The 56,085-nt window shown below is 68.3% G+C and carries 49 protein-coding genes (1 of these 49 only partly in view); 24 read left to right on the top strand and 25 right to left on the bottom strand.

All coding sequences use genetic code 11. The features are described 5' to 3' along the window. Positions 1 to 468 carry the 5' portion of a TetR family transcriptional regulator gene (locus tag DIE13_RS12540; protein ID WP_124827503.1) on the bottom strand. Its footprint begins 174 nt before the window's first position, so the window shows 468 of its 642 coding nt (coding positions 1-468); its start codon is at positions 466 to 468; the stop codon falls past the left edge of the window. 398 nt (positions 469 to 866) lie between these two features. Here DIE13_RS12540 and DIE13_RS12535 point away from each other — a divergent pair, with 398 nt between their 5' ends. From DIE13_RS12535 to DIE13_RS12525, 3 genes are read left to right on the top strand one after another with little or no spacing between them, the layout of a single operon-like run. Then, entirely contained in the window at positions 867 to 2,138 is a 1,272-nt protein-coding gene (locus DIE13_RS12535; protein WP_124827501.1) for an efflux RND transporter periplasmic adaptor subunit, read from the top strand. A gap of 15 nt (positions 2,139 to 2,153) precedes the next feature. Then, entirely contained in the window at positions 2,154 to 5,354 is a 3,201-nt protein-coding gene (bpeB, locus tag DIE13_RS12530) for an efflux RND transporter permease BpeB (RefSeq protein ID WP_124827499.1), read from the top strand. Then, complete coding sequence (locus tag DIE13_RS12525; RefSeq protein WP_124827497.1) at positions 5,354 to 6,877, top strand: efflux transporter outer membrane subunit; 1,524 nt, start codon at positions 5,354 to 5,356, stop codon at positions 6,875 to 6,877. The genes bpeB and DIE13_RS12525 overlap by 1 nt, the downstream gene beginning before the upstream one ends. 373 nt (positions 6,878 to 7,250) lie before the next feature. Here the strand turns inward: DIE13_RS12525 and DIE13_RS12520 are convergent, their stop codons facing one another. Further along, complete coding sequence (locus DIE13_RS12520) at positions 7,251 to 8,627, bottom strand: nucleobase:cation symporter-2 family protein (RefSeq protein ID WP_175751004.1); 1,377 nt, start codon at positions 8,625 to 8,627, stop codon at positions 7,251 to 7,253. A gap of 449 nt (positions 8,628 to 9,076) precedes the next feature. Between DIE13_RS12520 and DIE13_RS12515 the strand changes: the two genes are divergently transcribed. Both DIE13_RS12515 and fghA read left to right on the top strand, forming a co-directional pair. Then, positions 9,077 to 10,528, top strand: a complete 1,452-nt coding sequence (locus DIE13_RS12515; RefSeq protein WP_124827493.1) for a xylulokinase — start codon at positions 9,077 to 9,079, stop codon at positions 10,526 to 10,528. Positions 10,529 to 10,838: 310 nt separating this feature from the next. Beyond that, the gene (gene fghA / locus DIE13_RS12510; protein ID WP_124827491.1) at positions 10,839 to 11,687 is read left to right on the top strand and encodes an S-formylglutathione hydrolase; all 849 of its coding nucleotides are present in this window, start codon (positions 10,839 to 10,841) and stop codon (positions 11,685 to 11,687) included. An 87-nt stretch (positions 11,688 to 11,774) separates the two neighbouring features. Here the strand turns inward: fghA and DIE13_RS12505 are convergent, their stop codons facing one another. From DIE13_RS12505 to DIE13_RS12485, 5 genes are all read right to left on the bottom strand, one after another. Next, complete coding sequence (locus tag DIE13_RS12505) at positions 11,775 to 12,557, bottom strand: metal ABC transporter permease (protein ID WP_124827489.1); 783 nt, start codon at positions 12,555 to 12,557, stop codon at positions 11,775 to 11,777. Next, positions 12,550 to 13,440: an ABC transporter ATP-binding protein gene (locus tag DIE13_RS12500; protein ID WP_124827487.1), complete on the bottom strand. Its 891-nt coding sequence runs from the start codon at positions 13,438 to 13,440 to the stop codon at positions 12,550 to 12,552. Before DIE13_RS12500 ends, DIE13_RS12505 begins: the two co-directional genes overlap by 8 nt. 13 nt (positions 13,441 to 13,453) lie before the next feature. Further along, a complete protein-coding gene (locus DIE13_RS12495; RefSeq protein WP_124827485.1) occupies positions 13,454 to 14,368 on the bottom strand; it encodes a metal ABC transporter solute-binding protein, Zn/Mn family in 915 nt (304 codons plus the stop codon). A gap of 48 nt (positions 14,369 to 14,416) precedes the next feature. After that, positions 14,417 to 14,878 (bottom strand): Fur family transcriptional regulator, encoded by a 462-nt coding sequence (locus tag DIE13_RS12490; protein ID WP_124827483.1) that lies wholly within the window; start codon positions 14,876 to 14,878, stop codon positions 14,417 to 14,419. A gap of 109 nt (positions 14,879 to 14,987) precedes the next feature. Beyond that, on the bottom strand, positions 14,988 to 15,224 hold the full coding sequence (locus DIE13_RS12485; RefSeq protein ID WP_124827481.1) for a hypothetical protein: 237 nt from the start codon (positions 15,222 to 15,224) through the stop codon (positions 14,988 to 14,990). On the opposite strand from DIE13_RS12485, the gene DIE13_RS12480 reads away from it, so the two are divergent. The 8 genes from DIE13_RS12480 to DIE13_RS12445 all read left to right on the top strand — a co-directional run bounded on the left by DIE13_RS12480 (position 15,208) and on the right by DIE13_RS12445 (position 23,517). After that, on the top strand, positions 15,208 to 15,984 hold the full coding sequence (locus DIE13_RS12480) for an L-iditol 2-dehydrogenase (protein ID WP_124827479.1): 777 nt from the start codon (positions 15,208 to 15,210) through the stop codon (positions 15,982 to 15,984). The two genes, DIE13_RS12485 and DIE13_RS12480, sit on opposite strands and share 17 nt — an antisense overlap. A 50-nt stretch (positions 15,985 to 16,034) precedes the next feature. Beyond that, positions 16,035 to 16,991: a sugar kinase gene (locus DIE13_RS12475; protein WP_124827546.1), complete on the top strand. Its 957-nt coding sequence runs from the start codon at positions 16,035 to 16,037 to the stop codon at positions 16,989 to 16,991. After that, positions 16,979 to 18,337 carry a D-tagatose-bisphosphate aldolase, class II, non-catalytic subunit gene (locus DIE13_RS12470; RefSeq protein WP_124827477.1) on the top strand — a complete coding sequence of 453 codons (1,359 nt, stop codon included), beginning with the start codon at positions 16,979 to 16,981 and terminating at the stop codon, positions 18,335 to 18,337. The genes DIE13_RS12475 and DIE13_RS12470 overlap by 13 nt, the downstream gene beginning before the upstream one ends. A gap of 70 nt (positions 18,338 to 18,407) precedes the next feature. After that, complete coding sequence (locus DIE13_RS12465; protein WP_124827475.1) at positions 18,408 to 19,733, top strand: sugar ABC transporter substrate-binding protein; 1,326 nt, start codon at positions 18,408 to 18,410, stop codon at positions 19,731 to 19,733. Between the two features lie 102 nt (positions 19,734 to 19,835). After that, complete coding sequence (locus DIE13_RS12460; protein ID WP_124827473.1) at positions 19,836 to 20,783, top strand: carbohydrate ABC transporter permease; 948 nt, start codon at positions 19,836 to 19,838, stop codon at positions 20,781 to 20,783. Further along, positions 20,780 to 21,631 carry a carbohydrate ABC transporter permease gene (locus DIE13_RS12455; protein WP_124827471.1) on the top strand — a complete coding sequence of 284 codons (852 nt, stop codon included), beginning with the start codon at positions 20,780 to 20,782 and terminating at the stop codon, positions 21,629 to 21,631. Before DIE13_RS12460 ends, DIE13_RS12455 begins: the two co-directional genes overlap by 4 nt. Then, positions 21,628 to 22,341: an HAD family phosphatase gene (locus DIE13_RS12450; RefSeq protein WP_124827469.1), complete on the top strand. Its 714-nt coding sequence runs from the start codon at positions 21,628 to 21,630 to the stop codon at positions 22,339 to 22,341. The genes DIE13_RS12455 and DIE13_RS12450 overlap by 4 nt, the downstream gene beginning before the upstream one ends. A gap of 66 nt (positions 22,342 to 22,407) precedes the next feature. Continuing rightward, positions 22,408 to 23,517 (top strand): ABC transporter ATP-binding protein, encoded by a 1,110-nt coding sequence (locus DIE13_RS12445; RefSeq protein WP_124827467.1) that lies wholly within the window; start codon positions 22,408 to 22,410, stop codon positions 23,515 to 23,517. A 36-nt stretch (positions 23,518 to 23,553) separates the two neighbouring features. On the opposite strand, the gene DIE13_RS12440 is transcribed toward DIE13_RS12445, so the two are convergent. The 4 genes from DIE13_RS12440 to DIE13_RS12425 form a co-directional block, all read right to left on the bottom strand. After that, entirely contained in the window at positions 23,554 to 24,561 is a 1,008-nt protein-coding gene (locus DIE13_RS12440; protein ID WP_124827465.1) for a sugar-binding transcriptional regulator, read from the bottom strand. Positions 24,562 to 24,620: 59 nt separating this feature from the next. Beyond that, a complete protein-coding gene (gene xylB, locus DIE13_RS12435; protein WP_124827464.1) occupies positions 24,621 to 26,102 on the bottom strand; it encodes a xylulokinase in 1,482 nt (493 codons plus the stop codon). A 112-nt stretch (positions 26,103 to 26,214) separates the two neighbouring features. Next, positions 26,215 to 27,609 carry a D-arabinitol 4-dehydrogenase gene (gene dalD, locus DIE13_RS12430; protein ID WP_124827462.1) on the bottom strand — a complete coding sequence of 465 codons (1,395 nt, stop codon included), beginning with the start codon at positions 27,607 to 27,609 and terminating at the stop codon, positions 26,215 to 26,217. Between the two features lie 202 nt (positions 27,610 to 27,811). Continuing rightward, positions 27,812 to 28,726 carry a LysR family transcriptional regulator gene (locus DIE13_RS12425; protein WP_175751007.1) on the bottom strand — a complete coding sequence of 305 codons (915 nt, stop codon included), beginning with the start codon at positions 28,724 to 28,726 and terminating at the stop codon, positions 27,812 to 27,814. Positions 28,727 to 28,825: 99 nt separating this feature from the next. Here DIE13_RS12425 and mdlC point away from each other — a divergent pair, with 99 nt between their 5' ends. From mdlC to DIE13_RS12405, 4 genes are all read left to right on the top strand, one after another. Beyond that, positions 28,826 to 30,433 (top strand): benzoylformate decarboxylase, encoded by a 1,608-nt coding sequence (gene mdlC / locus DIE13_RS12420; RefSeq protein WP_124827458.1) that lies wholly within the window; start codon positions 28,826 to 28,828, stop codon positions 30,431 to 30,433. A 29-nt stretch (positions 30,434 to 30,462) separates the two neighbouring features. Beyond that, positions 30,463 to 31,914: an aldehyde dehydrogenase family protein gene (locus DIE13_RS12415; protein ID WP_124827456.1), complete on the top strand. Its 1,452-nt coding sequence runs from the start codon at positions 30,463 to 30,465 to the stop codon at positions 31,912 to 31,914. 13 nt (positions 31,915 to 31,927) lie between these two features. Beyond that, the gene (locus DIE13_RS12410) at positions 31,928 to 32,872 is read left to right on the top strand and encodes a ketopantoate reductase family protein (RefSeq protein ID WP_124827454.1); all 945 of its coding nucleotides are present in this window, start codon (positions 31,928 to 31,930) and stop codon (positions 32,870 to 32,872) included. A gap of 244 nt (positions 32,873 to 33,116) precedes the next feature. Next, positions 33,117 to 34,514, top strand: a complete 1,398-nt coding sequence (locus DIE13_RS12405) for an MFS transporter (protein ID WP_124827452.1) — start codon at positions 33,117 to 33,119, stop codon at positions 34,512 to 34,514. Between the two features lie 25 nt (positions 34,515 to 34,539). On the opposite strand, the gene kynA is transcribed toward DIE13_RS12405, so the two are convergent. From kynA to kynB, 3 genes are all read right to left on the bottom strand, one after another. After that, positions 34,540 to 35,481 (bottom strand): tryptophan 2,3-dioxygenase, encoded by a 942-nt coding sequence (gene kynA, locus DIE13_RS12400; RefSeq protein ID WP_124827545.1) that lies wholly within the window; start codon positions 35,479 to 35,481, stop codon positions 34,540 to 34,542. Positions 35,482 to 35,561: 80 nt separating this feature from the next. After that, complete coding sequence (kynU, locus tag DIE13_RS12395; RefSeq protein WP_409333472.1) at positions 35,562 to 36,815, bottom strand: kynureninase; 1,254 nt, start codon at positions 36,813 to 36,815, stop codon at positions 35,562 to 35,564. A 25-nt stretch (positions 36,816 to 36,840) separates the two neighbouring features. Further along, on the bottom strand, positions 36,841 to 37,482 hold the full coding sequence (gene kynB / locus DIE13_RS12390) for an arylformamidase (protein ID WP_124827450.1): 642 nt from the start codon (positions 37,480 to 37,482) through the stop codon (positions 36,841 to 36,843). Positions 37,483 to 37,612: 130 nt separating this feature from the next. Between kynB and DIE13_RS12385 the strand changes: the two genes are divergently transcribed. Beyond that, a complete protein-coding gene (locus DIE13_RS12385; protein WP_006477992.1) occupies positions 37,613 to 38,113 on the top strand; it encodes an Lrp/AsnC family transcriptional regulator in 501 nt (166 codons plus the stop codon). Here the strand turns inward: DIE13_RS12385 and DIE13_RS12380 are convergent. The 3 genes from DIE13_RS12380 to DIE13_RS12370 all read right to left on the bottom strand — a co-directional run bounded on the left by DIE13_RS12380 (position 38,100) and on the right by DIE13_RS12370 (position 40,971). Then, positions 38,100 to 38,609, bottom strand: coding sequence for a flavin reductase family protein (locus DIE13_RS12380; protein WP_124827448.1), 510 nt, complete (start codon positions 38,607 to 38,609; stop codon positions 38,100 to 38,102). The two genes, DIE13_RS12385 and DIE13_RS12380, sit on opposite strands and share 14 nt — an antisense overlap. A gap of 284 nt (positions 38,610 to 38,893) precedes the next feature. Beyond that, positions 38,894 to 39,568, bottom strand: coding sequence for a hypothetical protein (locus DIE13_RS12375; protein ID WP_124827446.1), 675 nt, complete (start codon positions 39,566 to 39,568; stop codon positions 38,894 to 38,896). Beyond that, positions 39,565 to 40,971, bottom strand: coding sequence for a selenium-binding protein SBP56-related protein (locus DIE13_RS12370; protein WP_124827444.1), 1,407 nt, complete (start codon positions 40,969 to 40,971; stop codon positions 39,565 to 39,567). The genes DIE13_RS12375 and DIE13_RS12370 overlap by 4 nt, the downstream gene beginning before the upstream one ends. A gap of 527 nt (positions 40,972 to 41,498) precedes the next feature. Here DIE13_RS12370 and msrA point away from each other — a divergent pair. Next, positions 41,499 to 42,062 (top strand): peptide-methionine (S)-S-oxide reductase MsrA, encoded by a 564-nt coding sequence (gene msrA / locus DIE13_RS12365; RefSeq protein WP_124827442.1) that lies wholly within the window; start codon positions 41,499 to 41,501, stop codon positions 42,060 to 42,062. A 52-nt stretch (positions 42,063 to 42,114) separates the two neighbouring features. On the opposite strand, the gene DIE13_RS12360 is transcribed toward msrA, so the two are convergent. The 3 genes from DIE13_RS12360 to pdxH all read right to left on the bottom strand — a co-directional run bounded on the left by DIE13_RS12360 (position 42,115) and on the right by pdxH (position 45,426). Next, entirely contained in the window at positions 42,115 to 43,410 is a 1,296-nt protein-coding gene (locus DIE13_RS12360; RefSeq protein ID WP_124827440.1) for a DUF72 domain-containing protein, read from the bottom strand. A gap of 23 nt (positions 43,411 to 43,433) precedes the next feature. Beyond that, positions 43,434 to 44,654, bottom strand: coding sequence for a cyclopropane-fatty-acyl-phospholipid synthase family protein (locus DIE13_RS12355; RefSeq protein ID WP_124827438.1), 1,221 nt, complete (start codon positions 44,652 to 44,654; stop codon positions 43,434 to 43,436). 127 nt (positions 44,655 to 44,781) lie between these two features. Continuing rightward, entirely contained in the window at positions 44,782 to 45,426 is a 645-nt protein-coding gene (pdxH, locus tag DIE13_RS12350) for a pyridoxamine 5'-phosphate oxidase (RefSeq protein WP_124827436.1), read from the bottom strand. Positions 45,427 to 45,554: 128 nt separating this feature from the next. Between pdxH and tcdA the strand changes: the two genes are divergently transcribed. Beyond that, positions 45,555 to 46,412, top strand: coding sequence for a tRNA cyclic N6-threonylcarbamoyladenosine(37) synthase TcdA (gene tcdA, locus DIE13_RS12345; protein WP_124827434.1), 858 nt, complete (start codon positions 45,555 to 45,557; stop codon positions 46,410 to 46,412). A gap of 100 nt (positions 46,413 to 46,512) precedes the next feature. On the opposite strand, the gene trxA is transcribed toward tcdA, so the two are convergent. Then, positions 46,513 to 47,361 (bottom strand): thioredoxin, encoded by an 849-nt coding sequence (trxA, locus tag DIE13_RS12340; protein WP_124827432.1) that lies wholly within the window; start codon positions 47,359 to 47,361, stop codon positions 46,513 to 46,515. 52 nt (positions 47,362 to 47,413) lie between these two features. Next, positions 47,414 to 48,295, bottom strand: coding sequence for a pirin family protein (locus DIE13_RS12335; RefSeq protein WP_124827430.1), 882 nt, complete (start codon positions 48,293 to 48,295; stop codon positions 47,414 to 47,416). A gap of 248 nt (positions 48,296 to 48,543) precedes the next feature. On the opposite strand from DIE13_RS12335, the gene DIE13_RS12330 reads away from it, so the two are divergent. Continuing rightward, the gene (locus DIE13_RS12330) at positions 48,544 to 49,422 is read left to right on the top strand and encodes an EamA family transporter (protein ID WP_175760884.1); all 879 of its coding nucleotides are present in this window, start codon (positions 48,544 to 48,546) and stop codon (positions 49,420 to 49,422) included. A gap of 45 nt (positions 49,423 to 49,467) precedes the next feature. Here the strand turns inward: DIE13_RS12330 and DIE13_RS12325 are convergent, their stop codons facing one another. Then, positions 49,468 to 51,003, bottom strand: coding sequence for an N-acetylmuramoyl-L-alanine amidase (locus DIE13_RS12325; protein WP_124827426.1), 1,536 nt, complete (start codon positions 51,001 to 51,003; stop codon positions 49,468 to 49,470). Next, the gene (gene tsaE / locus DIE13_RS12320; RefSeq protein WP_124827424.1) at positions 50,985 to 51,536 is read right to left on the bottom strand and encodes a tRNA (adenosine(37)-N6)-threonylcarbamoyltransferase complex ATPase subunit type 1 TsaE; all 552 of its coding nucleotides are present in this window, start codon (positions 51,534 to 51,536) and stop codon (positions 50,985 to 50,987) included. The genes DIE13_RS12325 and tsaE overlap by 19 nt, the downstream gene beginning before the upstream one ends. Positions 51,537 to 51,553: 17 nt before the next feature. On the opposite strand from tsaE, the gene queG reads away from it, so the two are divergent. The 3 genes from queG to xerD all read left to right on the top strand — a co-directional run bounded on the left by queG (position 51,554) and on the right by xerD (position 54,276). Beyond that, entirely contained in the window at positions 51,554 to 52,789 is a 1,236-nt protein-coding gene (queG, locus tag DIE13_RS12315; RefSeq protein WP_124827422.1) for a tRNA epoxyqueuosine(34) reductase QueG, read from the top strand. 63 nt (positions 52,790 to 52,852) lie between these two features. Next, entirely contained in the window at positions 52,853 to 53,323 is a 471-nt protein-coding gene (locus DIE13_RS12310; RefSeq protein WP_124827420.1) for a methylated-DNA--[protein]-cysteine S-methyltransferase, read from the top strand. After that, the gene (xerD, locus tag DIE13_RS12305; RefSeq protein WP_124827418.1) at positions 53,320 to 54,276 is read left to right on the top strand and encodes a site-specific tyrosine recombinase XerD; all 957 of its coding nucleotides are present in this window, start codon (positions 53,320 to 53,322) and stop codon (positions 54,274 to 54,276) included. The genes DIE13_RS12310 and xerD overlap by 4 nt, the downstream gene beginning before the upstream one ends. Positions 54,277 to 54,320: 44 nt before the next feature. Here the strand turns inward: xerD and DIE13_RS12300 are convergent, their stop codons facing one another. Further along, positions 54,321 to 55,883, bottom strand: a complete 1,563-nt coding sequence (locus DIE13_RS12300; protein ID WP_124827416.1) for a class I adenylate-forming enzyme family protein — start codon at positions 55,881 to 55,883, stop codon at positions 54,321 to 54,323. Between the last annotated feature and the right edge of the window lie 202 nt (positions 55,884 to 56,085).

Genomic DNA, 56,085 nt, shown 5'->3' with positions numbered 1-56,085 from the left:
CTCGGGCAGCAGCTTGAGTCGCACGGCGGCCGCGAGATCGGCGTCGATCGCGTGCAGCGCCTCGCTCATCCCCGCGCGGTTGCGCTGCAATAGTGGTTCCATATCGGCGACGTATTCGCACTTCATGAACAGGATGCTGAACACGCGCCGCAGTTGCGAGTCGCGCTGCACCCCGAGCAGGCACCAGATCAGGATCTTGCGGATCTTGTCGAGAGGATTGCCGCCCGGTGCGTCGAGCGGCATCGTCTTCAATTCGTCGATCGGCAGAAACACGCGGTCGAACATCGCGTCGAACAGTTCGCTCTTGTTCGCGAAATGCCAGTAGATCGCGCCGCGCGTCACGCCGGCGTGATGGGCGATGTCCGCGAGCGACGTGTGCGACACGCCTTTCTCGAAGAACACGTGTTCGGCGGCATCGAGAATGCGGTTGCGCGTCTCGAGTGCCTCCTCCTTGGTGCGTCTGACCATGTGCAGGCCTGAATGGGTCGATCGTAGATGAATATAGGGTCTGCAACCCTCGTCGCGATCGCGTGGAGTGGCTATGCTTGCGACTGGTAATAGTTCGTAAGACTGCGCGTTTGGCGACGGGCGAGCGGGCTTTTTACATACATTCGTGAATGTATATACAATACCACCCTACGATCGAATGACCCAAGTGGCAATCAGTTAATATCCCACTCTGCTGATTCCCGCCCAAGTAACAGTCCGCAGTGCGCGGCATCTCGTCGGCATGGAGGTTTCGTGCCGACGTGCTGTATCCAGCAGTCCAGTAATTCAGGTGTTCGATCTGCGCCGCGAGGCGCATCCGTGTGGTGTTCCGCTCGGGCACCGCACTTATTCCAATGGTTATACACAGAGGTCGCTCCATGCGCGTCGAACGGGTTCCATACCGCTTACTCACTGTCGCGACGGCTGCCGTTTTCCTGGCCGCGTGCGGGAAAAAAGAATCGGCACCGCCGCCGCAAACGCCGGAAGTCGGCGTCGTCACCGTCCAGCCGCAAAACGTACCGGTCTTCACCGAACTGCCGGGCCGCACCAGCGCATTCCTCGTCGCGCAGGTCCGCGCGCGGGTCGATGGCATCGTGCTGCGCCGTGAATTCACCGAAGGCAGCGACGTGAAGGCTGGCCAGCGCCTCTACAAGATCGATCCGGCCCCGTACATCGCCGCGCTGAACAGCGCGAAGGCGACGCTGGCGAAGGCGCAGGCGAACCTCGTCACGCAGAACGCGCTGGTCGCGCGCTACAAGGTGCTGGTTGCCGCGAACGCGGTCAGCAAGCAGGACTACGACAACGCGGTGGCCACGCAAGGGCAGGCCGCGGCGGACGTCGCGGCCGGCAAGGCCGCGGTCGACACCGCGCAGATCAACCTCGGCTATACGGATGTCGTGTCGCCGATCACCGGCCGCGTCGGCATTTCGCAGGTCACGCCGGGCGCTTACGTGCAGGCGAGTCAGGCGACGCTGATGTCGACGGTGCAGCAGCTCGACCCGGTGTACGTCGACCTGACGCAGTCGAGCCTCGACGGGCTGAAGCTGCGCCAGGACGTGCAGAGCGGCCGCCTGAAGACCACCGGCCCGGGCGCGGCGAAGGTGTCGCTGATCCTGGAAGACGGCAAGACCTATCCGGAAGCGGGCAAGCTGCAGTTCTCGGATGTGACGGTCGACCAGACGACGGGCTCGGTGACCATCCGCGCGGTGTTCCCGAACCCGGGCCGCGTGCTGCTGCCGGGGATGTTCGTGCGGGCACGGATCGAGGAAGGCGTGAACGAGAACGCGTTCCTGGTGCCGCAGATCGGCGTCACGCATGACCAGAAGGGCCAGGCGATCGCGATGGTCGTGAATGCGAGCAACAAGGTCGAGCCGCATCCGTTGAAGACGAGCGGTATGCAGGGTCAGAACTGGATCGTCGAAGGCGGTCTGGAGGCGGGCGACCGCGTGATCGTGCAGGGTATCGACAAGGTGCGTCCGGGTGCGACCGTGAAGGCCGTGCCGGCGCAGTTGTCGGCACCGGACGCAGCATCTGACGCTGCCGCATCCGCCGCGCCGGCAGCCGCCGGATCCGGCGCCGCAGCCGCTTCGGGTGCCGCCGCATCGGGTGCTGCTGCGGCAAGCGCCGCCGCTGCGTCGAGCGCGCAATAACAGGGAGCCTGTTTCATGGCAAAGTTTTTTATCGATCGCCCGATCTTCGCGTGGGTGATCGCCATCATCCTGATGCTGGCCGGGGTTGCGGCGATCTTCACGCTGCCGATCTCGCAGTATCCGACGATCGCGCCGCCATCGATCCAGATCACCGCGAACTACCCGGGCGCTTCCGCGAAGACGGTGGAAGACACGGTGACGCAGGTGATCGAGCAGCAGATGAGCGGTCTCGACAACTTCCTGTACATGTCGTCGACGAGTGACGACTCGGGCAACGCCACGATCACGCTGACGTTCGCACCGGGTACCAACGCCGACATCGCACAGGTTCAGGTCCAGAACAAGCTGTCGCTCGCGACGCCGATTCTGCCGCAGGTCGTGCAGCAGCTCGGCCTCAAGGTGACGAAGTCGAGCAGCAGCTTCCTGCTGGTGCTCGCCTTCAACTCCGAAGACGGCAGCATGAACAAGTACGACCTCGCGAACTTCGTGGCGTCGCACGTGCAGGATCCGATCAGCCGGTTGAACGGCGTCGGCACCGTCACGCTGTTCGGCTCGCAGTACGCGATGCGGATCTGGCTCGACCCGAACCGCCTGACGAACTACGGCCTCACGCCGGTCGACGTGACGACCGCGATCACCGCGCAGAACGTGCAGATCGCGGGCGGCCAGATCGGCGGCACGCCGGCCAAGCCGGGCACCGTGCTGCAGGCGACGATCACCGAATCGACGCTGCTGCAGACGCCCGAGCAGTTCGGCAACATCCTGCTGAAGGTCAACCAGGACGGCTCGCAAGTTCGCCTGAAGGACGTCGCGCAGATCGGCCTCGGCGGTGAAAACTACAACTTCGACACGAAGTACAACGGTCAGCCGACGGCCGGCCTCGGTATCCAGCTCGCGACCAACGCCAACGCGCTCGCGACCGCGAAGGCCGTGCGCGCGAAGATCGACGAGCTCGCACCGTTCTTCCCGCACGGCCTCGTCGTGAAGTATCCGTACGACACGACGCCGTTCGTGAAGCTGTCGATCGAGGAAGTGGTCAAGACGCTGCTCGAAGGTATCGTGCTCGTGTTCCTCGTGATGTATCTGTTCCTGCAGAACCTGCGTGCGACGATCATCCCGACGATCGCGGTGCCGGTGGTGCTGCTCGGCACGTTCGCGATCATGTCGATGGTGGGCTTCTCGATCAACACGCTGTCGATGTTCGGCCTCGTGCTCGCGATCGGCCTGCTGGTGGACGATGCGATCGTGGTGGTGGAGAACGTCGAGCGCGTGATGGCGGAAGAGGGGCTGTCACCGAGGGAGGCGACCCGCAAGGCGATGGGCCAGATCACCGGTGCGCTCGTCGGCGTGGCGCTCGTGCTGTCGGCGGTGTTCGTGCCGGTCGCGTTCTCCGGCGGTTCGGTCGGCGCGATCTATCGTCAGTTCTCGCTGACGATCGTGTCGGCGATGGTGCTGTCGGTGCTGGTCGCGTTGATTCTGACGCCCGCACTGTGCGCGACGATCCTCAAGCCGATCCCGCAAGGCCATCACGAAGAGAAGAAGGGCTTCTTCGGCTGGTTCAACCGCACGTTCAACAACAGCCGCGACAAGTACCACGTCGGCGTGCACCACGTGATCAAGCGCTCGGGCCGCTGGCTCATCATCTATCTGGTCGTGATCGTCGCGGTCGGGCTGCTGTTCGTGCGCCTGCCGAAGTCGTTCCTGCCCGATGAAGATCAGGGCCTGATGTTCGTGATCGTGCAGACGCCGTCGGGTTCGACGCAGGAAACGACCGCGAAGACGCTCGCGAACATTTCCAACTACCTGCTGACGGACGAGAAGAACATCGTCGAATCGACGTTCACGGTCAACGGCTTCAGCTTCGCCGGCCGCGGTCAGAACTCGGGTCTCGTGTTCGTGAAGCTGAAGGACTTCTCGCAGCGTCAGCATGCGAACGAGAAGGTCCAGGCGCTGATCGGCCGGATGTTCGGCCGCTACGCGGGCTACAAGGACGCGATCGTGATCCCGTTCAACCCGCCGTCGATTCCGGAACTCGGTACCGCCGCCGGCTTCGACTTCGAGCTGACGGACAACGCCGGTCTTGGCCACGATGCGCTGATGGCCGCACGTAACCAGCTGCTCGGGATGGCCTCGAAGGATCCGACGCTGCAGGGCGTGCGTCCGAACGGGCTGAACGACACGCCGCAGTACAAGGTCGACATCGATCGCGAGAAGGCGAACGCGCTGGGCGTGACCGCGGATGCGATCGACCAGACCTTCTCGATCGCGTGGGCGTCGAAGTACGTGAACAACTTCCTCGACACCGACGGCCGGATCAAGAAGGTGTACGTGCAGTCGGATGCGCCGTTCCGGATGACGCCGGAGGACATGAACATCTGGTACGTGCGCAACGGGTCGGGCGGGATGGTGCCGTTCAGCGCGTTCGCGACCGGTCACTGGACGTACGGTTCGCCGAAGCTCGAGCGTTACAACGGCGTGTCCGCGATGGAAATCCAGGGTCAGGCCGCGCCGGGCAAGTCGACCGGTCAGGCGATGACCGCGATGGAAGGGCTCGCGAAGAAGCTGCCGGTGGGTATCGGCTATTCGTGGACCGGACTGTCGTTCCAGGAAATCCAGTCGGGCTCGCAGGCGCCGATCCTGTACGCGATCTCGATCCTGGTCGTGTTCCTGTGTCTCGCGGCACTGTATGAAAGCTGGTCGATCCCGTTCTCGGTGATCATGGTGGTGCCGCTCGGCGTGATCGGCGCACTGCTCGCCGCGACGATGCGCGGCCTCGAGAACGACGTGTTCTTCCAGGTCGGCCTGCTGACCACGGTGGGCCTCTCTGCGAAGAACGCGATCCTGATCGTCGAGTTCGCGCGCGAACTGCAGATGACGGAGAAGATGGGGCCGATCGAGGCCGCGCTGGAAGCGGCGCGCCTGCGGCTGCGTCCGATCCTGATGACGTCGCTCGCGTTCATTCTCGGCGTGCTGCCGCTCGCGATCAGCAACGGCGCGGGTTCGGCGAGCCAGCACGCGATCGGTACCGGCGTGATCGGCGGGATGATCACGGCGACGTTCCTCGCGATCTTCATGATCCCGATGTTCTTCGTGAAGATTCGTTCGATCTTCAGTGGCGAGAAGGAAGACGTCGACGAGGCACTGCGCCTGGCTCAGGAGCACTCGCACCACGAAGAGAAGCCGGGCAACGGCGACGAAGGCAACAAGGGACAGTGATGATGCAAAAACACGCTTTGACTGCAATCGCGGTCGCGCTCTTTGCCACGGGCTGCACGATGGCGCCGCATTACAAGCGGCCCGACGCGCCCGTCGCGCAGGCGTACCCGGCCGAAGGCGTCTATGCGACGCAGCCGGGTGCCTCCGGTGCACGCAGCGCGAACGGGCAAGCTGCGACCGCGATCGGCTGGCGCGAGTTCTTTGTCGATCCGCGCCTGCAGCGGCTGATCGAGATCGCGCTGAAAAACAACCGCGACCTGCGCGTGTCGGTGCTGAACATCGAGGCGGCGCGTGCGCAGTACCAGATCACGCGCGCGGGCCTGTTCCCGACGCTCGACGGTACCGGTACAGGCAGCATCCAGCGCGTGCCGCAGGGCTTGTCGACGATAGGTACGCCGTATATCTCGCGCGCCTACAACGTCGGCCTGTCCGCGTCGTGGGAGCTCGACCTGTTCGGCCGCGTGCAGAGCCTGAAGGACCAGGCGCTCGCGCAATACCTGTCGACGTCATATGCACGACAGGCGCAGGAGATCTCTCTGGTGTCGCAGGTGGCCGATCAATACCTGACGCTGCTGTCGACCGACGATCTGCTGAAGGTCACCGAGAACACGCTGAAGACTGCGCAGGACTCGTACAACCTGACGAAGCTGCAGTTCGACAACGGCACGGGCTCCGAGCTCGACCTGCGTCAGGCGCAGACGGTCGTCGAGACGGCGCTCGCGAACCAGCAGCAGCAGGCGCGTGCGCGTGCGCAGGCGCTGAACTATCTGGTGCTGCTGATCGGCGAGCCGCTGCCGGACGACCTGCCGGCGGGCATGCCGCTCGACGCGCAGAACCTGCTGACGGACATCCCGGCCGGGTTGCCGTCGGACCTGCTGATGCGTCGTCCGGACGTGATGCAGGCCGAGCAGACGCTCTTGGCCGCGAACGCGAACATCGGCGCGGCACGCGCGGCGTTCTTCCCGCGCATTTCGCTGACGGGCGCGTTCGGCACCGGCAGCCCGACGCTCGGCGGCCTCTTCAAGGCCGGCACGGCGGTGTGGTCGTTCGCGCCGCAGATCACGATGCCGATCTTCGAGGGCGGGCAGAACATCGCGAACCTGAACCTCGCGAACGTGCAGAAGCGCATCGAGATCGCCAACTACGAGAAGGCGATCCAGTCGGCGTTCCGCGACGTGGCTGACGGGCTGGCCGCACGCGGCACGTACGACCAGGAGATCGCGGCGCTCGAGCGCAACGAGCACGCGCAGCAGCGACGTTTCGATCTGTCGGACCTGCGTTACAAGAACGGTGTCGACAGCTACCTGTCGGTGCTGACCGCGCAGACGGACCTGTACAACGCGCAGCAGACGCTGATCAATGCGCGTCTGGCCCGCTGGACCAACCTGGTCAACCTGTACCGTTCACTGGGCGGCGGCTGGATCCAGCGTGCCGGCGAGACGCCGCGCGCACCCGACCAGACGGAAGACTACGACAAGGCAGCCGCACCGGCGCCTGCGTCGGCAGTGACGACGAACGGGTAAGCACGACGGCGGACAGGGGCGGGCGACCGCTCCGGTTCGCCGAAGCGCCGGACCGTACACGCGAAAACGCCACGGACGAGAGTCCGTGGCGTTTCTTTTTGTGCGGCTGGTTTGCGGTGAGGGTGGGGGAAGGCGGGGCGGGGTTTGGGCGGGTGGGGTCGCGTGCTGTCGTTGTGTTGAGCGGTGGAGCCGAGCGACGTCGCTCGGCACGATGCCGCCGGCCTTCAGCCGCCCAACCCCCCATCGCCAGAACGCTCTCGCCCTCGCAGCCGTCCCGCCTCTGCACCCCGCACAAAGCAAAACGCCACGGCATGCCGTGGCGTTGTTCCTCTACCGCGTCGCGCCGCGATCCGGCGTGTCCGGATTGGGCCGGTCAGTGGTGCACGTCGGCCGGGCGTCCGTCGAAGTCGTGTCCGGCACGGCGGATGTCACAACGTGCGTCCTTCTCGCCTTTCACGCCGTTGAACACGATGTTCAGAATCACCGAGGTCGCCGACGCGAGCAGGATGCCGCTGTGCAGGATCGGTGCGAGTGCCGGCGGCAGCTTCGAGAAGAAGTGCGGCGACACGACCGGCACGAGGCCCATGCCGACGCTCACGGCGACGATGAACAGGTTGTGCGTGTTGTTCACGAAGTCGACCTTCGACAGCACCTTGATGCCGTTCGCGGCCACCATCCCGAACATCACGATGCCCGCGCCGCCCAGCACGAACGGCGGCACCGATGCGACGACCTGCGCCATCTTCGGGAACAGGCCGAGCAGCACCAGGATCACGCCGCCCGTCGCGCAGACGAACCGGCTCTTCACGCCCGTCACGCCGATCAGGCCGACGTTCTGCGAGAACGACGTATGCGGGAACGAGTTGAAGATGCCGCCGATCAGCGTGCCGAGACCGTCGACGCGCAGGCCGCGCACGAGACGCTCCTGGTTGACCGGACGGTCGACCATGTCGCCGACTGCGAGGAACATCCCGGTCGATTCGATGAACGTGACGAACATCACCGTGACCATCGTCGCGATCGACAGCGGGTCGAAGTGCGGCCAGCCGAAGTGGAACGGCATCACGATGCCGACCCACGGGGCGTGCGCCACGCCGTCGGTATTCACGCGGCCGATCGCGAACGCGATCACGAAGCCGGCGACGATGCCGAGCAGCACCGAGATGTTCGCGACGAAGCCGCGGCCGAACTTGTTGATCAGCAGGATCAGCGTGAGCACGAGCAGCGACAGGCCGAGGTAGACGGGGCTGCCGTATTCTGGGTTGCCGACGCCGCCGGCCGCCCAGTTGATGCCGACTTCCATCAGCGACAGCCCGATCACCGCGATCACGGTGCCGACGACGACCGGCGGGAAGAATCGCAACAGCTTGCCGATCATCGGCGCGAGCACGATGCCGATGATGCCGGCCGCGATCGTTGAACCGAAGATGTCGAGAATGCCGAGGCCGGGGTTGGTGCCGATCGCGATCATCGGGCCGACTGCCGCGAACGTGCAGCCCATGATGACGGGCAGGCGGATCCCGAAGATCCACAGGCCGAGCGTCTGGATCAGCGTTGCGATGCCGCACGAAAACAGATCGGCGCTGATCAGAAACGCGATCTGGTCTTTCGGCAGCTTCAGCGCGCCGCCGATGATGAGCGGCACGGCGACAGCGCCGGCGTACATGACGAGGACGTGCTGGAGACCAAGCGTTACAAGCTTGCCGGTCGGCAGCACCTCATCGCACGGATGGACCGTGTTCGATTGCATCTGTCTCACTCCATGATCTTGTTTTCGGGGTGATACGAAGTTATGCGGAATGCACCATCGCAACAAGAGCGCTGGGTTCTATTCCGTTCTTTGCTGGTTCGATATGCCATTTCGGCATGAAACGGGGTGTCGATCATCGGGAAACTGCCGCAGGAGTGAGGTTCACCGGTTTTATAGCCCTCCAAAATAGTGCGGACCCCCGAGTCAAATATAGGCGGCTTTATGGTGTGTATCGCGCATGCGGCATAGTGGCAAAATCGACCTGCGAAAAATCGTGCCGGGTTAACCCGCGAGCGGCCGTTTTTGCCATCAAGGTGCACCCGGGTGCCACCCGTCGGTCGCGGCCGCGTTTTAGCGTCGTCGATGGGCAAATTCGCCGCGTAAATCGGGGCGCGTATCGCGATCCCGCTATCATCGATATCCGTTCATTCGAATATCGCCTTCCCGTCATGCGCCTGCTCGGAATCGACCTCGGCACCGGCTCTGTCAAACTAGTCACGCTCGATGCCGACGGCATCGAGCGTGCGGTCGCGAGCGAACCCTATTCGTTGTCGTCGCCGCAGCCGGGCTGGGCGGAAATCTCGCCGCACGTTTGGTGGGATGCACTGGCGCGCGCCGCCGCGAAATTGCCGGCCGGCGAGCGCGAGCAGGTCGTCGCGATCGGTTTCTCCGGCCAGATGCATGGCGTCGTGCTGATCGACGCGGCCGGGCAGCCGGTGCGGCCCGCGCTGCTCTGGCCCGATACGCGTGCGGTGCGCGAAGCCGATGCAGCCACCCGGCCCGACGCCGGTTTGCCCGTCGCTCCGAACCCCGTCGCGCCCGGCATGGCGGGGCCGCTGTTGCGCTGGCTGGCCGAACACGAGCCGCAGTCATTGCGTGCCGCGCGCTGGGCCGTGCAGCCGAAGGACTGGCTGCGTATCGCGCTGGGCGGCGACGTTGCGGCCGATCCGAGCGACGCGTGCGCGACCGCGCTGGCGACACCGGACGGCGCCTGGGACGCACCGCGGATCGCCGCGCTTGGCCTGCCGGCCGACCGTTTCGCGCCGGTGCGCGCGTCGGGCATGCGCTGCGGTGCGCTCGGTGCGCAGGCCGCCGCGGCACTCGGCTTGCCGGCCGGCGTGCCGCTCGCGACGGGCGCCGCCGATACCGCATGCGCGGCGCTCGGCAGCGGGCTCGCCGCGGCTGGCGACGCACTGCTGACCACCGGCAGCGGCGGCCAGATCGTCGTGCTCGCGGATACGTTGCCGCCTGCGCGGCGCGGACTGCATCGCTATCGCACGGCGGCTGGCGGCGGCTATTACACGATGGCCGCGATGCAGAACGTCGGGCTTGCGCTCGAAGCCGTGCGCGGCTGGCTCGGCTACGCGGGCTGGCCCGATGCATACGACGACGCGTTCGCGCAGCCGGCGTCCGGGCGATTGTGTTTTCTGCCGTATCTGACGGGCGAGCGCTCGCCATGGATGAACCCCGATGCGCGCGGCGGCTGGCTCGGTCTCGGGCTCGGCGACACGCGCGGCGCGATGATGCGCGCGGCGTTCGAAGGCGTCGCGTTCGCCTTGCGCGCGGGGCTCGATGCGATTCGCGATGCGAACCATGCCGATCCGGTGACGACGCTGCGCCTCGCGGGCGGCGGCTCGGTCGATCCGCGCTGGCGCCAGTTGCTCGCGGACGCGCTCGGCGCATCGCTCGACGCGGTCGACTGTCCGAATGCGGCGACGCGCGGTGCCGGGCTGCTCGCGGGAATCGCCATCGGACACTGGCGCGAGGATGCGTTGCACACGCTGGCGCCCGCCGCATCGCCGGTCGCCACGCCGCGCGACGATCGTGCGCTGGCCGCACGTCATGCACGCTTCGTCGACCTGTATGCGCGAACGGATGCATGGTTCACGGCGGGTGTTTAAACTCGGGCACTTGTCCGGGTGCGTCAGCGATGACGCATCGAGGCAAGCCGACGGCCGTTTCCGGCACACGACGCGTACCGGGATCGACGATCATGCCCGGCACGATAGGGGCCGCATGTGCCGGGTGGTTTGGCTTTACAAGGGGCCGGCCGCTCGGGGCAGCGCCGAGGGCTGGCTTCGCGACACAGACGCAAGTCGATGATCTGATTACACGCGCTGCCGCTCGGGAAGATCGACGGCGGCCGCGACCTGATGAACGAGAGCGAATCGCTTCGCTCGATCGTGCTGTATTGAACGGAAGGGAAACCCCATGCTCGAACTCGTTTCTTCGCATGCTTGCCACGGCGGCGAGCAACGCTTCTATCGCCACGATTCGAAGGCGATCGGTCTGCCGATGAAGTTCTCGGTGTACCTGCCGCCGCAGGCCGCGCACGGCCGCGTGCCGGCGCTGTTCTATCTCGCGGGGCTCACGTGCACCGAAGAGACGTTCGCGATCAAGGGCGGCGCGCAGCAATACGCGGCGCAGCACGGCATCGCGCTCGTGATGCCCGATACGAGCCCGCGCGGTGCGGGCGTGGCGGGCGAGACCGATGCGTGGGATTTCGGCGTCGGTGCGGGCTTCTACGTCGATGCGACGCAAGCGCCGTGGTCGGCGCATTACCGGATGGAGTCGTACGTGACGGGCGAGCTGCGCGAGCTCGTCGCGGCCGAGCTGCCGATCGACGGCGCGCGGCTCGGGATCTTCGGTCACTCGATGGGCGGGCATGGCGCGCTGACGCTCGCGCTGCGTCACCCGGACCTGTACCGCTCGGTGTCGGCGTTCGCGCCGATCGCCGCGCCGACGCGCTGCCCGTGGGGCGAGAAGGCGTTCTCCGGTTATCTCGGCGCCGATCGCGAAGCGTGGAAGCAGCACGATGCGAGCGAACTCGTCGCGCGCGCAGATGCGCCGAAGTTCGCGGACGGCATCCTCGTCGACCAGGGCCTCGCCGACTCGTTCCTCCCGAACCAACTGAACCCCGACGTGTTCGAAGCCGCTTGCGCGAAGGCCGGGCAGCCGCTGACGCTGCGCCGCCATCCGGGCTACGACCACGGGTACTACTTCATCTCGACGTTCATCGCCGATCACATCGCGCATCATGCGCGCGTGTTGGTGCGGTGAGTGCGGCGCGCTGCACCCCGCGCGCATAAAAAACGCCGGCGCTGCCCTCGGGGGCACGTCGGCGTTTTCGTTTTTGCGGTTTGACGATCAGTGGCGCCGCAACAGACTCGCGCCGTACACCAGCGCCGACAACGCGGTGATCCAGAAGCTCGTCGGCCAGTCGGTGTGATACGCGAGCGCGATCCCGACCCACGCTTCGAACAGTGCGAACAGCGCAGCGAGCAGCACGCCGGTCGACAGCCGCGTCGCCACGTTCTGTGCGGCCGCGGCCGGCCCGACCAGCAGCGTGAACACCAGCAGCACGCCGACGATCTGCGTCGCCGCAGCGACCGCAAGCGCGCACACCGCGAGGAACAGTACCGACACCGTGCGCAGCGACACGCCTTTGGCTTCGGCCAGTTCGGGCTGGAGCGATGCGAACAGCAGCGGCCGCGCGATCAGCGCGAGCGCGGCGAGGCTCACCGCGCCGATGCCGGCCAGCACCGCGAGCGTGTCGTGGCTGACCGCGAGCACGTTGCCGAACAGCAGCGCTGTGACCTGCGTCGCGAACGACGTATAGAAATGCAGGAACAGCAGCCCGAAGCCGAGCGCGCCCGACAGGATCACGCCGATCGCGACGTCGCGGCCCGCGAGCCGTTCGCCGAGCGCGCCCATCCCGATCCCGGCCGCGAGCGTGAAGCCGACCATCCCCCAGATCGGCGAGATGCCGAGCAGCACCGCGCCCGTCGCGCCGGTGAAGCCGACGTGCGACAGCGCATGGCCGGCGAAGGTTTGTCCGCGCAGCACCAGGAAGTAGCCGACGATGCCCGCGAGCACCGCGACGATCCCCGACGCGGCGAACGCGTTGATCATGAAGTCGTATTCAAACATCGTGCGATTGCCCGGGATGAGCATGTCCGTGGTGGTGATGGCCGTGGCCACCGCCACCGCCGTGCGCATGACCGTCGTCGTCCTCGTGTTCGTGATCGTGCTTTTCGATTTCGACGTCGCCGGACATCACGAAGATCCTGCCGTTCACGCGCATCACGTCGATCGGCGAGCCGTAGAGCCGCGACAGCACGGGCCTGGTGATCACCTCGTCGACGGTGCCGAGCGCGGCGACGCCGTTACCCAGATACAGCACGCGGTCGAGCGCGTTCAGGAGCGGATTCAGCTCGTGCGCGGAGAACAGCACGGTGATGCCGAGCTCGCGCTGCACGTTGCGCACGAGTTCGACGACGCCGCGCTGATGGTTGGGGTCGAGGCTGATCAGCGGCTCGTCGAGCAGCAGCAGCTTCGGGTTGCCGAGGAGGCATTGCGCGAGCAGCAGGCGCTGGCGCTCGCCGCCCGACAGTTCCGACAGCGGCCGGCGCGCGAGCGTCGGGCCGCCGACGAGATCGAGCACGCGGTCGACGTCGCGCCGCGTCGCGGCGTTCGTGTGCGGCAGCCCCCAGCGGTGCCCGTCGGCGGCCATCGCGACGAAGTCGTAGCCGCGCATCCGGCGATTCGCGAGGCCGCTGCGAATCTGCGGCATGTAGCCGATCGACGCGTTGCCGCGCACGACCGGTACGCCGCCGACCGACAGCGTGCCGCCCGACACGGGAACGAGGCCGAGCACCGCGCGCATCAGCGTCGTCTTGCCCGCGCCGTTCGGCCCGAGCACGCCGACGAATTCGCCGGGTTCGATCGAGAAGCTGACGTCGCGCAGGATCGTGCGTCCGCCCAGTTCGAGCGTGACGCGATCGACGGCGAGTGCGTGGGGAGTGACGGTCATTTCGCAGCAGGGGTCATTTCTTGCCGGCGGCCAGCGCGGCGGCGAGCGCGTCGAGCTGGCCGGCCATCCATTGCTGGAAGGTCTTGCCGGCCGGCTGCGTCTCGGTGACGCTGAAGCTCGGCACGCCGGAGTCGCGCGCGATCTTCAGCATCCGCTTCGTCATCGGTTCTTCGGCCTGGCTGTTGTAGATCAGCACGCGCACCTGTTTCTTGCGCAGGTCGTTCTCGAACGCGGCGACGTCCTGCGCGCTGGCTTCGGTGTCGTTCATCGTCGCGAGCTGGAAGCGCAGGTTGCGCATGTCGAGGCCGATCGCATCCGACATGTAGCCGAACACGGGCTCGGTGGCCGTCACCGGTACGCCCTTGTATTGCGCGCGCAGCGCGGCGACCTTGTCGTCGACAGGCTTCAGCGACGCGACGAACTTCTGCAGGTTCGCATCGTACTCGGCCTTGTTCGCGGGGTCGGCGCGACCGAGTTCGGCGGCGATCGCGCGTGCGGCGGCCGGCATCGTCGCCGGGTCGTACCACAGGTGCGGGTTGTCGCCCGGTTTCTTGCCGACCAGATCGGCGACGACGATTGTTGCGCGCGTAGCCTGCTTCGATGCGGACAGCAGCTTGCCCATCCACGGATCGTAGTCGGCGCCGTTGTAGATCACGACCTGCGCGTGCTGCAGCGCGCGCGCGGTTTTCGGGCTCGCTTCGAACAGGTGCGGATCCTGGTCGGGATTGCTGAGGATGCTGGTCACCGCGACATGGTGGCCGCCGATCTGCGATGCGACGTCGCCATAGAAATTCTCCGCGGCGACGACGTTGACGGTCGCGGCCTGCGCGAAGCCGGGCGCCGCGAACGACAGCGCGGCGGCCGTGGCGGCGAACAGGCGTGCAAGCGACAGGGCGCGCCGCGGCGCGCGCTTCAGGGTAGTAGGCATGGAACTCCTCGTTGGAAAGGGCGCCGGCACGGCGCCGTGCGCATTGCGTCAGCGCTGCGCGGGCTTGCCCTTGCAGTGCCCGCACAGGCCATTGAGCTCGACCACCTGATGGTGGACTTCGAAACCGTGCGCGGGCTCGCTCGCGGACAACTGCTTCGCGAGGTCGCTGCCAGGGATCTCGACGGTATCGCCGCACGAATCGCAGATCAGGAACTGGCCTTCATGCGGCACGCCGATCTCGCAGCACGCGAAGAACGCGTTCTTCGATTCGATCCGGTGGATGAAGCCGTGTTCGACGAGGAAATCCAGCGCGCGATAGACGGTCGTGGGCGGCACGCGGCCGCGTTGCGGTTCGAGCTCGGCGAGCAGGTCGTAGGCGCCGATCGGGCGCTGCGCGGCAAGCACGCGTTCGTAGACCTGACGGCGCAGCGGCGTCCACGCGAGCCCGTGCTCGGCGGCGAATGCGTCGGCCCGGGACAGCCGGGCGTCAATGGACGATGAGGTGGCCATGGCGTGAAGCAGGCGAATGAAACGAAGTATCGCGATGATATAACGTATCCCATCCCCGTGCAGCCCGAATTCTCGGCTTCGCCTGTACTCCGTCCCCATCATCGCCGTTTCAGCCGCGCCGCACCCAGCGCGCCGCGCGTTGCCGGGCGTGCGTCCCCGGCCCGCGGCCCATGCCGCCGTGCCGCAGCGCATCATCGAAAGCCGCCGCGTCGCCTTGACAGCGCGAATCGCGTATCCGATCATTCGGCCAACGATAGAGCAATTGATCGGCCAGCGAGCGTTCGCTCACCTCGCGGCCTTCGTGCAGCAGAACGAACCGGAGACAACCAGTGAGACTGGACAACAAGGTCGCGATCCTGACGGGCGCGGCAAGCGGCATCGGCGAAGCGGTCGCGCAACGCTATCTGGACGAGGGCGCGCGCTGCGTGCTGGTCGACGTGAAACCGCCGAGCGGGTCGCTCGCGCGGCTGATCGAAGCGAATCCCGGCCGCGCGGCGGCGGTCACCGCGGACGTCACGCGCCGCGACGACATCGAGCGGATCGTCACCACGGCCGCCGAGCGCTTCGGCGGCGTCGACATTCTGTTCAACAACGCGGCGCTGTTCGACATGCGCCCGCTCCTCGACGAATCGTGGGACGTGTTCGACCGGCTGTTCTCGGTCAACGTGAAAGGGCTGTTCTTTCTGATGCAGGCCGTCGCGCAGCGGATGGTCGAGCAGGGCCGCGGCGGCAAGATCGTCAACATGTCGTCGCAGGCAGGGCGTCGTGGCGAGGCACTCGTTTCGCACTACTGCGCGACCAAGGCCGCGGTGATCAGTTACACGCAGTCGGCCGCGCTCGCGCTCGCGCCGCACCGGATCAACGTGAACGGCATCGCGCCGGGGGTGGTCGACACGCCGATGTGGGAGCAGGTCGATGCGCTGTTCGCACGCTACGAGAACCGGCCGCTCGGCGAGAAGAAGCGGCTTGTCGGCGAAGCCGTGCCGCTCGGCCGCATGGGCGTGCCCGGCGACCTGACGGGTGCCGCGCTGTTCCTCGCGTCGGCCGATGCCGACTACATCACCGCCCAGACGCTGAACGTCGACGGCGGCAACTGGATGAGCTGAGACATGGCGCCGTTCGCACGCGCAACCGCCGAACCACGAGGGCACGCATGATGGCCGAGATCGTCGTCGCCGGCGAACTGCTGGCCGAATTCGTCGCCGCCGAACGCGGCCAGGGTTTCGACACGCCGGGCCTGTTCGCCGGGCCGTTCCCGAGCGGCGCGCCGGCGATCTTCGCCGATCAGGCCGCGCGGCTCGGCGCGCGCGTCGCGTACGCGGGCTGCGTCGGCCGCGATGCGTTCGGCGACGCGATCGTCGCGCGGCTCGAACGCGACGGCGTCGACGTGGCGCGCATCCGCCGCGTTGCACGCCCGACCGGCACCGCGTTCGTCGCGTATCGCGACGACGGGTCGCGCAGCTTCGTGTTTACGCTGTCCACCAGCGCGGCCGCCTGCGTCGATGCATCCGACGTCGATGCCGCGATGTTCGACGGCTGCCGCTACTTCCACGTGATGGGCTCGTCGCTGACGAGCGAATCGGCGATCGCGGCGGTGCGGCGCGGCGTGTTCGAGGCGGCGCGCGTCGGCGCGAAGGTGTCGTTCGATCCGAACGTGCGGCGCGAGATGCTGGGCTTTCGCCCGATGCGCGCGGCGCTCGACGAGATGCTCGCCGCATGCCACCTGTTCCTGCCGAGCGAGGCCGACCTGCCGTTCCTTTGCGGGCCGCAGCCGGCCGAACGCGCGATCGCGGGCCTGCTCGCGACGCATCCGTTGCTCGAGCGCGTCGTGCTCAAGCGCGGCGCGGCAGGCAGCGTCGCGTTCGATCGCGCGAGCCGTGTCGACGCGCCGGCCTGCGCGGTCGACGAACTCGACCCGACGGGCGCCGGCGACTGCTTCGGCGGCACGCTGGTCGCGAGTCTCGTCGCCGGCCTGCCGATCGACGTGGCATTGCGCCGTGCGAACGCGGCCGGCGCGATCGCGGTCACGCGGCGCGGCCCGATGGAGGGCAACAGCGGCGCCGCCGAGATCGACCGTTTCCTGACCGAACGAGGTATCGCATGTCCGGCCTGACCTCCACCGCCGAGCGCGCGCGTACCGCGCATGCCGACGCCGTGCTGCGGATGATTTTCGACGCGAATCGCGCGGATGCGCAGCGCGGCATCTATTCGATCTGCAGCGCGCACCGGCTCGTGCTGGAAGCCGCGTGCGAAGCCGCGCGAGCGGACGGCTCGCCGCTGCTGATCGAGGCGACCTGCAACCAGGTGAATCATCACGGCGGCTATACGGGCATGACGCCCGCCGACTTCCGGCGCGACGTCGATGCGATCGCGCAGCGCTGCGGGCTCGCGCCGTCGGCACTCGTGCTCGGCGGCGATCATCTGGGCCCGAACCCGTGGCGGCACCGCCGCGCGGCCGACGCGATGCGAGAAGCGGCCGCGATGGTCGCGGCTTACGTCGAAGCCGGTTTCGAAAAGATTCACCTCGATGCGAGCATGGCCTGTGCGGACGATCCCGCGCGGCTCGACGATCGCACGATCGCCGCGCGTGCGGCCGGGTTGTGCCGTGCGGCGGAAGAGGCGGCCGCGCGTGCCGGCACCGCACCCGTCTACGTGATCGGCACCGAGGTGCCGACGCCGGGCGGCGAAATGACGGGCGACGGCGGCACGGGCGGCGGCGCGATGATGCACATCGTGGTCACGCGCAGCGACAGCATCGCCGCGACGCTCGACGCGCACCGCAGCGCCTTCGCCGCGGCCGGGCTCGACGACGCATGGACGCGCGTGGTCGCGATCGTCGCGCAGCCGGGCGTCGACTTCGACGATCGCCACGTGCTTGACTACGACAGCACGAAGGCCGCGTCGCTCGGCGCAAGCATCCTGCGCACGCCGCGCCTCGTGTTCGAAGCGCATTCGACCGACTACCAGACCGAAGGCGCGCTCGCCGCGCTCGTGCGCGACCACTTCGCGGTGCTGAAGGTCGGTCCCGCGCTCACCTTCGCGCTGCGCGAGGCGCTGTTCGCGCTGACCTTCATCGAGGATGCGCTGATCGACGACGTCGCGCAGCGCTCGCGGCTGCGCGACGTCGTCGATGCCGCGATGCGCGCGCAGCCGGAGCATTGGGCGCCGTACTACCGCGGCGACGAGACCGAGCAGCGGCTCGCGCGCCAGTTCAGCTACAGCGACAGGATCCGTTACTACTGGCTGCAGCCGGCCGTCGCGGCGGCGGTCGAGATGCTGTTCGACAACCTCGCGCGGCAACCGGTGCCCGAAACGCTCGTCGCGCAGTGGCTGCCGGACGTGTACGCGGCGTGCCGCGCGGGCGGCCTCGCGAAGGCGCCGCGCGCATGGGTGCGCCATCGGATACGCGACGTGATTGCGCACTATGCGCGCGCGTGCGGAATGCAGCGGCCGGCGTGACGGGCCGCGAAGGAAACGACGCAATAACGATGCAATAACGACGCAGTTCGAAGATATAAGGAGACATGCCATGCAACGAAAGATGCTCGACGCCGCCGTACGCTGCTTCGCCGGAGCCGCGTTCGCGACGGCCGCCTGCGCCGCATCCGCCGGCACGCTGACGATCGCGACGCTGAACAACCCCGACATGATCGAGCTGAAGAAGCTGTCGCCGGCGTTCGAGAAGGCGAACCCCGACATCAAGCTGAACTGGGTGATCCTCGAGGAGAACGTGCTGCGCCAGCGCGCGACCACCGACATCACGACCGGCAGCGGCCAGTTCGACGTGATGGCGATCGGCACCTACGAGACGCCGCAGTGGGGCAAGCGCGGCTGGCTCGCGCCGATGACGGGGCTGCCCTCCGATTACGACCTGAACGACATCGTGAAGACCGCGCGCGACAGCCTGTCGTACAACGGCCAGCTCTACGCGCTGCCGTTCTACGTCGAAAGCTCGATGACGTTCTACCGGAAAGACCTGTTCGCGGCGAAGGGGCTCAAGATGCCCGACCAGCCGACCTACGACCAGATCGCCGAATTCGCGGACAAGCTCACCGACAAGGCGAAGGGCACCTACGGGATCTGTCTGCGCGGCAAGGCCGGCTGGGGCGAGAACATGGCGTACGTGTCGACGGTCGTGAACACGTTCGGCGGGCGCTGGTTCGACGAGAATTGGAACGCGCAGCTCACGTCGCCCGAGTGGAAGAAGGCGATCACGTTCTACGTGAATCTGCTGAAGAAAGACGGCCCGCCGGGAGCGAGCTCGAACGGCTTCAACGAGAACCTGACGCTGACCGCATCGGGCAAGTGCGCGATGTGGATCGACGCGACGGTCGCGGCCGGGATGCTCTATAACAAACAGCAGTCGCAGGTTGCCGACAGGATCGGCTTTGCGGCCGCGCCGGTCGCCGTCACGCCGAAGGGCTCGCACTGGCTGTGGGCGTGGGCGCTGGCCGTGCCGAAGACGTCGAAGCAGCAGGACGCCGCGCGCAAGTTCATCGCGTGGGCGACCTCCAAGCAGTACGTCGAGATGGTCGGCAAGGACGAAGGCTGGGCGTCGGTGCCGCCGGGCACGCGCACGTCGACCTACCAGCGCCCCGAGTACAAGGCTGCCGCGCCGTTCTCCGACTTCGTGCTGAAGGCGATCGAGACGGCCGATCCGAACGATCCGTCGCTGAAGAAGGTGCCGTACACGGGCGTGCAGTACGTCGGGATTCCTGAATTCCAGTCGTTCGGCACGGTGGTCGGCCAGGCGATCGCCGGAGCGGTGGCCGGCCAGATGACGGTCGACCAGGCGCTCGCCGCCGGACAGGCCGCGGCGGACCGCGCGGTGCGTCAGGCCGGCTACAAGAAGTAACGCGGCGTGCACCGTGCGCGTCGTCGCGCACGGTGCGGGCCGCGCCAGCAGAAAGGCGGGCAGGCCGTTCGCACCCGCGCCTCAACCGGAGGGACTCCGATCATGCGTCATTTACGTCTTCCCCTGAGCCACGCGCCGTCGGTCGGCGACGCGGCGTCGCCGCCGGGCGCACCGCACCGCGCGCGCGGCGGCGCGCGCTGGCTCGTCTCGCCGTCCGTCGCGGTGCTGCTGCTGTGGATGTCGATTCCGCTCGCGATGACGATCTGGTATTCGTTCTCGCGCTACAACCTGCTGAACCCGGACGTGAAGGGCTTTGCCGGGCTCGACAACTATCGCTTCCTCGCGACCGATCCGTCGTTCCTGCCCGCGATCTGGCACACGCTCGTGCTGATCGGCGCGGTGCTCGCGATCACGGTGGTCGGCGGCGTGCTGATGGCCGTGCTGTTCGACCGCAAGTTCTACGGGCAGGGCGTGGCGCGCCTGCTCGCGATCGCGCCGTTCTTCGTGATGCCGACGGTGGCCGCGCTGATCTGGAAGAACATGATCCTGCATCCGGTGTACGGGCTCGTCGCGACCGCGATGCGCGCGCTCGGGATGACGCCGATCGACTGGTTCGCCGATTACCCGCTCACCGCCGTGATCATGATCGTCGCGTGGCAGTGGCTGCCGTTCGCGTTCCTGATCCTGTTCACCGCGATCCAGTCGCTCGACCAGGAGCAGAAGGAAGCCGCGCGCATCGACGGCGCCGGCCCGATCGCGATGTTCTTCTACATCACGCTGCCGCACCTGAAGCGCGCGATCGCCGTGGTCGTGATGATGGAGACCATCTTCCTGCTGTCGATCTTCGCGGAGATCTACACGACGACGGGCGGCGGTCCGGGCGACGCGACCACCAACCTGTCGTACCTGATCTATGCGCTCGGCCTGCAGCAGTTCGACGTCGGCCTCGCGTCCGCGGGCGGGATCATCGCCGTCGTGGTCGCGAACGTCGTGTCGTTCTTCCTCGTGCGGATGCTCGCGCGCAACCTGAAGGGAGAGTACGAGAAATGAGCGACCTCACTTTCGAAGGCCGGCGCATGCCGGCTGCGTTCGACCTCGTGCGGCGCGCGCTGCCCGGCGCGCTCGCGTGGCTCATCGCGCTGCTGCTGTTCTTCCCGATCTTCTGGATGGCGATCACCGCATTCAAGACCGAGCAGCAGGCGTATGCATCGACGCTGTTCTTCGTGCCGACGCTCGACAGCTTCCGCGAGGTGTTCGCACGCAGCAACTACTTCGCGTTCGCGTGGAATTCGGTGCTGATCTCGGCGGGCGTCACGGTGATCTCGCTGCTGCTCGCGGTGCCGGCCGCCTATGCGATGGCGTTCTTCCCGAACCACCGCACGCAGAAGGTGCTGCTGTGGATGCTGTCGACCAAGATGATGCCGTCGGTCGGCGTGCTGGTGCCGATCTACCTGCTGTGGAAGAACGCGGGGCTGCTCGATACCGTGTCGGGTCTCGTGATCGTCTACACGCTGATCAACCTGCCGATCGCGGTGTGGATGACCTTCACGTACTTCAACGAGATCCCGAAGGACATTCTCGAAGCCGGGCGCATCGACGGCGCATCGACATGGCAGGAGATCGTCTACCTGCTGATGCCGATGGCGCTGCCGGGGCTCGCGTCCACCGCGCTGCTGCTCGTGATCCTGTCGTGGAACGAGGCGTTCTGGAGCATCAACCTGTCGAGCTCGAACGCCGCGCCGCTGACGGTGTTCATCGCGTCGTACTCGAGTCCCGAGGGCCTGTTCTGGGCGAAGCTGTCCGCCGCGTCGCTGCTCGCGGTCGCGCCGATCCTGATCGTCGGCTGGCTGTCGCAGAAGCAGCTCGTGCGCGGCCTCACGTTCGGAGCGGTCAAATGAGCGCGGCCGGCAAAGGTGGCGCGAGCGAAGGGACGAACGTGCTGATCTGCGACTGCGACGGCGTGCTGATCGACAGCGAGGCCGTGGCCGCCGACGTGATCGTGCGCGAGCTCGATGCGCGCTGGCCGGGTGTCGATGCACGACCGGTGGTGATGCCGCTGCTCGGGCTGCGCATCGAGCGCGTGCTGGCCGGCGCGGGCGACGCGGCCGGACGCAGGCTGTCGGCCGACGATGTCGATGCGATTCGCCGCGCGGTCGAGGCAGCGGCCGTCAATGCGCCGATGGTCGACGGCATCGACGCGGCGCTGGCCGCGATCCGGCTGACCACGGCGTGCGCGAGCAACAGCTACCGCGCATACGTCGAGGCGGCGCTCGCGCGCACCGGCCTCGCGCGCTTCTTCGGCGACCGGCTGTTCTGCGCGGACGCCGTCGCGCGCCCGAAGCCGGCGCCCGACGTGTATCTCGCGGCCGCGCACGCGCTCGGCGTCGTGCCCGCGCAATGCCTCGTCGTCGAGGACAGCGCGACCGGCATCACCGCGGCCGCCGCGGCCGGCATGACCGTGCTCGGCTTCGTCGGCGGCGGCCATGCGTCGGCCGCGCAGATCGACGCGCTGCGCGGGATCGGCGCGCGTCACGTATTTGACGACATGCACGAGCTGCCCGGCTACGTCGCGCGCTGGCAGGCGACGGGCGCGGTGCTGCCGAACTAGCAACCACGAACGATTGCGCGCCGCGCTCGATCGACGCGGCGCATCACGAACGAACGGAGACAGACCATGGCAAGCGTGCTCCTGCGCAACATCGCGAAGCGCTACGACGACACCGAAGTGCTGCGCAACGTGAACCTCGACATCGCCGACGGCGAATTCGTCGTGTTCGTCGGGCCCAGCGGCTGCGGCAAATCCACGTTGATGCGGATGATCGCCGGGCTCGAGGACATCTCGAGCGGCGACCTGCTGATCGACGGCGCGAAGGTCAACGACGTGCCGAGCGCGAAGCGCGGCATCGCGATGGTGTTCCAGTCGTATGCGCTGTATCCGCACATGACGCTATACGACAACATGGCGTTCGGCCTGAAGCTCGCCGGCGCGAAGAAGCCCGAGATCGACCAGGCGGTGAAGCAGGCCGCGAAGATCCTGCACATCGATCACCTGCTCGACCGCAAGCCGAAGCAGTTGTCGGGCGGCCAGCGGCAGCGCGTCGCGATCGGCCGCGCGATCACGCGCAAGCCGAAGGTGTTCCTGTTCGACGAACCGCTGTCGAACCTCGACGCCGCGCTGCGCGTGAAGATGCGGCTGGAGTTCGCGCGGCTGCACGACGAGCTGAAGACGACGATGATCTACGTGACGCACGACCAGGTCGAGGCGATGACGCTCGCGGACAAGATAGTCGTACTGTCGGGCGGCGCGGTGCAGCAGGTCGGCACGCCGAACGCGCTGTATCACGCGCCGGCGAACCAGTTCGTCGCGGGCTTCATCGGCTCGCCGAAGATGAATTTCCTGAAAGGCACGGTCGAGTCGGCAGATGCGACGGGCGTGCTGGTGCGCTTCGGCAGCGGCGAGACGCAGCGCGTCGCGGTCGACGCGGCGGGGTTGCAGCGCGGTGCGACGGTGACGGTCGGCGTGCGGCCCGAGCACCTGATCGTGGGGCAGGCGGCGACCGGTGTGGCCGCGCGGACGATGGCCGTCGAATCGCTCGGCGATGCCGCGTATCTGTACGCGGAGTCGGCTGTCGCACCGGACGGGCTGATCGCGCGGATTCCACCGCTCGACACGTACCGCACCGGCGAGGCGCTGCACGTGCATGCGCAGGCCGAGCACTGCCACCTGTTCGACGAAAACGGGCAGGCGTTCCGGCGGCTCGACGTGCACGCGAAGGCGGCGTGAGGGCGCGCGCCGGTCAGCGGCGCAGGTGCGGCGGCGTCAGGCCGCCTTCGCTTCGAGCGCCGCGCGTGCGCAGGTTTCGTCGGTGACGAGCCCCGACAGCCAGCCACCGCGTAGCGCGGCGATCACCGCGTCGCGCTTTTTCGGGCCGCCGGCGAATGCGATCGTCGGGCGCCTGGGCGGCGTGTCGAGCGCGACGCTCGTCACGCGCCCGCTCGTCGATACGTCGATCCGCTTGCCCTGCGCGTCGATCGGCACGCCGAGCAGTTCGGCCACCGCGCCGAGCGCGGTCATCTCGTCGCGCTCCTGCTCGGTGATGAAGCCGTCTTCGTAGAGCGGGCAGTGCGGGCCGATGTTGCCGATCCCGACGAACGCGACGTCCGCCTTGCCCGACAGCGTATCGACGATCCGGTACAACCGGTGATTGCACCATTGCGCGCGCTCGGCGGCGCTGTCGGCGAACAGCGGCGCGGGCAGCAGGAAGTGCTTGCTGCCGGTTTTCTCGGAGATGTACTGCGCGACGTCGTAGCGGTTCGACGAGCCGTCCGCCGCGATCGCGCCGACCATCGACACGAGACGGTGCTGCGGCCGGTCGATCTGCGCGATCTGTGCGACCGCGGCCTTCAGCGTCCGGCCGCTGCTCACGGCGATCACCATCGGTCGCGTCTCGTTCAGGTAGCGCTCCATCACCTGCGCGCCGGCGACCGCGAGCTTGCGGTCGATCGCTTCGGGTGCGTCGGCATCGACGGGCACGACTTCGCACATCGCGAGGCCGTAGCGTTTAGACAGCTGCGCGCCGAGGTCGAGACAGTCGGCGAGCTGGTGATCGACGCGCACGCGGATCAAATTCTTCTCGACCGCGAACGCGACGAGGCGCTGCGCGACCGGGCGCGACACCTGCAGCTTCTCGGCGATTTCGTTCTGCGTGTCGCCCGCGACGTAGTAGAGCCACGCGGCACGCGTGGCGAGATCGAGTTTTTCTGAGGACTTGGACACGATAGCGGTTCGGTTCGGATCTTGGCCGGCCGTCGGGCGGCGCAACGGCATCCACTGTAACGCATGCCGGGCGCGCGGCCGATGGCCGCGGTGCGTCGCCGCGGCGGCGTTTACGCGAGCCGCGCGCGCGACGGTTCGTAAAGCGGACGCACGTGACGGTACAGCGAGCGGAATGCGTCGAGGCGCTCGCGCAGCAGCGCGTGACGCGCGGCGTCGGGCGCGTATTCGGCGCGCACCGGCGGCTTGGTCAGCACCGCATGCGGATCACCGCCGACGGCGAGCCAGCCGAGTCGTGCCGCACCGAGCGCCGCACCGGTTTCGCCGCCGCCGTGCTGGCGCGTGTGCACGTTCAGCGCATCGGCGATCAGCTGCGCCCAGAACGCGCTGCGTGCGCCGCCGCCGATCAGCGACAGCCGGTCGGTTTCGACGCCGGCCGCATGCAGTGCATCGAGGCCGTCGGCGAGGCCGAGCGTCACGCCTTCGAGCACCGCGTAGCCGAGATGCGCGCGTTCGGTCGCATGCGTCATCCCGAAGAACACGCCCTGCGCGTACGGATCGTTGTGCGGCGTGCGCTCGCCGGACAGGTAGGGCAGGAACAGCGGCGCCGTCGCGAGCGCATCGGCGTCGAGCGCTTCGATTTCGGCGAGCAGCGCGGGCTCGTCGGTGCCGGTCAGCTTGCAGACCCAGCGCAGGCAGCTCGCGGCCGACAGCACGACGCTCATCAATTGCCAGCGATCGGGAATCGCGTGACAGAACGCATGCACGGCCGACGCCGGATTCGGCATGAAGCGGTCGCCGACCACGCTCAGCACGCCCGACGTGCCGAGCGACACGAAACCGTCGCCCGCGTGGATCGCGCCGATGCCGAGGGCGCTCGTCGCGTTGTCGCCGCCGCCGCCCGCGACGACGACGGCCTCCGACAGCCCGAGTTCGCGCGCGACATCCGCGCGCAGCGTGCCGGACGGCGCGTTGCCTTCGACGATGCGCGGCATCTGGTCGCGCGTCATGTCGCATGCGGCGAGCAGCGCCTCCGACCAGTCGCGCCGCGCGACGTCGAGCCACAGCGTGCCGGCCGCGTCGGACGGGTCGGACACCTTCGCGCCCGTGAGCCGGAAGCGCAGGTAATCCTTCGGCATCAGTACGCACGCGGTGGCGGCGAACACGTCGGGTTCGTGCTTCGCGACCCACAGCAGCTTCGGCGCGGTGAAGCCGGGCATTGCCAGGTTGCCGGCCAGCGCGTGCAGATCGGGCGCGCGTTCGGTGAGCAGCGCGCATTCGTCGGCGCTGCGCATGTCGTTCCACAGGATCGCCGGGCGCAGCACGCGGTCGTCGCGGCCGAGCAGCACCGCGCCGTGCATCTGGCCCGACAGGCCGATCCCGCGCACCTGCGCGAACGCGTGAGGATGCCGTTCGCGCAGCGCCGCGAGCGCGGCGAGCGTGCCTTGCCACCAGTCGTCCGGATGCTGTTCCGCCCAGCGCGGGTGCGGCCGCGACACGGTGAACGGCGTGCCCGCGGTGCCGACCACCGTGCCGTCGGGGGCAAGCAGCAGCACCTTCACTTCCGAGGTGCCGAGGTCGATGCCGAGATACATGAGCGATCCGTCCGTCAGTGAGGAGCCGCTACTTTAGCCGCACGCACGCGCGCATGCCAACGCAGGTTCGCCCGGATGCGCGGCCGGGCCGGTTGCCGGATATCGGGCCGCGTCAGCGCTGCGCGAGCCATGCGTCCACGCGTGCGAGCCCCGCGCGCAGCGCTTCGAACAGCGCGGCGTTGTCGGCGAGCGAGCCCCACAGCGCGCGGCTCGCACACAGCGCGACGGCCGGGTCGTCGGCTTCCACGATCGCGCGCGCGGCGTCTTCGTCCATCACGCCGTCCTGGTATGCATACGGCAGCAGGCCGCGCGCCCGGCGTTCGAGAAAGCGCAGGAACAGCGCCGGCAACACGGCGGTGGCGACCGGCGCGGCGCCGCGCGCGAACGACTCGACGAGCGTCGGCGCGATGAAGCCGGGAATCTTCGAGAAGCCGTCGGCCGCGACGCGCTGGTTCGTATCGAGCACGTACGGGTTGCCGAAGCGTTCGAGCACGACGTCGCGATAGCGTTCGAGATCGAGCGGGCTCGGGGTGAGGCACGGGATCACGTCCTGCGTCACGTAGTCGTGCGCGAAGCGCCGGATCGCCGCGTCGTGCGTCCCTTCGTGGATATACGTGTGGCCCGCGAGCGTGCCGGCCCAGGCGATGCAGCTGTGCGTTGCGTTGAGGATGCGGATCTTCGCCTCCTCGTACGGATGCACGTCGTCGACCAGTTCCGCGCCGGCCAGCTCCCAGCGCGGCCGGCCGGCCGCGAAGCGGTCCTCGATCACCCACTGGATGAACGATTCGCCCATCACCGGGCACGCATCGTCGACGCCGGTCGCCGCGCGCACGCGCTCGCGCACATCGTTGGTCGGGCGCGGCGTGATGCGGTCGACCATCGCGCTCGGCGTCGCGACATGGGCGTCGAACCACGCGAGCAGGTCGGTCTGGCCGCGCCGTTCGAGGAATTCGCGCATGCCCGCGCGAAAGCGCGCGCCGTTGTTGCGCAGGTTGTCGCAGCTTTGCAGCGTGAGCGGGCCTGCGTCGCGCTTCACGCGTTCGGCGAGCAGCGCCGCGAGCGCGCCGTACAGCGTCGTGCGCGCGCCCTGCAGATCGGCCGCGAGATCCGCGTTCGCGATGTCGAGCCGGTTGTGTTCGTCGAGGTAGTAGCCGCCTTCGGTGACGGTGAACGACACGATCCGGCACGCCGGGTCGGCGCCGGCGTCGATCAGCGCGGCGAGGTCGATCGACCACGGCAGCACGCGCGAGATCGCGCGGATCGCCTCGTACGCGCGCTCGCCTTGCGGCGTGACGGTTTCCAGCGTGTATGCGCCGTGTTGCGCGGCGAGCGCATCCATCGTCGCGCGCATGTCGTCGCGGATGTTGCCGACGGTCAGCGACCAGCGTTCGTCGGCCGGCACGGCCGCGTTCACGCGATGCAGATACCACGCCTGGTGCGCGCGGTGGAACGAGCCGGCACCGATGTGCAGCAGCACGGGCGTGCGGGCGGAGGGCGATTCGGTCATCCGGTGTCTCCTGTCGCGATCGGATCGCGCTCGGCCTGGCTGCCGCCACGATCCATGCTGGCGAATACGATCATTTGCTCGTCATGTGAGCGAATGATCGTATTCAGGCAGGCGAAAGTCAAGGCAACGGCTTGGCATTTCGATGGTGCGCTGCGGCGGCCGGCGATTCGAGAGCGTCGCGCGGCGGCAGCGGGGCGGGTGGTCAGCGCGCTTCGTCGCGCGTCAATGCGACGAGTTCGTCGAGCAGCTTGCCGGCCGGGCCGGGCAGAATGCCGTGGCGGCGGCGGAATGCGGTGAGCGTGCGCACCGCGACGACTTCGCTCACGGGCAGCGTGTCGATCGTGCCGGCGCGCTGTTCGGCGCCGTACATCGGCTCGGCCATCCAGCTCAGGAAGCCCGCATGCGCGACGAGGCTCTTCAACGTCGTGACCGAGCGCGTCTCGACCGCGATATCGGGCAGCGCCAGCCCATGCGCGTCGAAGGTCGCACGCATGTGATCGAACGGTGCGGTGCCGCGCGGCGGAATCGCCCAGCGCGCGTGCAGCGTATCGGCGAGCGTCGGCGCGCGGCCGAGCGCGCGCAGCGGATGGTGCGGCGCCGCAACGATATGGCTGCGATCCTCCCACCGGCACTCGGGAATCGCGACGATCTCGTCGGTGTCGGGCCCGTGCGCGGACAGCGCGAGATCGATCTCGTGCTTGTGCAGCCCTTCCGCGAGCCGGTCCCACACGCCTTCGAGGATCTCGACGCGCAGATTCGGCCAGCGATCGAGCACGCGGCCGACCGCGACCGGCAGCACGAGGCTCGCGATGCTGCCCACCGCGCCGACCTTGATCGTGCCCTTCGCGAAGCCGCGCATCGCGTCGAGCTCCTCGCGCGCGTGCTCGGCCTCGTGCTGCAGCAGCGTCGCGTGCGGCAGCAGCGCGTCGCCGAACGCGGTGAGCTGCACGCCTTTCGAGTGGCGCTCGAACAGCGGCGCGCCGACCTGGTCCTCGAGCCGCTTCAGGATCCGGCTCAGCGCCGGCTGTGTGACGTGCAGCGCGTCGGCTGCGCGGCCGAGGCTGCCGCACGCGACGATGGTCGTGAATGCCCGCAATTGTCGGAGATCGAAAGTCATGCTGAAACGTAATGGCTTTTTGCAAAAAATACAGTATCTGAGAATGACCCGTGCTTCGATACTGTGGAAACCGCCAAGCCACCGAGGAGACGCCCGAGCATGTCCGGCACCCCGTCCCATTGCGCCGCACCGATCACCGTCCGCGACGCCGTCATCGACCTGTTCCGCCAGTTCGGCATCGACCGCGTGTTCGGCAATCCCGGCTCGACCGAGCTGCCGATGTTCCGCGATTTCCCCGCCGATTTCAGCTACGTGCTCGGCCTGCAGGAGGCCGTCGTGGTCGGTATGGCGGACGGCCATGCGCAGGCCACCGGCAATGCGGCTGTCGTGAACCTGCATTCGGCGGCCGGCGTCGGCAACGCGATGGGCAACCTGTTCACCGCGTTCAGGAACCGCACGCCGCTGATCGTCACCGCGGGCCAGCAGGCGCGCGCGATCCTGCCGTTCGATCCGTTCCTCGGCGCGACGCAGGCCGCCGAGCTGCCGAAGCCGTACGTGAAGTGGAGCATCGAGCCCGCCCGGGCGCAGGACGTGCCGGCGGCGATCGCGCGCGCGTACCGGATCGCGATGCAGGAGCCGCGCGGGCCGGTGTTCGTGTCGATTCCGGTCGACGACTGGGACCAGCCCGCCGAACTGCTGCCGCGCCGTGACGTGAGCGGCGTCGTGCGGCCCGATCCCGACGCGCTCGCGCGGCTCGGCGACGCGCTCGATGCCGCGCGGCGTCCCGCGCTGGTGGTCGGCGCGGCCGTCGATCGCGCCGGCGCGTGGGACGACGTCGTGCGGCTCGCCGAGCGGCACCGTGCGCGCGTGTACGTCGCGCCGATGTCGGGACGCTGCAGCTTTCCCGAGGACCATCCGCTGTTCGCCGGCTTCCTGCCCGCGATCCGCGAGAAGATCGTCGCGCGGCTCGACGGGCACGACCTCGTGTTCGCATTCGGCGCGCCCGCGTTCACCTATCACATCGAAGGGTTCGGCCCGCACGTGCCGCCGGGCGCCGCGCTCGTGCAACTCGTCGACGATCCCGGCATCGCCGCTTGGACGCCGTCGGGCGACGCGGTGGTCGGCAACCTGCGGCTTGCGGCGCGCGACCTGCTGGCGCGACCGGCGCCGCCCGAGCGGCCGATGCCGGCGCCGAGTCCGGCGCGCCCGCGCGTCGCCGTGCCGCCCGCCGGCGAACGGATGTCGGTGGCGTTCGCGCTGCAGACGCTCGCCGACGTACGCAACGCACACGACATCGTCGTCGAGGAAGCGCCGAGCGCGCGGCCCGTGATGCAGGCGCATCTGCCGTTCACGCGCAGCGGCACGTTCTACACGATGGACAGCGGCGGGCTCGGCTACGGGATGCCGGCCGCGGTCGGCGTCGCGCTCGCGCAGCCGGGGCAGCGCGTGATCGCGCTGATCGGCGACGGGTCGAGCCTGTATTCGATCCAGGCGTTGTGGAGCGCCGCACAGCTGAAGTTGCCGATCACGTTCGTGATCCTGAACAATCGTCGCTATGCGGCGCTGCAGGATTTCGCGCCGGTGTTCGGCTTCAGCCCCGACGATCCGGTGCAGGGCACCGATCTGCCCGACCTGAATTTCGTCGCGCTGGCGCAGGGGATGGGCTGCCACGGCATTCGCGTGGCCGATGCCGCGCGCCTGCACGACACGTTGACCGACGCGCTGCGCGCCACCGCGCCCGTCGTCGTCGAAATCGAAGTGGCCTGACGCGCAGCGCGCGTCGTTTCGGAGACTCCATGCAAACCGTATCGATGCTGATCGGCGGCGTACGCCGCGATTCGTCCAGCGGCGCGACGTTCGTGCGCCGCAACCCGCTCGACGGCGAAATTGCGTCGACCGCACCCGCGTGCACGATCGACGATGCACGCGCGGCGGCCGACGCAGCGGCTCACGCGTTTCCCGACTGGGCGGCCCTCGGCCCCGGCGCGCGCCGCGCGCTGCTGCTCAAGGCCGCCGCCGCACTCGAAGCGAAGCACGACCAGTTCGTCGCCGCGATGGCGGCCGAAACCGGCGCGTCGGCGCTGTGGGCCGGCTTCAACGTGCACCTTGCCGCGAGCGGGCTCGTCGAGGCCGCGTCGCTGACCACGCAGATCGGCGGCGAGCTGATTCCGTCCGACGTGCCCGGCTCGCTCGCGATGGGCGTGCGGCAGCCGGCCGGCGTCGTGCTCGGCATCGCGCCGTGGAATGCGCCGGTGATCCTCGCGACGCGTGCGCTCGCGCTGCCGCTCGCATGCGGCAACACGGTCGTGCTGAAGGGCTCGGAACTGTGTCCGGTCACGCACGGGCTGATCGTCGAGGCGCTGCAGGAGGCCGGCTCGCCGCCGGGTGTCGTGAACTTCGTGACGAACGCGCCCGACGATGCGGGTGCCGTCGTCGACGCATTGATCGCACATCCGGCCGTGCGCCGCGTGAACTTCACCGGGTCGACGCGGGTCGGCCGGATCGTGGCCGAAGCGTGTGCGCGCCATCTGAAACCGTCGGTGCTCGAGCTCGGCGGCAAGGCGCCGTTCGTCGTGCTCGACGATGCCGATCTCGACGCGGCGGTGGCTGCGGCCGCCTTCGGCGCGTTCGCGAATTCCGGGCAGATCTGCATGTCGACCGAACGGCTCGTCGTCGATGCATCGATTGCCGATGCGTTCGTCGCGAAGCTCGCCGACAAGGCCGCATCGCTGCCGCTCGGCGATCCGCGCCACGGACCCGTCGTGCTCGGCTCGCTGATCGACATGAAGGCCGTCGAGCGCTGCAATGCGCTGATCGACGATGCGCTCGCGCACGGCGCGACGCTCGCGTGCGGCGGCAAGTCCGACAGCACGCTGTTCCCGGCGACGCTCGTCGATCGCGTGACGCCCGCGATGCGGATCTACGCGGAGGAGTCGTTCGGGCCGGTGAAGGGCATCGTGCGCGTCGACGGCGAAGAGGCCGCGATCCGCTGCGCGAACGACAACGCGTTCGGGCTGGCGTCGGCCGTGTTCAGCCGCGATGTCGCGCGTGCGATGCGCGTCGCGGCACGCATCGAATCGGGCATCTGCCACGTGAACGGCCCAACCGTGCACGACGAGGCGCAGATGCCGTTCGGCGGCGTGAAGGACAGCGGCTTCGGCCATTTCGGCGGCAAGGCCGGCATCGCCGCGTTCACGGACCTGCGCTGGATCACCGTGCAGACCGCGCCGCGTCACTATCCGTTCTGAGAGGCTGCCGACGATGAGGATTGCGATTCTCGGCGCGGGTGCGATGGGCTCGCTGTTCGGCGGCTTGCTGGCCGAGCGGGGTGAGGCCGTCACGTTGATCGATGTGAACGACGCGCATCTCGACGCGATTCGTCGCGACGGTTTGCGCATCGACGACGATCGCGGCGCACGCCGCGTCCGCACGCTGCATGCCGTGCGACCTGAAGCGGCGCATGCGGCGGCGATTGCATCGCCCGACACGCCGTTCGATCTGCTGATCGTTTTCACCAAATCGACGCATACGCGCGCGGCGCTCGACGGCGTGCGCGCATTGCTGGGCCCGCACACGTCCGTGCTGACGCTGCAGAACGGGCTCGGCAACGTCGAAACGCTGAACGCGTTCGTGCCGCTCGAACGCATTCTGGTCGGCGTCACGACGTGGCCGGCCGACGTCGCCGGCCCCGGGCATGTGCGTTCGCATGGCGCCGGCACGATCCGCATGATGACGGCCGACGGTACGGCGCGCCCGTTCGCGGCGACGGTGGCCGCCGCGCTGTCGGATGCGGGACTCGCATGCTCGCTCGACGCCGACGTGTGGGCCGCGATCTGGGAGAAGGTCGCGTTCAACGCGGCGCTCAACACGCTGTGCGCGGCGACGGGCTGCACGGTCGACCAGCTCGCCAGCGTACCCGACGGGCCGCGGCTCGCGCTCGCGATCGCGGCGGAGACGGCCGCCGTCGCTCGCGCGAAAGGGATCGACGTCGACGGAGAAAGCATCGCCCACAACGTCGAGCATGCGATTCACGCACACCACGGCCATCGTCCGTCGATGCTGCAGGACGTGCTCGCGGGCCGCCGCACGGAGATCGACGCGATCAGCGGCAGGGTCGTCGCGGCCGCGCGCGAGACGGGCGTCGCGGTTCCGCATACCGACACGCTGCTCGCGCTGGTCAGGCTGATCGACGCGCGGATCGACTGAGCATCGGGCCGATCGCAGGTTCGCGGCGCGCGGCAGCAGGGATGCGCCGCACGCGGGCGGACTGACTGGACAGGAAAGCTGAATGAGCCGGCGCATCGACGCCGGCCGCGCAGCACGAGATTCGGGCACGCGCCTGCGCGCCAGCCCGGGCAACTGGAGACGCCATGAAAGTCATCGAATGCCGTTGTCTTGCCGCGCGCCGTTCGCGCACATCGCCGCCGCCGCGTGGCACACGGGAGGCCGCATGAGCACGCGCGACGGATTGCCGCCGCCGTCGGTCGACATCGGGGCGACACTCGACGACGGGCCGTTCACGACGATGCAGCGCTGCGTGGTGCTGCTCGCCGCGCTCGCGATCGTGCTCGACGGTTTCGACGGCCAGTTGATCGGTTTCGCGATTCCTGTGCTGATCCGCGAATGGGGAATCACGCGCGGTGCATTCGCGCCCGCGGTGGCGGCCGGGCTGATCGGAATGGGCATCGGCAGCGCGTGCGCAGGGCTCGTCGCGGACCGCTTCGGCCGCCGCCAGGCCGTGATCGGCAGCGTGTTCCTGTTCGGCGTCGCGACTTGCGCGATCGGTTTCGCGCCGAACGTCGCCGCGATCGCGATGCTGCGCTTCTGCGCGGGGCTCGGGATCGGCGGCGCGCTGCCGACGGCTACGACGATGACGGCCGAATACACGCCCGCGCGGCGCCGCACGATGATGGTCACGGCGACGATCGTGTGCGTGCCGCTCGGCGGCATGCTGGCCGGCTTGTTCGCGCACGAGGTGCTGCCGCGCTACGGCTGGCGCGGGCTGTTCTTCGCGGGTGGTGCGTTGCCGCTCGTGCTCGGCTTCGTGCTCGTGCGCGCGCTGCCCGAATCGCCGCGCTATCTGGCGCGCCGCCCCGCGCGCTGGCCGGAACTCGGCGCGCTGCTCGCGCGCATGCAGCGGCCGGTCGCGCCCGGCACCGTCTTCACCGATTTGCGCGAGGCGCGTGCGCCCGGTGCGCGGGGCGGCTTCGGCGCGCTGTTCGCCGGCGGTCAGGCGCGCGATACGATCGCGCTGTGGTGTGCGTTCTTCATGTGTCTGCTCGCGGTGTACGCGGCATTCAGCTGGCTGCCGACAATGCTGGCCGCGAGCGGGCTCAGCGTAGCGGTCGCGGGCGCGGGGCTCACCGCGTACAACCTCGGCGGCGTGATCGGCGCGCTGCTGTGTGCGTGGGCGATCGCGCATGCCGGTTCGCGCTGGCCGCTTGCGCTGTGCAGCATCGGCGGCGCGGCGAGCGCGGCCTGGCTGATGGGCGTCGATGCGGGGCGTCACACGGGCTGGCTGATCGCCGGGCTCGGCCTGCACGGACTGTTCGTCAATGCAGTGCAGTCGACGATGTATGCGCTTTGCGCGTACATCTATCCGACGGCGGTGCGCGCGACCGGCACCGCGAGCGCGCTCGCGTTCGGCCGGCTCGGTGCGATCCTCAGTGCGTTCGCCGGTGCGATCGTGATCACCACGGGCGGCGCGAATGCGTACCTGGCGATGCTGGCCGCCGCGATGGGCGTGGTGTGCGTCGCGCTGCTCGCGATGCGGCGGCACATTCCTCGCTTGACGCGCGAGCGGGCATTGCCGCGAGACGGGGAGGAGCTGGCCCGCACGTCGTCGTGACGCGCGGGCGCCTGACACGTGTTCGTTACAGCGTGGTGCGAACGTGCCAGAGCTCGGGGAACAGCACGACGTCGAGCATCTTGCGCAGATACGGCGCGCCGCTCGTGCCGCCCGTGCCTTGCTTGAAGCCGATGATGCGCTCGACGGTCGTCACGTGACGGAAGCGCCACTGGCGGAACGCATCCTCGAGATCGACGAGCTCTTCGGCCATTTCGTACAGCTCCCAGTGCTGCTGCGGATGACGATAGACCTCGAGCCATGCGGCCTCGACCGTTTCGTCGTGACGCATCGGCTGCGTCCAGTCGCGCTCGAGCCGCCCGGGCGCGATCGCGAAGCCGCGGCGTGCGAGCAAGCGCACGACTTCGTCGTAGAACGACGGCGCCTCGAGCGTCGCACGCACCTGTTCGAGGATGTCGGGCCGGTGCGCATGCGGCTGCAGCATCTGCACGTTCTTGTTGCCGAGCAGGAATTCGAGCTGACGATACTGGTACGACTGGAAGCCCGACGACTGGCCGAGATACGGCCGCATCGCCGAATACTCGGACGGCGTCATCGTCGACAGCACGTTCCACGCCTGCACGAGCTGCTCGAGAATGCGCGACACGCGCGCGAGCATCTTGAACGCGGGCGGCAGCGCGTCGTCGCGCACGGCATCGAGCGCACCGCGCAGCTCGAACAGCGCGAGCTTCATCCACAGCTCGCTCGTCTGATGCTGGATGATGAACAGCATCTCGTTGTGATCGGGCGACAGCGGATGCTGCGCATCGAGGATCGAATTCAGCGACAGGTAGTCGCCGTAGCTCATCGACTTCGAAAAATCGAGCTGCGCGTCGTGCCAGCCGGCTTGCGCGGCGGCATCGCCGGGCACGTGCGGCGTTTCGTGGGCCTGAGCGGCCTGCGGCGATTGCGCGGCGCGTGCGCCCGAGAACGGGCAGCCCGCCGGCGCATCGTCGCCGGGTGGCTGCATATGACCAGAATTCACGGCTTTCTCCAGGATTGAATGACGGGGGGCGCGGCGCGCGGCCTGCGCGCGCCGGGCGACGCCGATCAGGTCACCGCGCCGCGCTCGGCGAACTCGGGTGCCTTCCACGCGTCGGTGGCGAGAATGTCGCGCAGCGTCTCGACCGCATCCCACACGTCGGCGAAGCGCGTATAGAGCGGCGTGAAGCCGAAGCGCAGCACATACGGCTCGCGATAGTCGCCGATCACGCCGCGCGCGATCAGCGCCTGCATCACCTCGTAGCCATGCGGATGCTCGAAACTCGCCTGCGAGCCGCGCTGGTGATGCGCGCGCGGCGTGACGAGCTTCAGCGACAGGCCGGCGCAGCGGGCCTCCACGAGCGCGATGAACGCGTCGGTCAGTGCGAGCGACTTGCGGCGGATCGTCTGCATGTCGGTCTGCAGGAACACGTCGAGCCCGCATTCGACCATCGACATCGACACGATCGGCTGCGTGCCGCACAGGAAGCGCGCGATGCCCGGATCGGGCGCGAAGCCCGGTTGCATCGCGAACGGCGCGCGGTGGCCCCACCAGCCCGACAGCGGCTGCGAGAAATGCGGGAGATGGCGTTGCGGCACCCATACGAACGCCGGCGAACCGGGGCCGCCGTTCAGGTACTTGTACGTGCAGCCGACCGCGCCGTCCGCGCGCGCGCCGTTCAGGTCGACCGGCACCGCGCCGGCCGAGTGCGCGAGATCCCACAGCATCAGCGCGCCCGCGTCGTGCACGATCTGCGTGACGGCCGGCATGTCGTGCATGTAGCCGGTGCGGTAGTTCACGTGCGTGATCATCGCGACGGCCGTGTCTGCGCCGAGCGCGGCGGGCAGGTCTGCCGGATCGTCGATCAGGCGCAGCTCGTAGCCGTCGCCGAGCTGCTCGATCAGCCCTTGCGCGATGTACAGGTCGGTCGGGAAGTTGGAGCGCTCCGACACGATCACGCGGCGCTCCGGCGCGCGCCCGGCCTGATGGCGCAGCATCGCCGACAGCAGCTTGAACAGGTTGATCGAAATGGTGTCGGTCACGACGGTTTCGCCGGGCGCGCCGCCGATCAGCGTCGCGAGCTTGTCGCCGAGGCGGCGCGGCAGCGCAAACCAGCCGGCGGTGTTCCAGCTGCGGATCAGGCCTTCGCCCCATTCGGCGCCGATCACCTGTTGCGCGCGGGCAGCCGATGCGCGCGGCTGCCCGCCGAGCGAGTTGCCGTCGAGGTAGATCACGCCGTCGGGCAGCGCGAACTGGTCACGCAGCGCGGCGAGCGGGTCGTCGCGGTCAAGGGCGAGCGCGTCTTCACGAGTCTTGATCATGATGTCGGGTAGAGGTTTCGGGTAATCAGGAGGAGCGGCCGGGCAGCGCCCGCAGCACCGCGCGCACCGGGCTCGCGTCGAGCGTCGCGAACTTCAGCGGCAGCGCGATCAGTTCGTAGTCGCCGGGCGGCACGTCGTCGAGCACGATCCCTTCGAGGATCGCCATCCGGTGCGCACGCACGCGGTGATGCGCATCCATGGTCTTCGATTCCTGCGGGTCGAGCGACGGCGTGTCGATGCCGATCAGCTTCACGCCGCGCGCGGCCAGCAGGTCGACGGTCGCGGGCGCGACCGCGCAGAAGCCGCTGTCCCAGTGCTCGACGCTGGCGCGCGCATAGGTGCGCAGCAGCACGCGCGGCGGCACGCCGTCGAGCGCGGCCTCGACGTCGGCCGGCTGCACGACCGGCGTTGCACCGATGCAGTGGATCACGCGGCACGGGCCGAGGTAGGTGTCGAGCGGCACCGCGCCGATCGGCGCGCCGTTCGCGTCGTAGTGCAGCGGCGCGTCGCAGTGCGCGCCGGTATGCGGCGACAGCGTCAGGCGGGCGACGTTGACCGGCGAGCCGGCCTCCATCCGCCACACGCGTTCGACGGAAACCGGCGTGTCGCCCGGCCACACGGGGGTGGCGGGGCTGATCGGCGGCGAAATGTCCCAGAGTGTGTCCATGGCATGGCGAATCGGTGAATCGATGCTTCGAATGATAGGTGGACGCTCGCAGAAAGTGCTTGCGAAATAAACATGGACAATCCGCCCGATTGGCAGATAATTCGAATCAGAGGGAAAACGGGGACCAAAAATGCATGCGATCACGCTCGATGCCACCGACTGCCGGATTCTGGCAGTCCTGCAGGAAGAGGGCAGAATCAGCAATCTCGATCTGGCGGAGCGGATCTCGCTGTCGCCGTCCGCCTGTTTGCGCCGGATGCGCCTGCTCGAGGAGCAGGGCGTGATCGAGCACTACCGCGCATGCCTGAGCCGCGAGAAGCTCGGCTTCGAGCTCGAGGCGTTCGTGCAGGTATCGATGCGCAACGAGGAAAACCAGTGGCACGAGCGCTTCGCGGAAGCGCTGCGCGAGTGGCCGGAGGTGGTCGGCGCGTTCGTCGTGACCGGCGAGAGCCACTATCTGCTGCGCGTGCTCGCGCACAACCTCAAGCACTATTCGGATTTCGTGCTGAACCGGCTCTACAAGGCGCCGGGCGTGATGGACATCCGTTCGAACATCGTGCTGCAGACGCTGAAGGACGAGGCGGGCGCGCCGGTCGGACTGGCGCGCACCGGGGCGATCAAAGCGGTGTGAGGCCGTGGAAGCCGCCGCCGTGGAACACGAGCGGCGGCGCGCCGTCGCTCGCGGCCCGCACGCCGCAGCGCTCCACTTCGCCGACGAAGATCACGTGGTCGCCTTCGTCGTAGCGGCTGCGGTTGTGGCATTCGAACCACGCGAGCGCGCCGTCGAGCACCGGCATGCCCGAGTTGCCGGCCGCGTGCGCAATTCCTTCGAAACGATCGCCCTTGTAGGTCGAGAAACGCTTGCACAGGTCAAGTTGCGACGCCGCGAGCACGTTCACCACGTAATGGCTGTTGCTGCGAAACACCGGCGTCGACGCCGATTTGTGCGCGAGGCTCCACAGCACGAGCGGCGGATCGAGCGACACCGAGTTGAACGAGCTCGCGGTGATGCCGATCAGCTGTCCGGACGGCGCACGCGTCGTGATGACCGTGACGCCGGTCGCGAACTGGCCGAGCGCCTGGCGAAATGCGGCCGAGTCGAAATCCGGCGGAGTGGGGTGGTTCATCGGGCGGCCATCCGGGACGAAACGGGCGGGCGCGGCGCACGGCGAATCCGGGGGGCGCGGCGGACGAAAGGCGGCAAGGCCGGGGCGGTCGATTGGGAAGTGGTGCGCATGCCCGGATTTTAGCGGAATCAGGGCCGCCGGGCCCGTGCGGGCGGCGCATTGCGGCGTGAGCGTGAGGTAGCGAACACTGCCGCACGGCGCCCAAATTGCGCCCGAACGCCTGTTCCGTCGCGTTTTATTGCGCGCGGCAGATAGCGCTGTTGCGACGGCGCCGCGCCGCCTTGCTACCGTGCGGCCGCGAGCCCGAGCGACAGCGCGCCCGTCACGATCAGGCTCGATGCCCACACGGCATCGAGGTTGAACCAGCTTCTTGCGACGAATTTCAGTCCAAGATAGCGATAGACGAGCCACGCCAGCATGCCGCCCGTCGCGATCATCGCGGCCGCATGCACGGCCGCGACGACGAGCGCCATGCCGAGATGCGCGTCGACGAGCGTCGCGGCCGCGCGATGGCCGGCGTCCCCGGCGTCTCCTTCGAGCCCGCAGAGGCCGAGGTAGATTGGCACCAGCATCAGCCCGGCGCCGTGCGCGATCGCGACCGCGAACGACCACAGTCCGAGCCGCGCCGGCGCGATCCGCGCGAGTGCCCGCGGGTGGCGGCGGCGGATCAGCAACAGTGCGCCGAAGCCGATCACGAGCGCGCTCGCGCCGATGCGGATCGCCGACTGCCAAGCGAGCAGCGCGGCGAGCAGCCCGAACGGCAGCATCACCATGAACACCGCGAGCGCGTGGCCGAGCGCGAGATAGCCGAGCGCCGCGACGAGCGCGCCGCCGCGGCGCGTCATCAGCGCGTTCGACACGGCCAGCGGCCAGCCCATCGCCGGATTGAGCCCGTGATAGACGCCGCTCGCGAGCACGGCCGCCCACAGCGCGAGCGGCGCGGAGAACCCCGTGTTCAACGCTTGACCGACGGATAGCAGAACGAGTCGGTCGAGCAGTCGCCGCCTTCGAGCCGGATCTGGTGCGCGCGATAGCCGTCGGGGAACTCGACCCAGTAGTCGTCGGCGAGCGTGAGCCCGCCGTCCGGCCCCGCATGCGCGAGCACCTGCGCGGCCGGCACGCCGTCCGGGTAGAACTGGTCGTCCCACGTCGAGTACAGCGAGTTGGTCCAGTACACGCGCCGGCCGTCGCGGCTGATTTCCACCATCTGCGGGCCGCCCGCGAACGTGCGGCCGTTCGTGTGCGGTGCCCGGCGCACGATGCCGCCGATCCGTACCGACCCCGCGAGCACCGGCCGATGCGGATCCGACACGTCGTACTGACGCATCTCGCCGGTGCCCCAGCACGACACGTACAGGAAGCGGTCGTCGAGCGACAGGTCGATGTCGGTCACGAGCGGCGGCACCGCACCGAACCCCTTGAGCAGCGGCGGCAACTCGTCGGCGGCGGCCGGTTCGGCCGGGATCGTCGCGGTCTTGCGCACATGGAACTTGCCGTCTTCGCGCCACCAGGTCCAGATCGACCCTTCCAGATTGGTCGTGTCGACCACGACGCCGACGAACCCGTATTCGCGCACCGGATCGTGGGCGGGCCGTACTTCCAGCGCCATCTGGTGGTGCGCGCCGAGATCGATCGTCTGCACGTTGCGCCGCGCGCGCAGGTCCCAGAAATGCAGACGGTGGCCGTACCGGTTCGCGAGCAGGTCTTCCGGCACGATGCCGTTTTCGAATTGCGGCGGCAGCGCCCATTCGCTCGACACCATGTAGTCGCGCGGCAGGTTCCACCAGAAGTCGTAATGCTTGTCCTGCGGGCCGCGATCGATTTCCCAGCGGCCGAGCACGTCGAAGGTCTCGCAGTCCATGATGAAGATGCCGGGCGCGCCGTCGGTGCCGTCCTTGCCCGCGCCGCCGAGCGTGCTCACGTAGATGCCCTCCGGGCCGCAGTGGACCGTGTGCGGCCGCGAATAGCCGGTCTTCGCGAAGATCTCGTCGGGCTCGATGATCTTGTGGATGCGCGCCTGCGTCGGATGCGGCCTGGTATCGATCACGTAGATGCGTGACGAGCGCAGGCCGGGGATGATCAGGAAGCGTCGCTCGAGAAAGGCGTGGCCGGTGAGCGGCGACAGCGACGACGAACACGCATTCCAGCCGAAGTGATGAAACTCGTCGCCGGTGTTCGGCATCGTCACCGTGTGGACGATTTTTCCGTAGGTCGCGGAGCCGGGCTTCACGTCGATCACGGCGAGCGCATCGGGTCTGGAAAAATCGGGACTCAGCAACAACGTATAGGCAAACTCTTCCGCCGGCGCCTGCATCGCAAGTTCCGGCGAAGCGTGAAAGGTCGGGTCGGGCCGCATGCTCATCGGGGTGCCTCTCTCGGTTGTATCGGATCGTTGACGCACGGCCGTTCGCTGCGGCGCGCGGGGCCAAGGTGTTGCGCGGCGCACGTCGGCGGGACGTGCGGTGCCGTGCATCAGGTCGGGAAAGCGGGCAGGCGCGCAGGCCTGGATCGCAGCGCATGGCAGCGCGAGGGTGCAGGTGAGGCGGCGGCGCATGGTGCGCCGGCGAACGCGCCCGCGATGCGGGCGAAATCTGCTAAGGCATGCATATCGATGTTCCGGCGGATGATGGGTGCATCAGGAGCGGGCATGCATCGGACGCTGCGTGCAGCCGGACGGTGTGCCGTCGCGGCGACGCGTGACTAAGTGTAGACGAGAAACGTGCGGCGGACCGTGCGCGGCGTGCATGCGGTTCTGCCGGATTCGCACGCGAGTGAGATACTTGAACGCGTGCCGCTTCGCCCGCGCAAACGGGCGGCGGCGAGGCGAACAGGCGGCGGCGCGCATGCATGCGTGCGCGCCGCCGCTGTCATCAACGAGGGACTGATTTCATGGTGAACGACATGCTTGAAACCGCGACTGTAGGCGGCGGGTGCTTTTGGTGCACGGAAGCCGTGTTTCTCGACGTCGACGGCGTGACGGCCGTCCAGTCGGGCTATGCGGGCGGCCATACGCGCAACCCCGGCTATCGCGACGTGTGCGAAGGCGATACCGGGCACGCGGAGGTCGTGAACGTGACGTTCGATCCGGCCCGCATCGGCTATCGCGAGATCCTCGAGATCTTCTTCGCGACGCATGATCCGACCCAGCTGAACCGGCAGGGCAACGACGTCGGCACGCAGTACCGATCGGTCGTGTTCACGCGTTCGGATGCGCAGCGTGACACCGCGCTCGACGTGATCCGCGAACTGGAGCGCGAACAGGTGTTCGGGCAGCCGATCGTCACGCAGGTCGTGCCGCTCGACGACGACAACTACTGGCCGGCCGAGGACTATCACCAGAACTATTACGCGCGCAATCCGGGGCAGGGCTACTGCTCGGTCGTGATCGGGCCGAAGCTCGCGAAATTCCGCCAGAAATTCTCGCACCGGCTGAAATCGCTGCGCGGTGCATGAGCGGCCGGCCGGTGAGTGGCGGCCAAACGGCCACTGAGCGGCAGCGGCCACACTAAGCGGCGCCTGATGCCTGCTGCGCCGCCTCGTTGCGCCAGTGCGCGTACGCGGCGGCGATCTCGCGCGCGAGCGCGATGCACGACAGCGGTGCCGAGCCTTCCGCCTTGTTGTTGATCGTGATGATCACCGGCTGTCCGGCCAGCGCGTAGCGCGCGGCCAGTTCGGCGAGCGCCGAGCGCGTGGCCGGATCCTCGTCGACGAGCTTGTCGAACGGCTCGTACTTCGCCTTTGCCTGTTCGTACTTGAACCCGCCGTGCAGGCTCCAGCGCACGATCAGCGGCCCCGGCGCATTGCCGTCGAGCAGCGCGAGCGCGGCCGCCTGGCGCAGCGGGTCGGGCATCCGCGCATGCAGGCCGACGCAGTAGCGGACCCCGAGCGCCGCGAGCGCGCGGATGAAGCGCGGCGTCAGCAGGCTCGCGTCGCGAATCTCGATTGCGTAGCGCGTGCCGTCCGCCTCCGGTGCCAGCGGCGGCAGCGCCGCAAAGAACGCCGACAGCCGGTCGATCAGCGCGGCCGGGTCGGCGAGCAACTGATCGGGCATCGGCGAGAACTGGAACACGAGCACGCCGGCTTTCTTGCCGAGCCCGTCGAGACACGGCTGCACGAACTCCGTCGTTGCAAGCCGCGCGTCGAGAAAGGTCGGGTTCGGCCCCGACGGCTCGCCGCGCCGGCCCCGCACCACCGCGTCGGTCACGGATGCCGGCGCTTTCACGACGAAGCGGAAATCGTCCGGCACCTGCTGCGCATAGCGCAGGTAGTCGGCCACCGACAGCGGGCCGTAGAACGACCGGTCCAGGCTCACGCTTTTCAGCAGCGGATGCGCGCCGTACGCCGAGAGTCCTTCGCGCGACAGCTTCGTCTGTGCGAAGTCGCCGTCGTAGACGATGCCGTCCCAGCCGGGGAAGTACCACGACGACGTACCGAGCCGCACGTTCGGCGGCAGCGCGGCGGCCGCGTCGGCGACTTCCGCGGAGACCGGCGCGGGCGCCACACCGCGCTGGCGCCGGCCTTTTTTCGGCGGTGCGGCCAGCGGGGACGGTTCGTCCCACAGCATGCCGGAGGCGGGGGCGGGTTCTTCGTCCGGGGCGCACGAGCGGGGCGATGCGCGGCGGGCGCGGACTGGCGATGGCCTGTCGTCGCCTTCGTCGGGCGTCACGGGTTCGCTGCGGCCTGCTGCGTCGTCGGGCGATGCGCCGAACAGGTCGAATTGCTCTTCGGCGTGCGACCCGTCCGCGTCGTCGCGCTGCTGTCGTTGCGGCGGCGTGTTGCGCCGCGTCCTGCCGTCACCCATGCATGCCCAGCGTCAAGTGCCGCCTAGCGCGGCAGCGGGTTTTCGTACATATAGCGCCGCGACCACGGCAGCGTTTTCGCGCTGCGGCCGGCCTTGCGGCACACGATCTGGAAGATCGACACGTCGTCGTGCTCGAATGCATACGCACAGCCGGCAAGATACACGCGCCAGATGCGGAATTTTTCGTCGTCGACGAGCGCGCGCGCTTGGTCCGCCTTCGCCTCGAAGTTCTCGGTCCAGATCTCGAGCGTGCGCGCATAGTGTCGCCGCAGGCTCTCGATGTCAATCGCCTCGAGCCCGCCGCGCTGCGCCGATTCGAGCGCGAGACTGATGTGCGGCAGCTCGCCGTCCGGGAACACGTAGCGGTCGATGAACTCGCCGCCGCCGAGCGCCGTTTCGCCGCTTTCCGCGTCGGTCGACGTGATCCCGTGGTTCATCGCGATGCCGTCGTCGGTCAGCAGGTCGTGCACGCGCGAGAAATAGAGCGGCAGGTTCTTGCGGCCGACGTGCTCGAACATCCCGACGCTCGTGATCCGGTCGAACTGGCCCTCGATCTCGCGGTAGTCCTGCAGCCGGATCTCGATCTTGTCTTCGAGCCCGGCGGCCTTCACGCGCGCGGTGGCGAGATCGAACTGGTTCTGCGACAGCGTCACGCCCAGACACGTGGCGCCGAACTTCTGCGCGGCGCGCAGCACGAGCGCGCCCCAGCCGCAGCCGATGTCGAGCAGGCGCTGGCCGGGCTCGAGCCGGATCTTGGTCAGGATGTGGTCGATCTTCTTGATCTGCGCGGTCGCGAGATCTTCGTCGCCGTTCTCGAAGTACGCACACGAGTACACCATGTTCTCGTCGAGCCACAGCTGGTAGAACTCGTTCGACACGTCGTAGTGATACTGGATCGCCTTCTTGTCGGTGTTCTTCGTGTGATTGAAGTAGCGCCGCACGCGCGCGAGCTTGTTCGCGCTGGTGACCGTGCTGCGCGCCAGCGAATAGCTGATGTTGATGATGTCCGACAGCCTGCCTTCGATGTCGATCTTGCCCTTCACGTACGCCTCGCCGAGATTGTCGAGGCTCGGTTCGAGCAGGAGCGGCAACGCCGACGCGCTGTTGACCTTCAGCGTGACCTGCGGCGCGCTGAAGGTACCGAAATCGAGTTGTTCGCCGTTCCATAGCACCAAGCGCGCGGGGATGTTCGCCTTTGCCCGTACTTCGTCCGCCCACTGTGCCAGCTTCTTTTCCCAGAACATTTGGATTCTCCGTTTGTTCGTTGAATCGAATACAGCCAAGTATCTTGACCGGCGCCCGCCCCTCGCGAGGCGGGTGCCCGGATGCAACACGAGATACGACCGGCCCGCGCCGGCGCTGCCGGCGCCTTTATGGCGACAGGCGCGAGATCGTCCAGCCCGGCGCCGCCGTGGCGTCGCGCGTATAGAGCAGCCGATCGTGCAGCCGCGACGGGCGGCCCTGCCAGAACTCGATCGCGTCGGGCACGACGCGATAGCCGCCCCAGTGCGGCGGGCGCGGCGGGTTCTCGCCGTAGCGTTCGGCAATGTCTTTCTCGCGCGCCTCGAGCGTCGCGCGGCTGTCGATCACGGCGCTCTGCTCGGAGGCCCACGCACCGATGCGCGAGCCGAGCGGGCGCGACGCGAAATAGCGGTCGCTTTCCTCGGCGCTGGTTTTCTCGATGCGGCCTTCGATGCGCACCTGGCGCTCGAGCTCGATCCAGTAGAACAGCAGCGCCGCCTGCGGATGCACGGCGAGTTCGCGGCCCTTGCGGCTTTCGTAGTTGGTAAAGAAGACGAACCCGCGTTCGTCGACGCCCTTGATAAGCACGATTCGGGCCGATGGCCGGCCGTCGTCGCCGACGGTGGCGAGCGTCATCGTGTTGGGCTCGGGAAGTTTGGCGGCGAGCGCCTCCTTGAACCAGCGATCGAACTGGGCGAAGGGGTCGGGGGCGGCATCGGCTTCGTCGAGCGAAGCACGCGAATAGTTGATGCGAAGATCGGCGAGAGTCGTCATGTTATGCAAACGCTTCAATCTGGGGCCAGTATAGCGAACGCTGAAGAATCGTGCGTGCACAGTGGCGCGTACGGGCGGGGATATCGGGCAAAATAGAGGGCTGCACGACTTACGTTTTCCTTGCTGCCATGTCCGCTGCCGACGCTGCCCTGCCCAGTTCTTCTGATCTTACCCCGAGCCCGACAATCCAGCTTGACGTGGATCGCGACCGCCGCTTCGGCGGCATCGCGCGGCTGTATGGCGCCCCCGCGCTCGCCGCGTTCGAGCGCGCGCACGTCGCCGTGATCGGGATCGGCGGCGTCGGTTCGTGGACCGCCGAAGCGCTTGCCCGCAGCGCGATCGGCACGCTGACGCTGGTCGATCTCGACAACGTCGCGGAAAGCAATACGAACCGGCAGATCCACGCGCTCGACGGCAATTACGGCAAGCCGAAGGTCGATGCGATGGCCGAGCGGATCGCGCTGATCGATCCCGCCTGCCGCGTGAACCGGATCGAGGATTTCGCGGAACCCGACAACTTCGATGCGCTGCTCGGCGGCGGTTTCGATTACGTGATCGATGCGATCGACAGCGTGCGTACGAAGGTCGCGCTGATCGCATGGTGTGTCGCGAAAGGGCAGCCGCTCATCACGGTCGGCGGCGCGGGCGGCCAGCTCGACCCGACGCGCATCCGTATCGACGATCTCGCGCTGACGATCCAGGATCCACTGCTGTCGAAGGTGCGCGCGCAGTTGCGCAAGCAGCACGGCTTTCCGCGCGGGCCGAAGGCGCGCTTCAAGGTGAGCGCCGTGTATTCCGACGAGCCGCTGATCTATCCGGAAGCCGCCGCGTGCGACATCGAGGACGGTGCGGAGCCGTCCGCGGCCGCGCATGTCGCGGGGCTCAACTGTGCGGGGTTCGGTTCGAGCGTGTGCGTGACCGCGAGCTTCGGCTTCGCTGCCGCCGCGCATGCGCTGCGCGCGATCGCGGCGCGGGCCGCCGGCTGAGCGTCGAATCGTTCGACGCTCAGGAATGCTGCGGCGCGTCACGCGCGCCGTGTGCGGTGCGGCGATTCAGCCGGGCCATTGCAGCCCGGCCGGTCGCGCGTCAGTTGAGCGCCATGCTCAGCTTGCGTCGCCATGCAGCGACGAGTTCGGGGCGATCGCCCGCCAGTTCGAACACCGAAATCATCGTGCGTCGGCCGAGATCGTCGCCGTATGTGCGGTCGCGCATCACGATTTCCAGCAATTGCTCGAGTGCGCCTTCGTACGCACGCCGTGCGATCAGGCTCTGCGCGAGGTCGAAGCGCGCTTCGAGATCGGCGGGGTTCGCGGCGATGCGTGCTTCGAGGGCGTCGGTCGGCGGCAAGTCGGCCGTCGCGTCGAGTGCGTCGAAACGGGTCTTGATCGCCTGGTAGCGCGGATCGCCGCCCTGCACTGTCTGCGGCGACAGGCGTTCGGTTTCGGCTCGCGCGAGGTCCACCTGGTTGTTCGCGAGCAGCAGCTCGATCAGGTCGAGCCGCGCGTCGTCGAAGCCGGGGTTCAGCGCGAGCGCCGCTTCGAGGTGCGTGACCGCATCGTCGTAGCGCGACTCGGCGATCGCGTATTGTGCGGCGCGGCGTTCGGCTTCGTCGGGCGCCGGCAGCAGCCGGTCGAGGAATGCGCGCAACTGGCCTTCCGGCAGCACGCCGACGAACTGGTCGACCGGGCGCCCGTCGGCGAATGCGATCACGTGCGGGATGCTGCGCGTCTGGAAGTGCGCGGCGAGTTCCTGGTTCTCGTCGACGTTCACCTTCACGAGCTTCCAGCGGCCTTCGTAGTCGGCTTCGAGCTTCTCGAGCAGCGGGCCGAGCGTCTTGCAGGGGCCGCACCACGGCGCCCAGAAGTCGACCAGCACGGGCGTGTCCAGCGACGCCTCGATGACGTCTTTCTCGAAAGTGGCAAGCGTGGTGTCCATGTCGTTCTCTTCCGTTCGAATGTCGTCAGGATGGGGGCGGCACGCCCCTTTTTCAACGCGGCTTCGATTCGGGCAGCGGAATCCACTCGGTTTCGCCCGGCACCTTGCCCATTTCCTGGTTCGTCCACGCCTGTTTCGCGCGCTCGATCGCGTCGCGGCTGCTGGCGACGAAATTCCATTCGATGAAGCGTTCGCCGTCGATCCTGTCGCCGCCGAGCAGCATCGCGCGGGCGCCGTTGCCGCTCGCGAGCGTGACCGACGCGCCCGGCGCGAGCACGGCCATCTGCTCGGCCGGCACCGGTGTGCCGTCGATCGTCAGGTCGCCGTCGACCACGTAGACCGCGCGCTCCTCGTGCGACGCGTCGAGCTCGACGCGGCCGCCGGCCGCGAATTCGGCGGCGACGTACAGCGTGCGCGAGAACGTCGTGACGGGCGAGCGTAGGCCGAACGCGTCGCCGGCGATCACCGTCAGCGCCACGCCGTTCTCGTCGCGCCTGGGCAGCGTGTCGGCCGCATGGTGTTCGAACGACGGCTCGGTGGTCTCGTTGGCGACCGGCAGCGCGACCCAGGTCTGGATCCCGTGCACCGTGTGGCCGCTGCCGCGCTGCGCATCGGGGGTGCGCTCCGAGTGGACGATGCCGCGGCCCGCCGTCATCCAGTTCACGTCGCCCGGCACGATTTCCTGCAGCGAGCCGAGGCTGTCGCGATGCAGGATCGCGCCGTCGAACAGGTAGGTGACGGTGGCGAGCCCGATATGCGGATGCGGGCGCACGTCGAGGCCGGTACCGGCCGGCAGCGTCGCGGGGCCCATGTGATCGAAGAAGATGAACGGGCCGACGAGGCGCGCGGCGAGCGCGGGCAGCGTGCGGCGCACCTGCAGGTTGCCGATGTCGCGGACGTGCGGCTTCAACAGGGCTTTGATCGGATCTGTCATGGCGGTTTCGTGAGGGCGGCGGGGATGCCGGTCATTGTACTGGCCGCGCGGCAACGACGCGCGCAACGGTGCGGTGCAGGCGCGGGCCGGCAAGCCCGGCCCGCGCGGAGCGATCGTCGGGTCGCTGCACCGCCGCTCGTGCAACCGATTCCATGCGCACGGCGCAGGTATCGAGCGGGCCGCGCGGCGAAACCCGGTAGACTGACCGGCTTCAGAACAACCATTCGATAATCGAGGAGACGCCGATGATGGCCCCGAAGGACCTGCTGCTCGCGCTGATCGTGATCCTGGCGTGGGGCGTGAACTTCGTCGTGATCAAGGTCGGCCTGCACGGCATGCCGCCGATGCTGCTCGGCGCGCTGCGCTTCACGCTCGCCGCGGTGCCCGCGGTGTTCTTCGTGCGCCGCCCGCAGATTCCATGGCGCATGCTGATCCTCTACGGCGCGACGATCCAGCTCGGCCAGTTCGTATTCTTGTTCACCGGCATGTACGTCGGCATGCCGGCCGGCCTCGCGTCGCTCGTGCTGCAGTCGCAGGCGTTCTTCACGCTCGTGTTCGCGATGCTGTTCCTCGGCGAGCGGCTGCGCGTGCAGAACCTGATCGGCCTCGCGATCGCCGCGGCCGGACTTGTCGTGATTGCGGTGCAGGGCGGTGGCGCGATGACGCTCGCGGGCTTCCTGCTGACCATCTGCTCGGCCGCGATGTGGGCATTCGGCAATATCGTCACGAAGAAGGTCGGCCGCGCGAACCTCGTGTCGCTCGTTGTGTGGGCGAGCCTCGTGCCGCCGGTGCCGTTCTTCCTGCTGTCGCTGTGGTTCGAGGGGCCGCAGCGGATCGAAGCCGCGCTCGTCGGCCTGAACGGCGCGTCGATCTTCGCGGTCGTTTATCTCGCGTTCGTCGCGACGCTCATCGGCTACGGCTTGTGGAGCCGCCTGATGTCGCGCTATCCGGCCGCGCAGGTCGCGCAATTCTCGCTGTTGGTGCCGATCGTCGGGCTCGCGTCGTCGGCGCTGTTTCTCGACGAACACCTGACGCGCGCGCAACTGATCGGCGCCGCGCTCGTGATGGGCGGGCTCGCGGTGAACGTGTTCGGCGGGAAGCTGATGCGCCATTTCGCGGCGTCGTGACGCGCCGGCACGCAGCGCGTGCCGGCGGCGGGGGAAGGGCGGCCGTCAGGCCATCCGGCTCTTCGCGAGCGGCGGATTCGCGGCAAAGTACCGCTTGATGCCGCGGAAGATCGCGTCGGCCATCTCTTCGCGATAGCTGTCGTCGTTGAGCTTGCGCTCTTCGTCCGGGTTACTGATGAACGCGGTCTCGACGAGGATCGACGGAATGTCCGGCGCCTTCAGCACCGCGAACCCGGCCTGCTCGACCGAGCCCTTGTGCAGCTTGTTGATGCCGCCGACTTCCTTCAGCACGTAGCCGCCGTAGCGCAGCGAGTCGCGGATCTGCGCGGTCGTCGACATGTCGAACAGCGCGCGGTTCACGGCCGCGTCCTGCGTCTTGATGTTGATGCCGCCGATCAGGTCCGACGAGTTTTCCTTGTTCGCCATCCAGCGTGCCGCGGCGCTCGTCGCGCCGTGGTCGGACAGCGCGAACACCGACGAACCGCGCGCGGACGGCGTCGTGAACGCATCCGCGTGGATCGACACGAACAGATCTGCGCCGACGCGACGCGCCTTCTGCACGCGCACGTTCAGCGGCACGAAGAAGTCGGCGTCGCGCGTCATCATCGCGCGCATGTTCGGCGCGCCGTCGATCTTCGCGCGCAGCTTCTTCGCGATGTCGAGCGCGATGTGCTTCTCGTACGTGCCGCCGCCGCCGATCGCGCCCGGATCCTCGCCGCCGTGGCCCGGGTCGATCGCGACCGTCAGCAGGCGCACGGTGCCGCCCTTGCCGGATTTCGGCGCGGTGAACTTGTAGGTGTCGCTGTCGTCGTCGCTGTCGTCGCGGCGCGCGATGACGGGCGGCGGTTTGACGGCCGGCCTGGCGGGCGCCGAAGGCGTGGCGGCGGCCGGCGGCGTGCGCGGCGTGGCCGGCGTGTTCTGCGCGAAACGCTGGAAGAACGCGTCGCTGTTGTCGTTGCCGGCCATGGGCGGCGGCGGGGGCGAGCCCGGGCCGGTCAGCGCGGTCGGCGGCTGCATCTGCTGCGCGCGCGCGGTGTCGTTGAGGGCCTGTTCCTTGCGTTCCGTCTGCGCGATCAGGTCGGTCAGCGGATCGGGGGCGACGGCCGGATACAGGTCGAACACGAGCCGGTACTTGTAGGTGCCCACCGGCGGCAGCGTGAACACCTGCGGCTTCACCGAACCTTTCAGGTCGAACACCATCCGCACGACGTGCGGCTGATACTGGCCGACGCGCACCGACTGGATCTGCGGATCGTTCGGCGCGATCTTCGACACGAGGTCGCGCAGCGCCTGGTCGAGATCGAGGCCGCTCAGGTCGACGACGAGCCGGTCGGGACCCTGCAACAGCTGTTGGGTATTCTGCAGCGGCTGATCGGATTCGATCGTGACGCGCGTGTAATCGCGTGCGGGCCACACGCGCACGCCGAGCACCGACGACGCATGCGCAAGCCGCGGGGCGACGAGACCGAGCACCAGCGTCGACGCGCCCGCGCGCAGGATCTGGCGGCGGCGCCAGTTGTGCGTCGCGGTGGCCGCCGATTCGATCGAGCGGAACGGTTTGATCAACATCTTTCGAGACATGCCTTTCCTGAAGCGCTGAACGCCCGGACGGTGAGGGCGCGGCCGTCGCCATCCACGTCGAGCGAGAAAACCAGATCGGGCACACCGAGCAGGGTGCCCGCCTGTTGCGGCCATTCGACGAGACAGATCGCGCTGGAATTGAAATATTCGCGAAAGCCTGCGTCGGACCATTCGGCCGGATCGTTGAATCGATACAGATCGAAGTGATAGACCTCGAGTTCCCCATCGTCGCGTGCGAATGCGTACGGTTCGACGAGCGTGTAGGTCGGGCTGCGTACGCGTCCGGTGTGACCGAGGCCGCGCAGGAGCGCGCGCACGAGGGTCGTCTTGCCCGCGCCAAGGTCGCCGACCAGCTGGATCTGCAGCCCGTCGAACGCATGGGCGCGGGCGAGTTCGCTGCGCGCCGCGTCGAGTGCGTGCGCGAAGCGGGCGCCGAAGGCCTCGGTCGCCGCTTCGTCGGCGAGTGCGATCACGCGCTCCGCGAGCGGGGCGGGCAGCGTGTCTGCATGAGGCGTATGGGACGTGGCTGGCATTCTCGTAAAATAGTGCGATGAACCGATTACCGGAACTCGCCGCATCCGACAGGCCTTCGACTCGTGCCGAAGGCGCGGCGCCGTGCGCGCTCGATGATGCGACGTTGACTGCGCTCGCCGCTCGCATCAGGGCGTGGGGGCGCGAATTGGGTTTCGGGGCGATCGGCATCAGCGATACCGATCTCTCGGATGCCGAAGCAGGCCTCGCCGCCTGGCTGGAAGCCGGGTACCACGGCGAAATGGATTATATGGCGAAACACGGGATGAAACGTGCGCGTCCGGCCGAACTTGTGGCCGGTACGCGACGCGTGATCTCCGTGCGGCTCGCCTATTTGCCGGCCGAAACGCTCGCCGCCGACACGCCCGATGCGTCGTCCGGCGCGCTCGTGCCGCACGACTGGCGCGCACGCGAGCGCGCGCGGCTCGGCGATCCGCAGGCGGCCGTCGTGTCGATCTATGCGCGCGGCCGCGATTATCACAAGGTACTGCGCAACCGGCTGCAGACGCTCGCGGAGCGCATCGAGCACGAGATCGGCGCGTTCGGCTATCGCGTGTTCACCGATTCGGCGCCGGTGCTCGAGGTCGAACTCGCGCAGAAGGCCGGCATCGGCTGGCGCGGCAAGCACACGCTGTTGTTGCAGCGCGACGCCGGTTCGCTGTTCTTCCTCGGCGAGATCTACGTCGACGTTGCGCTGCCGACCGACGCGCAAGTGTCGCCCGACACCGCGCCCGAAACGCCCGGCGCGCACTGCGGCAGTTGCACGCGCTGCATCGGCGCATGCCCGACCGGCGCGATCGTCGAGCCGTATCGCGTCGACGCGCGCCGCTGCATCTCATACCTGACGATCGAATTGAAAGGCAGCATTCCCGAGCCGCTGCGGCCGCTGATCGGCAATCGCGTGTACGGCTGCGACGACTGCCAGCTCGTGTGCCCGTGGAACAAGTTCGCGCAGGCCGCGCCCGTCGCCGATTTCGACGTGCGGCACGGCCTCGATCGCGCGGCGCTCGTCGATCTGTTCGGCTGGGATGCCGACACGTTCGATACGCGGATGCAAGGCAGCGCAATCCGGCGTATCGGTTATGAAAGCTGGCTGCGCAATCTCGCGGTCGGGCTCGGCAATGCGCTGCGCGCGCCGGCGGACCGGCTCGCGTCGCATGCGCGCGACGCGATCGTCGCCGCGTTGCGGGCCCGTGCCGACGATCCGTCGCCTGTCGTGCGCGAGCATGTCGAATGGGCGCTGCGTGCCGCATGAAGGCGGCGTAAAGTGTCGTCGGCGCGCGAGGGCGCCGCACGTGTCACAGGTGAGGAGAGGGTCATGTTCAACGCAGTCGTCGACGCACCGTTCGGCAAGGTCGGCATCCGCACCGATGCCGCGGTGGTGCGCGAGATCGTCTATCTGCCCGAATCGATGAAGTCGGTCGACCCGGACTCGCCGCTCGCGAAGCGCGCGGTCAGGCAGATCGAACGTTATTTCGAGCGTGCGTCGGCGCGCTTCGACCTGCCGCTCGCGGAAGTCGGCAGCGCGTTCCAGCATCGCGTGTGGAACGTGATCAGCGACATTCCGCCGGGCACGGTGCTGACCTACGGTCAAGTCGCGAAGCGCATCGGCAGCGCGCCGCGCGCGGTCGGCCAGGCGTGCGGCGCGAACTATTTTCCGCTCGTGATTCCATGCCATCGCGTCGTCGCGGCGGGCGGCCTCGGCGGCTTCGCGAATCACGACGACAACGGCTATTACCAGCAAGTGAAGCGCTGGCTGCTCGCGCACGAAGGTGTGCCGTACCGATGAGCGAACCGCTGCTTTCCCCCGACGCAGGGTCCGACGACGACGCGGCCGCGGCATCGCCCGCGCTGCGCGCGAGCCGCGCGTCGATCGACGTGTTCTGCGATGCGCTGTGGCTCGAGCACGGGCTCGCGCGCAATACGCTCGACGCATACCGGCGCGATCTGGTGCTGTTTTCCCGCTGGCTGGCAGCGACGCATGACGCGCCGCTCGATGCGGCCGACGAATCGATGGTGACGGGCTATATCTCCGCGCGCAGCGACGGCAAGGCGACCTCGTCGAACCGTCGTTTGTCGGTGTTCCGGCGCTATTACGGCTGGGCCGTGCGCGAACATCATGCGAGCGCCGATCCGACGCTGCGGATCACGTCGGCGAAGCAGGCCGCGCGCTTTCCGTCGACGTTGTCCGAGGCGCAGGTCGAGGCGCTGCTCGGCGCGCCCGACATCGACACGCCGCTCGGCTTGCGCGATCGCACGATGCTCGAGCTGATGTACGCGAGCGGGCTGCGCGTGAGCGAGCTCGTCACGCTGAAGACGGTCGAGGTCGGGCTCAACGAAGGCGTCGTGCGCGTGATGGGCAAGGGTTCGAAGGAGCGGCTCGTGCCGTTCGGCGAAGTCGCGCACGGCTGGATCGAGCGCTATCTGCGCGAGGCGCGGCCGGCGCTGCTCGGTGCGCGCGCGGCCGACGCGCTGTTCGTGACCGCGCGCGGCGACGGGATGACGCGTCAGCAGTTCTGGAACATCATCAAGCGCCATGCGCAGCGCGCCGACGTGCGCGCGCACCTGTCGCCGCACACGCTGCGGCACGCGTTCGCGACGCACCTGCTGAACCACGGCGCCGACCTGCGCGTCGTGCAGCTGCTGCTCGGTCACAGCGACATCTCGACCACGCAGATCTACACGCACGTCGCGCGCGAGCGGCTGAAGACGCTGCACGCGCAGCATCATCCGCGCGGCTGATTCGGCGCGTACCGGGCGGGTCGCGCGCCGGTACGCGCTGCGCGTTACGCGAGTTCGCGCAGCCTGTGCTTGAGCACCTTGCCGGTCGATGCGGCCGGCAGCGCATCGAGTATGCGGATGTGCGCGGGGCGCTTGTAAGGCGCGAGGCGTTCCGCGCACCAGGCGTGCAGCGCGGCCTCGGTCGCTGCCGCGCCCTGCATCAGCTCGACGAACGCGAGCACTTCCTCGTTGCCCTCGACCGCACGGCCGATGACCGCCGCCTGCACGACGTCCGGATGCGCGTTCAGCACCTGTTCGACTTCGACCGGATACACGTTGAAGCCCGAACGGATGATCAATTCCTTGCTGCGGCCCGCGATCGTCACCGCGCCGTCGGCCCCCTGCCGCGCGAGATCGCCGGTACTCAGCCAGCCGTCGGGCGACACGGCGGCACGCGTTGCGTCCGCGTTGCGGTAGTAGCCGAGCATCACGTTCGGCCCGCGCACGCGAATTTCGCCTACTTCACCGGGCGGCACGTCGGTGCCGTCGGGTGCGACGATCCGCATCTCGACACCGGGAATCGGCACGCCGACCGAGCAATCGGTGCGCGGCGCGTCGAGCGGTGTCTGCGTGATCGTCGGGCTGCTTTCGGTCATCCCGTAGCCGTTGTGCAGCGGCACGCCGTAGCTGCGCTCGACGCGTGCCTTCAGGTCGGCGTCGAGCGGCGAGCCGCCCGAATACGCGAAGCGCAGGCGCGGCGCGTGCCACGCGTGAGCGTGCGTATGCAGGTGCTCGAGCAGCTTTGCGTGCATCGCGGGCACGCCCTGGAAGATCGTCACCCCTTCGTCGGCCAGCGCGACGCGCACGGCCTCCGGCGAAAAGCGCGGTGCGAGCCGCAGCGTCGCGCCTGCATACAGGCTGCCGAGGCAGACCGACGCGAGCCCGTATACGTGCGAAACCGGCAGCACCGTGTACACCACGTCGTCGGGCGACACGCGGCGCAGCGTGCTCGAGGTTGCCGCGATGAACAGCAGGTTGCGATGCGACAGCATCACGCCTTTCGGCGCGCCCGTGGTGCCGGTCGTGTAGATCAGCGCCGCGCATTGGGCGGCGCCGTCGGTCGCGACGGGCTCGCCGGGGGCGTTCGCGTCGAGCCGGTGCGACCACGCGCCGATGTCGATCGGCAGCGCGCCGGCCGGCGTCGCGTCGTAGCGCGCCGCGTGCGTGCGCGCATCGGGCGACGCTTCCGTCGCGAAGGCGATCAGTTTCGGCTGCGCGTGCGCGGCGATCGCATCGAGTTCGCCGGCCGACAGCCGCGCGTTCGTCATCAGGGCCCATGCGTCGACGCGTGCGACCGCGAACAGCAGCGCGATCTGCGCGACGCTGTTTTCGGCTACGATCATCACGCGGTCGCCGCCGCGCACGCCGAGGCTCGCGAGCCGTTCGGCGGCCGCGTCGACGGCGCGCGCCAGCTCGCCGTACGACAGGCGGCGCGCGTCCTCGATCAACGCCGGGTGCGCGGGCGCGCGCGCGGCCCAGCGGGCGGGCACGTCGGCGATACGATCGGGCAACGCGGCGAGCAGGGCCGCGACGTCGAGCGGCGCGGATGAGCGGTCAGACGAGGTCATGGCGTCTCCAGTGGAAGGGCCGGGCGGCGGCACGGCGATATTTGCGAACGATCGTGCCATGACGGCGCGTACGCCACAACCGGCCAATCGGGCAATAACGCTTCGCACGCGCCGCAATGATGGGGCGTCGCGGGGCGTCGGCTTCGGCCGGTACCCGAGGGGGCCGCGAGTATAGCGCCGGCGTGCCGCGCATTCGCGCGAG

Origin of the sequence: Burkholderia sp. Bp9016 (genome assembly GCF_003857765.1) — a bacterium.
GTDB lineage: Bacteria > Pseudomonadota > Gammaproteobacteria > Burkholderiales > Burkholderiaceae > Burkholderia.
The sequence above is the reverse complement of the archived record's forward strand: the minus strand, read 5'-3'. Positions and strand labels throughout refer to the sequence as shown.

Bases quoted from the DNA above. Each gene is read 5' to 3' on its own strand.
- queG (WP_124827422.1), top strand. From the start codon at position 51,554: ATGAACCGATTACCGGAACTCGCCGCATCCGACAGGCCTTCGACTCGT.
- DIE13_RS12410 (WP_124827454.1), top strand. From the start codon at position 31,928: ATGAGGATTGCGATTCTCGGCGCGGGTGCGATGGGCTCGCTGTTCGGC.
- DIE13_RS12505 (WP_124827489.1), bottom strand. From the start codon at position 12,557: ATGTTTGAATACGACTTCATGATCAACGCGTTCGCCGCGTCGGGGATC.
- DIE13_RS12380 (WP_124827448.1), bottom strand. From the start codon at position 38,609: ATGAACCACCCCACTCCGCCGGATTTCGACTCGGCCGCATTTCGCCAG.
- DIE13_RS12535 (WP_124827501.1), top strand. From the start codon at position 867: ATGCGCGTCGAACGGGTTCCATACCGCTTACTCACTGTCGCGACGGCT.
- mdlC (WP_124827458.1), top strand. From the start codon at position 28,826: ATGTCCGGCACCCCGTCCCATTGCGCCGCACCGATCACCGTCCGCGAC.
- DIE13_RS12330 (WP_175760884.1), top strand. From the start codon at position 48,544: ATGGCCCCGAAGGACCTGCTGCTCGCGCTGATCGTGATCCTGGCGTGG.
- fghA (WP_124827491.1), top strand. From the start codon at position 10,839: ATGCTCGAACTCGTTTCTTCGCATGCTTGCCACGGCGGCGAGCAACGC.
- DIE13_RS12475 (WP_124827546.1), top strand. From the start codon at position 16,035: ATGGCCGAGATCGTCGTCGCCGGCGAACTGCTGGCCGAATTCGTCGCC.
- DIE13_RS12300 (WP_124827416.1), bottom strand. From the start codon at position 55,883: ATGACCTCGTCTGACCGCTCATCCGCGCCGCTCGACGTCGCGGCCCTG.
- DIE13_RS12370 (WP_124827444.1), bottom strand. From the start codon at position 40,971: ATGAGCATGCGGCCCGACCCGACCTTTCACGCTTCGCCGGAACTTGCG.
- DIE13_RS12500 (WP_124827487.1), bottom strand. From the start codon at position 13,440: ATGACCGTCACTCCCCACGCACTCGCCGTCGATCGCGTCACGCTCGAA.
- DIE13_RS12490 (WP_124827483.1), bottom strand. From the start codon at position 14,878: ATGGCCACCTCATCGTCCATTGACGCCCGGCTGTCCCGGGCCGACGCA.
- DIE13_RS12405 (WP_124827452.1), top strand. From the start codon at position 33,117: ATGAGCACGCGCGACGGATTGCCGCCGCCGTCGGTCGACATCGGGGCG.
- kynB (WP_124827450.1), bottom strand. From the start codon at position 37,482: ATGGACACACTCTGGGACATTTCGCCGCCGATCAGCCCCGCCACCCCC.
- bpeB (WP_124827499.1), top strand. From the start codon at position 2,154: ATGGCAAAGTTTTTTATCGATCGCCCGATCTTCGCGTGGGTGATCGCC.
- DIE13_RS12355 (WP_124827438.1), bottom strand. From the start codon at position 44,654: ATGTTCTGGGAAAAGAAGCTGGCACAGTGGGCGGACGAAGTACGGGCA.
- DIE13_RS12525 (WP_124827497.1), top strand. From the start codon at position 5,354: ATGATGCAAAAACACGCTTTGACTGCAATCGCGGTCGCGCTCTTTGCC.
- DIE13_RS12460 (WP_124827473.1), top strand. From the start codon at position 19,836: ATGCGTCATTTACGTCTTCCCCTGAGCCACGCGCCGTCGGTCGGCGAC.
- DIE13_RS12310 (WP_124827420.1), top strand. From the start codon at position 52,853: ATGTTCAACGCAGTCGTCGACGCACCGTTCGGCAAGGTCGGCATCCGC.
- tsaE (WP_124827424.1), bottom strand. From the start codon at position 51,536: ATGCCAGCCACGTCCCATACGCCTCATGCAGACACGCTGCCCGCCCCG.
- tcdA (WP_124827434.1), top strand. From the start codon at position 45,555: ATGTCCGCTGCCGACGCTGCCCTGCCCAGTTCTTCTGATCTTACCCCG.
- DIE13_RS12465 (WP_124827475.1), top strand. From the start codon at position 18,408: ATGCAACGAAAGATGCTCGACGCCGCCGTACGCTGCTTCGCCGGAGCC.
- DIE13_RS12325 (WP_124827426.1), bottom strand. From the start codon at position 51,003: ATGTCTCGAAAGATGTTGATCAAACCGTTCCGCTCGATCGAATCGGCG.
- msrA (WP_124827442.1), top strand. From the start codon at position 41,499: ATGGTGAACGACATGCTTGAAACCGCGACTGTAGGCGGCGGGTGCTTT.
- DIE13_RS12335 (WP_124827430.1), bottom strand. From the start codon at position 48,295: ATGACAGATCCGATCAAAGCCCTGTTGAAGCCGCACGTCCGCGACATC.
- DIE13_RS12515 (WP_124827493.1), top strand. From the start codon at position 9,077: ATGCGCCTGCTCGGAATCGACCTCGGCACCGGCTCTGTCAAACTAGTC.
- DIE13_RS12450 (WP_124827469.1), top strand. From the start codon at position 21,628: ATGAGCGCGGCCGGCAAAGGTGGCGCGAGCGAAGGGACGAACGTGCTG.
- DIE13_RS12520 (WP_175751004.1), bottom strand. From the start codon at position 8,627: ATGCAATCGAACACGGTCCATCCGTGCGATGAGGTGCTGCCGACCGGC.
- DIE13_RS12415 (WP_124827456.1), top strand. From the start codon at position 30,463: ATGCAAACCGTATCGATGCTGATCGGCGGCGTACGCCGCGATTCGTCC.
- trxA (WP_124827432.1), bottom strand. From the start codon at position 47,361: ATGGACACCACGCTTGCCACTTTCGAGAAAGACGTCATCGAGGCGTCG.
- DIE13_RS12445 (WP_124827467.1), top strand. From the start codon at position 22,408: ATGGCAAGCGTGCTCCTGCGCAACATCGCGAAGCGCTACGACGACACC.
- kynU (WP_409333472.1), bottom strand. From the start codon at position 36,815: ATGATCAAGACTCGTGAAGACGCGCTCGCCCTTGACCGCGACGACCCG.
- xylB (WP_124827464.1), bottom strand. From the start codon at position 26,102: ATGTATCTCGGCATCGACCTCGGCACCTCGGAAGTGAAGGTGCTGCTG.
- kynA (WP_124827545.1), bottom strand. From the start codon at position 35,481: ATGCAGCCACCCGGCGACGATGCGCCGGCGGGCTGCCCGTTCTCGGGC.
- DIE13_RS12455 (WP_124827471.1), top strand. From the start codon at position 20,780: ATGAGCGACCTCACTTTCGAAGGCCGGCGCATGCCGGCTGCGTTCGAC.
- DIE13_RS12495 (WP_124827485.1), bottom strand. From the start codon at position 14,368: ATGCCTACTACCCTGAAGCGCGCGCCGCGGCGCGCCCTGTCGCTTGCA.
- DIE13_RS12385 (WP_006477992.1), top strand. From the start codon at position 37,613: ATGCATGCGATCACGCTCGATGCCACCGACTGCCGGATTCTGGCAGTC.
- DIE13_RS12425 (WP_175751007.1), bottom strand. From the start codon at position 28,726: ATGACTTTCGATCTCCGACAATTGCGGGCATTCACGACCATCGTCGCG.
- DIE13_RS12440 (WP_124827465.1), bottom strand. From the start codon at position 24,561: ATGCCGTTGCGCCGCCCGACGGCCGGCCAAGATCCGAACCGAACCGCT.
- DIE13_RS12360 (WP_124827440.1), bottom strand. From the start codon at position 43,410: ATGGGTGACGGCAGGACGCGGCGCAACACGCCGCCGCAACGACAGCAG.
- dalD (WP_124827462.1), bottom strand. From the start codon at position 27,609: ATGACCGAATCGCCCTCCGCCCGCACGCCCGTGCTGCTGCACATCGGT.
- xerD (WP_124827418.1), top strand. From the start codon at position 53,320: ATGAGCGAACCGCTGCTTTCCCCCGACGCAGGGTCCGACGACGACGCG.
- pdxH (WP_124827436.1), bottom strand. From the start codon at position 45,426: ATGACGACTCTCGCCGATCTTCGCATCAACTATTCGCGTGCTTCGCTC.
- DIE13_RS12470 (WP_124827477.1), top strand. From the start codon at position 16,979: ATGTCCGGCCTGACCTCCACCGCCGAGCGCGCGCGTACCGCGCATGCC.